Origin of the sequence: Nitrospirillum guaranorum, from assembly GCF_034653275.1 — a bacterium.
Classification (GTDB): domain Bacteria; phylum Pseudomonadota; class Alphaproteobacteria; order Azospirillales; family Azospirillaceae; genus Nitrospirillum.
Window position 1 is genome coordinate 2,277,119 of sequence record NZ_JAYEES010000003.1, and the last position, 54,420, is coordinate 2,331,538.

Genomic DNA, 54,420 nt, shown 5'->3' on the forward strand with positions numbered 1-54,420 from the left:
GACGCAGCCGGCCGTCGCCGCCATCTCGAACGGCAGCAGGTAGACCTCACGCAGGGCGCGGTCATCGACCACGGCGTTCATGCTGTCGCGATCGGTCTCGCTGTCGTTGCACACCAGGTGCTTGGCGACGGAGCCCACGCCCTGGCTCTGCAGGCCGGCGATCCAGGCGGCCCCCAGGGCGCCGGCGAGATAGGGGTCCTCGCCGAACAGCTCGAACGCGCGGCCGCAGAGGGGGCTGCGTTGCAGGTTCAGGTTCGGCGCCAGCACGGCGTCCACCCCCAGGCGCCGCGCCTCCTCGCCCACGATGGCGCCCACGCGGGCCACCAGGTCGGCGTCGAAGCTGGCCCCCAGGGCGGTGCCGCAGGGCGTGAGAACCGCGACGTCCCGCTCGTCCACCCGGCCCGAGGCGATGCCCATGGGGCCGTCCGCCATCTTGATGGAGCGGATGCCGGGCAGCTCGGCCGTCGACCACATGTCGCGGCCGCTGGTCAGCGGGGCGATGGCGGCGGGATCGTCGGGCAAATCGACAGACATTCGGAAATTCCCCTCAAGGTGCCGGCGATCAGAGGTCGGCCAGCAGCATGATTTGTTGGGCCTGGACCTGGACCTGTTCCAGGATGCCGGCATCGACCAGGTGCCCCTCGGCATCGAAGGGCTTCTGCGCCACGGTGTTCACGGCGATGCCCAGCGGGGTGGGCCACCCCCGCATCGCATGGACGATGCCGCGCAACGCCGTCAGCGTCACGCCGCCCGCCTGCCACCCTGCCGCCGTGACCGACAGCCCGACCGGCATCCCGTCAAAATAGGGGCGGTCGTCGTCGCGCAAATCCTCCAGCAGGTCGATGGCGTTCTTCACCAGGCCGGAGACGCCGCCGTGATAGCCGGGCGACCCGATGACCAGGCCGTTCGCGGCGCGCACCGCGTCCACGAAGTCGCGCTGCTCCACCGTGCGCTGGCGGTTTTCCGGCGCGAAGTGCGGAAGGGCCGCCAGGGCCGCACCGCCGAAAAGCCGGGTCTCGGCCCCAAGCGCCGCGGCGGCCGACAGCACGGCCGCCACCATGCGCTCGCCGGAAGAGCCGGGGCGGGTGGTGCCGCCGAAGCCGACGATCAGCGGCCGGCTCATCGCCCACCCTCCCTCAGCGCCGGGATGACCTTCCGGGCCATCAGATCCAGCGTCTGGTTGGCGTAGGCCATACGCCGTTCCGTCAGGGGGCCGGTCAGCATGCCGCACAGGATGTTGCCGATGCCCAGTTCCTGGTAGGGCCGCAGATGTTCGACCACCGTCTCGGGGCTGCCGTAGAGGCACCAGGTGCCGATCCAGTCTTCCGTCAGGGCGTTGGGGGTCCGGTCCGTCTTCTTGTTGGCCTCCGTCGCCTCGGCCTTGGCGTTGAAGGCCGCCTCGCGGTCGACGGCCTCCTGGTAGACGGTCAGGATGTCCTCCAGTTCCCGGCGGGCCTGGGCGTCTGTTTCCGCCACATGCACGCACTGGTAGGTGTGCGTCGACCAGGACAGGGCATGGGCCACGACCTCGGGCGCATGGCCGGCAGCCATCAGCATGTCGCGATAGGCGGTGAAATACTTGCGTACATGGACCATGGGCTCCGTCCCGCCGATCCGGGGCGGGGTGAAGGCCGGGATGAATGCGGGCCAGCCATGGTCGGCCGCGCGCCGGGCGCTGGTCTCCTTCATGGCCACCGGCATCAGCTTGGCGTGGCCCGGCGTGTAGGCCACCGGCGCGATGCGCTGCACCACCTCGCCCTTGTAATGGCCGTTGTCGAAGACGACCGGCGCGTCGTGCGCGGCCTTGGCCCACAGCCGCTCGGCGATGGCCAGGTTCTCCTCCGCCAGGCGGGAGGCTTCCTTGTAGTTCACGCCGAAGCCGATCATCTCCTCCGGCGTCGTGCCGCTGCCCACGCCGACCAGGATGCGCCCCTCGGTCAGCTGGTCCAGGATGTTGATGCGCTCCACGAACCGCACGGGGTGATGCAACGGCACCGTGGTGACGGAGAAGCCGAAATGCATCCGCTTCAGACGCGCCGCCAGGTAGGCCGCGAACAGGAAGGGATCGGACGCCATGGGCATATAGCCCGTGAAATGATGGTCCGGCAGGAAGACGGCGTCGAAACCGGACGCCTCGGCCCGTTCGGCATGGTCGATCATGCCCAGCATCACGGCGCGGTCTTGCTCCGGCCCCATGGAGCGGGCGTTCAGAAAGGTCGAGAAGCGCACTGTTTCCTCCGTTAGGTCGCCCTGTTCCGGCGCGTGCCCGCTCTGCCGCGGCCCGGCCGTTGGCCATCACGCCGGCTCCGGCATGGAAATTAGAATTGTTATTCTTAATCTGTAACTGACGAAATCGCTTGCCGTCAATCGAAACCGGCCGCATGCGCAGAAAAACGGCTCCTCGCGGGGGAAGCGGTGGTTCTTATGCCCCGCGACCGACTCCCGCGTTGACAAAACAGTTCCCTCGTCCTCATTATTTTCAAAATAATAATTCTGTTATGGCGCACCGCGCCGGAGGGAGGAGGGTCATGGTGGATCGGGCGATCGTCGCGCCGACAGAGGGCACCCAGCGCAAGGCCGGCCTGGGACAGGGCATCATCCTGGTGATCAGCGGCTTCCTGCCCATCCTGGCGATCATCTCGCTGGCCCCGGCCGTGCCGACCATCCTGGATCACTTCCATGATGTCGCGAACGCGTCGCTGCTGGTGCCGGTGCTGGTCTCGGCGCCCGGCCTGGCCATCGCCGTGCTGGCCCCCTTCGCCGGGCTGGCGGTGGACCGGCTGGGCCGGCGGCCACTGCTGGTCTGGTCGACGCTGCTGTACGGCATCGCGGGCGCCCTGCCCTATTTCCTGGAGGGCCTTAACGCGGTCATCGCGTCGCGGCTGTTGCTGGGCGTGGCGGAGGCGGCGATCCTGACCATCGTCAACACGCTGATCGCCGACTATTACGACCCGGCGGGCCGGCGCAAATGGCTGGTCATCCAGGGGGTCACCGGCTCGGCCCTGGCGCCGGCCGTGATCGCCGCGTCGGGCGTGCTGACCGAGTTGCGCTGGAACGGCGTCTTCCTCATCTACCTCATCGCCCTGCCCATCTTCCTGGGCATGTACGTCCTGATTTTCGAGCCGGAAAAGGCCGCGGCACCCCAGATCCGGTCGGCGGGGGATGCCGGGCCCGTCCCATCCTTCCCGGCGCGGGCCGTGGCGCTGTACGGCGCCGTCACCCTGCTGGCCTCCACCATCTATTACGTCTTCATCATCCAGGGCGGCCTGGTGTTCCGCGAGGTGGGGGTCGACAGCCCCAGCAGGGTGGGCACCTTGATCTCCGTGGCCAGCATCGGCGTCCCCATCGGCACGCTGCTGTTCGGCTATCTCGGCAAACGCGCCACGGCGCTGCAACTGGCGGGGGTCTTCGCCCTGCTGGGCGTGGGCCTGACCGGCGTCGGCCTGGCGGGCGACTACAAGGTCATGCTGGCCCTGTTGCTGCTGCAGCAGATGGGGGCCGGCATGACGGTGCCGTCCCTGATCGCCTGGGCGCAAAGCGTGCTGCCCTTCGCCCATCGCGGGCGCGGCATGGGCATCTGGGCCTCCTGCTTCTTCCTCGGCCAATTCACCAGCCCCTTCTTCGTCGCCGGCGCCAAGGCGCTGACGGGCGGAACGGTGCGGGCAGCCTTCATCACCATGGGCCTCGTCGCCCTCGCCGCCGCCGGTGCCGCCGTGGCGGCCCTGCTGAAAGCCAAGCCGGCCCCCCTGGACGCGGTGCCCTGACCCGCACCCGCTGGATCATTCGGCCATGAGGCCGCCCCATGCCGGGGCGCGCGATGGCCCTTTCCCAATCGAGGAGTTACCCCATGTACCTGGCAGCCTGTATCGAGTGGCTGTTCGCCGCCGAGCATCCGTCCTTCGCCGACCGCATCCACGCCGCCAAGGCCGCGGGGCTGACGGCGGTGGAGTTCCACCTCTGGCGGGACAAGCCGCTGGCGGAGGTGCGCCGCGCCCTGGAGGAAACCGGCGTGCGGCTGGCCAGCATGGTTGTCGAACCCCGGCGCAGCCTGATCGACCCCGCGCAGCATGGGGAATTCCTGGCGGCGGTGCGCGACAGCCTGCGCGCCGCCAAGGAGGCGGGCGCGCCGGCCCTGGTGGTGGCGTCCGGCTTCACCCGGCCGGACGTGTCGCGCGCGGAACAGCATGACCTCGCCGTCGGCATCCTGAAACAGGCGGCCGCCCTGGCCGAACAGGCCGGCGTCCTGCTGCTGCTGGAACCGCTCAACACCCGGGTCGAACATCCCGGCATGTTCCTCGACAGCACGGCCGAGGGGTTGGACATGGTGGAGGAGGTCGGCAGCCCCAACCTGCGCCTGCTCTACGACATGTACCACTCCACCGTCATGGGGGAAGACCCGGCCCAGGTGCTGGCGGGCCGCTTCCACCTGGTGGGGCACATCCAGGTGGCCGACGTGCCCGGGCGGCATCAGCCGGGCAGCGGCACGGTGGATTGGCAGCGCTACGTCGGCGTGCTGCGGGAGCTGGGCTATACCGGCGCCGTGGGCCTGGAATACAAGCCCGAAGGCCCAACCCTGGAGACCCTGGCGACGGCCCGCGCCGCGCTGGGCCTGTAACCTCACCTGGGGAGAGCGAAGGCGATGTCCACGCACACCGGGGGCGGCATCGCCGCCCCGATCCCAGCCCACCCAGTCCCAGCCCACCCGGTCCCTGGCCACCCGACCCCTGGCCACCCGGGTACCGGCGATGACTCCCCCCGGCCGCCACGGGCGCCGCCCTGCCCTGGTGCGCCAAGATCAGCTACGGCGCCGGCGACTTCGCCTTCGGCCTGTGCTGGAACATGGTCGGGGCCTTCCTGCTCTATTTCTACACCGACGTGGCGCTGCTGCCGGTGGGCATCGTCGGCACGCTGTTCCTGCTGTCGCGCCTGCTGGACGCCGGCATCGACCCCGTGGTCGGCCTGCTGGTGGACCGCACGCGCAGCCGCTGGGGCCGAACCCGGCCCTACTTCCTCTATGGCGCGGTGCCCTTCGGCCTGTTCTCGGTGGCGGTCTTCTACGTCCCGCCCCTGGGGGACACGGGCAAGCTGGTCTGGGCCGGCGCCACCTTCATCATCCTGGGCCTGCTGTTTTCCGTCGTGAACATCCCCTACAGCGCGCTTCTGCCCATGATGACGGCGCGCCAGCGGGAACGGGTGCAGGTCGGCAGCCTGCGTTCCGCCGGCACGGCCCTGTCGGTCATCTTCGCCACGGCCGGCACCATGCCCCTGGTGACGGCGCTGGGTGGCGGGGACAAGGCCCAGGGCTTCCTTTTGACCGCCCTGCTGGCGGCCGGCGTGTCGGTGGCGCTGATCCTGAACCTGTTCGCCAACTGCCGCGAAGTGATCCATGACAGGGGGGACGAAGCGCCCGCCACCCTGTCCGCCGTGGCGAATATGGTCCGCAACCGCGCCTGGCAGGTGGTGTTCCTGTTCACCACCCTGAACTTCATCCGTTTCGGCGCCGTGCTGGCGGTGACGGCGTATTTCGCCCTGAACGTCCTGCACCAGCCGTGGATGATCTCCATCCTGCTGCCGGCGATCTCCGGCACGCTGCTGATCGGGTCGGCCATCGCCCCGCCCTATCTGCGCCACTTCGGGATGCGCCAGGGCAACCGCCTGGTGCTGATCGCCGCCACCGGACTATACTTGGTCCTGCCCCTGGCGGAGGGCCAGCCCTGGCTGTTCCTGGCGATCTACATCCTGGCCTCGGTCCTCATCAGCGTGACCATGACGGCCATCTTCGCCATGGCGGCCGAGACCGTGGACTATCACGCGGCCCATTTCGGCGTGCGGCATGAGGGCCTGCTGTCGGCGGGCATCAGCCTGTCGACCAAGATCGGCATGGCCCTGGGCGGCGCCGTCATCGCCTATGGGCTGGCCTGGGTCGACTACACCCCCACCGCCGTCAGCGACGGCGCCGTGCACATGGTGCACGCGCTCTACTATGGTCCCGCGATCGTCGTGCTGCTGCTGCAGATCATCTGCATCAGCTTCTATCCGGCCATACCCAAGCGCGGCCAAGCCTGAAGCCGGCATAAGAAAGGGGCGCGACGGTCAAGCCGCCGCGCCCCAATACCGGCCGCAATACCGGCATGGAATGGAAGAGCTATGCCGGGATCACCAGTTCTTTCGCGTCGCGCGTGGTCGGCACGAAGGGAAGGTAGGAGACACGGATACGCTCCGACAGTTGCAGGCGGTGGCGGCCGGGGGCCAGGCCATTGGGACGCAGCACCGTCACCGCCGCCTTTTCACCGAAGTTCCAGCGTTCCGTGTATTCCGTTTCCATCTCGTCCAGCGTCCAGGTGCGGCCCCGGACGGAGAAGCGGACATCCTGGCGGGAAACCGGCTCGCCATCGATGACGACCCCGATGTCCTCGACCATGGAAAGGCCGATGCCGCGATAGTAGGGCAGCCGGGCCAGGAAGGTGAAACCCACCACCTGGCCGTCCTCGACCACGTTGCCGAAACCGTCCTCGCAGATCATGTACTTGTCGAACATGGCGGCCTCTCCCTCACGCGGCGCCGACGGCGGCCTGCGGCGCGCCGATCAGCTTCTTGAACATTTCCTGCTGGCGGCGGACCTGCTCGATGGAATCCACCGGGAAGGCGTCCTGTATCCAGCGGTTGCCTTCATATTCGGAGCAGATGTAGCCCTTGTAGCCGCCCTGCTTCAGCACGCGGATGATCTCTTCGTACGGGATGGACGGCTCCACCAAATCTTCCGTCATCTCATAGAACTTGGCGTGGATGTTCCAGATGCGGTCCATGTGGTCCAGCATGCGCTTGGGCTCGAACGCCGCGTTGTGGCGCAGGGTGGTGGCCATGCCGATGGCGGGGCCGACACCGCCCATCTTCTCCACCTCCAAGATTACGTACTCGCTCAAGACCCGGTCCTCGTAGGCCTTGCAGATGTAGTCGGCGATGTGCTGGGGCACGCCGTCGCGCATGAACTTCTCCTTCCACACGGGCGGGAAGGCGAACAGGAACATGCCCATGTCCGGCAGGAAGCCGAGATAGTCGGAGCCCGACTTCTCGAACGCCTCGGCATGGCGGATGATCCAGGGATGATCGAAGTGCAGCGGCGCGTGCACCTCGATCAGGATGCGCACGTTGCGGCTTTCCGCATAGTCAGCGCACGCCACCAGCACCTTGGGATCAATGGACACCAGGGCGCGCGTGTAGGGACAGCCGAGCCGGGCCGCATGGTCGATGTCGACCTTGCAGGAGGCCACCTGCTCCTCGAACGGCATCGGCCGGTCCTTGTACTTCTTATAGTCCAGCATGAAATCGTGGCAGACGGGCGTCGTGCCGTACTTGGCCATCAGCGCGTGCCAGTTCTCGTAGACCGACGGGTCCAGGGGGTTGGGATAGTCGGGGAACGTCTGCTCGCTGATGAGTTCGATGCCGTTGGCGCCCATCTCGGCCGAGACCTTGATCAGGTCTTCCAGCGACTTCTGCCGCAGGAAATATTCTTCCTGGTAACTGTAGAGGCTGACGCCCCGCTTGATGTCGTACGTCGACATGAAGGCTGTCCTTGTCAGATGCGGCCCCGCCGGGAGCCGGTTTGGACGGCGGTCTCAGGCTGGAGCCCGATCTCTTGGAGTCCGGATGGCGAACCCGCGCCTCCCCGCGCGGCATCGCCCGGTGATGGCGGCCACGTCCGCCGGGAAACCGGCGGGGGCCGTCACGAAACGATATCAGTATCAATATTATTATTCTTGTTCTGAAAAATCAATCGCCCCGCGAACGATGTCGCACCTGACCGCAGGCCCGATGAAGCCGCCTGGGCCGCCACTGATGAGGCCAAGGCGCAGAACGGGATTGGACATCCCTTCCTCCCTTCCAGTCATGTCTTGCTGAAAATCCGCAGGTCCTTGGGCAGGCGCGTGACCAGCCCACCCACGACCAGCAACAGCCCCGCCACCACGGGCAGGGTCGTCAGGAAACTCCGGCGCGCGTGATCGGGATCCAGATCATGGGCCAGCGCGAAGTACAGGCTGCCGATCAGGGCGGCACCCGAGGCGGCGCCCAACTGCTGGACCGCCTTCATGGTGCCGGACGCCGCGCCGGCATGGGCCACGTCCACATCCGACAGGGTAACGGGGCCCAGGGGTCCACCCGTCAGTCCCATGCCCGTCCCGGTCACCAGCAGGGCGCCGCCAATCGCGACCAGGGGCGCCTGTGCCAAAATCAGGGCGAACAGCGCCGCCAGGCCGGCGAGCATGGTCACCACGCCGATGCCGATGAGGCGCAGGCCGATGCGTGGCAGCGCCCGCCGCGCGACGACACCGATGGCCACCGAGGCGCCGACGGCGTAGGGCACATGCACCAAGGCCGTTTCCAGGGCCGAGCAGCCCAGGCCGTATTGCAGCGTCAGGGTCAGAATGAACAACAACCCCGCCGTCACCGCCTGGAAGCAGAGGGAGATGCAGACACCGACGGTGAAGCCCCGGTTGGCGAACAGGCCGGGATCCACCAGGGCGGTGCCGGTCGCCGACCGCCGCCGGATATGCCGCACGAACAGCAAGCCCAAAAGGGGCGCCAGGGCCAGCGACGACAGGCGCCACCAGGGCCAGCCGGCCTCCCGCCCCTGCATCAGCGGCAGGATGACGGCCAGCAAGGCCCCGGCGATCAGCACGGTGCCCAGCAGGTCCACGCCGCTGGCCCGTGACGACCGGCCGGACGGCAGGACCCGCCAGGCGCCGACCAGGCCGGCCACGCCCAGGGGGCCGTTGATCAGGAAGATGGGCCGCCAGCCCAATCCGAACAGGTCGGCCTCGATCAGTAGGCCGCCCAGGATGGGCCCGAGGACGGCCGCCAACCCGCCCAGCACACCGAAAACGGCCAAGGCGCCGATGCGCTCCGCCGGTGGGTACATCAGCTGGATCAGCGACATGACCTGGGGCAGCATCAAGGCCGCCGCGGCCCCCTGCGCCAGGCGCGACAGCACCAGCATGGCGGGACTGGCCGCCGCGCCGCACAGCAGCGATGTCGCGGTGAACCCGGCCACCCCCACCATGAACAGGCGGCGGTAGCCGTGGGTATCCCCCAGCCGGCCGCCCGTGATCAGCAGCACGGCGAAGGCGACGGCATAGCCGGCCACCATCCATTGCATCGCCGCCGCCCCGGCCCCCAGGTCGCGCTGGATGGAGGGCAAGGCGACGTTGACGATGGTGAGGTCGATCAGGTCCATCATGAACGCGCCGGCGACGATGACCAGGGCCGACTTCCGACGCCCCGGAGACATGGCGGCGGCCTGTTCCAGGGCGGACCCCGCCCCGGGCCGGGGTCTGGCCGAAGCCCCGCCGGTCATTTGGCCCCCGCGCTGAACTCCGCCCACTCCTCGACGATCTTGCCGCAGCGCAGGCGATCGTGCTGGGTGATGACGGCACCCGCCTCCCCGGCCTTGAGCTGGCCACGGAAGTGGATCACCCCGACGTCGCCGTCCATCACCACCGTCTCGATGACGAAGCGCGAGTCCGGCAGGCCGGTCATCTTTTCCCATTGGGCGATGGTGCTGTCGCGGGTGGCGCCGAACGGCGAGTTGCGCTGAACCATGTCGGCGGCGGCGAAGGTTTCGTAAGCGCCGCGGGCATCCTTGCGCGCCAGCAGTTGGGTCGCGAACGCCTGGAACAGGGCCGCGGGATCCCCCTGCCTCGCGGCCTGTCCCGGGGAACAGTCACCCGCCTCCGCCGCGCGCGCCGTCGCCGCGGCGCCTAAGATCCCCATCACGCAGAACACGGCGGCCCGATACCAACGCATGTCGCTCCTCCCCTTTATTGTCGCGGCGGCGTTCAGCCAGCGCTTCGCCAGCCATAACATGAATTCAGATTATAATTCTATATGGCATGCGCTATGATGGTCCGGCTGGCGATAATCACTCCCATCCCAGCGCTCCCCCGCCGCCCCCTCCCAGCACGGAGGTGGGCGGCCTTTTTTCCTCTCCGCCGCCATAGGCCCGCCAAGAGCCGGGATCACGACCTATATCATAATGAGAATTTTTATTCTTATCGATTGGCGGCACGGTCGCGTTGTTGTAAACCATCACCAATATAAAATCGGGAGGCGCACCTCATGAAGGCGTACAAGATGTTGGCGGGCGCGGCCATCGCCCTGCTGCTGTTGCCGGCCGCCGTGTCGGCGCAGCCGACCGTCCAGCTTAGCTCCGGCGAAATCCGTGGCGCGGAAAAAGGCAAGGTCGACGAATTCCTGGGTATTCCCTACGCCCAGGCCCCGGTGGGCCCCTTGCGCTGGCACGATCCCTTGCCGGTCACGGCGTGGCCGGGGGTGCGCGACGCCACCAAGGCGGCGCCCGCGTGCTACCAGGGCCCGCCAGGCAGGTTCGGCCCCTTCACGTCGGAGTTCCTGATCCAGGGCCCGGTGTCGGAGGACTGCCTTTACCTGAACGTTTGGAGGCCGCGCCAGGCCAAGGGCACGCTGCCGGTGTTGGTCTACATCCATGGCGGCGGCTTCGGCAGCGGGTCCGGCACCGTTCCGGTTTACGAAGGCGGCGGCCTGGCATCGAACGGCGCGGTCGTCGTCACCATCAACTACCGCCTCGGCGTGTTCGGCTTCCTGGCCCACCCGGACCTTACCCGGGAGTCGAACCTGCGCAGCTCAGGCAACTACAGCCTGCTCGACATGATCGCGGCGCTGAAATGGGTGCGCGCCAACATCGCCAAATTCGGCGGCGATCCCGACCGCGTGACCATCGCGGGCCAGTCCGCCGGCGCCGCCTCGGTCAATGACCTGATCATGTCACCGCTTGCCAAAGGCCTGTTCCAGCGCGCGATCGCGCAGAGCGGTTCGGCCATGGGCATCCACATGCCGTCGCTGGCCGAGGCGGAGGCGACGGGCCTCTCTTTCGCGCGGAAGGTGGGCGCCACGTCGCTGGCCGAATTGCGCGCCATGCCCGCCGACGCGTTGCAGGAAGCCGCCAACGTCCCGCCGCCCAAACCCGGCGCCAAACCATCGGTACCCGCCATCGTGTTCGCCCCGAACCTGGACGCCATCGTCGTCGCCGGGGATCCGGAGGATCCGACGGCTCCCGTGGCCAGCAATGTGCCAGTCATGACCGGCTTCAACGCCGATGAGGGCACCCTTTTCGGCAACAGCCAACTGACGGCCGCCGACTTCACCACCCTGGTTCGCCAGCGCTACGGCACATCCGCCGACCGGCTGCTGGCCCTCTACCCCCACGCCACCGATGGCGAGGCGCGCGCCTCATACCAGCTATTGGCGGAGGACCGTTACATGGCCGGAATGGTCCTGTGGGCCCAGGCGCGGGCGGCCGAGGGGCAGACGGTCTACGCCTATCTTTACGACCATCCCTATCCCGCCACCGTCGATGGCCAGGACTTCGGCGCCTTCCATACCGCCGAGGTGCCCTATGTGATGGGCGCCCTGGACAAGGGCGGCCGCACCTTCACCGACCGGGATCGAGCCGTCTCACGGGCAATCCAGGCCCTTTGGCTGGCCTTCATGAAGCAAGGCGATCCCACCGTCCCCGGTGCCGCCTGGCCCCGGGTGGCCCCCGGCGCGCCCACGGTGATGGGCCTGGGCGACACCACCGGCCCGCGCCTGGGCGTTTCCAGCGAGGAGCGCTTCGCCGCGTTCAAAGACTACGTCGCGTCCGGCGGCAGGCTTTCGCTTTTCTAACGGGCTGGTGCCACAAGATTACGAGCGGGAAACTTTAGAGCATGGGGGGTGCCGCATCCTTGCCGCGCTCCATCATCTCCGACACCTTGGCCGCGAGCACCTCCAGGGTGAAGGGCTTGGTGATCATGGTCATGTTGGTTCCCAGGAAACCCGCGCGGATCGCCGCGTTTTCGGCATAGCCGGTGACGAAGATGACGGGCAGGTTGGGGCGATGCTCGCGCGCGATCTCGGCCAGTTGCCGACCATTGATTCCGGGCAAGCCGACGTCGGAGACCATCAGGCTGATCGGCCGGTCCGACTTCAGCACGGTGATGGCGGCGTTGGCCTCGCCCGCCTCTTCCACCTCATAGGAAAGTTCCTCCAGCACGTCACGGATCAGCAGGCGGACGGACGTGTCGTCCTCGACGACCAGCACGCGCTGGCCTTTCCCCTCGGACAGGGCTGGGGCCTGGGCCGCGGCCTCCTCCTGCGGCGGCGCATCGGCCGCACGCAGGTAAATCGATACCGTCGTCCCCACACCCGGCTGGCTGTGGATGCGAACCTGGCCCCCCGACTGCCGCGCGAAGCCATAGACCATGGACAGCCCGAGACCGGTGCCCTGCCCCACCGGCTTGGTCGTGAAAAATGGCTCGAACGCCTTTTCGATCACGTCCGCCGACATGCCCACCCCCGTGTCGGAAACGGTGATCACCACGTATTTGCCAATGGTGATCTCCGGGCGTGTCGCGACATAGGCGGCGTCGAGGTCGACCACCTTGGTCTCCACCGTCAGTTGGCCGCCGTCAGGCATGGCGTCGCGCGCGTTGATCACCAGGTTGAGGATGGCGTTTTCCAACTGGTTCGCGTCGGCCACGGCGTAGGGCAGATCCATCCCGTCGATGATCCGCAACTCTATGGTCTCCAGGATCGTCCGGCGCAGAAGGTCCTCCAGCGACCGGATGAGCCGGCATATGTCGAGCGGCTTGGCATCCAACGACTGCCGGCGCGAAAACGCCAGCAACCGCGCCGTCAGCGTCGCGGCGCGCTGGGCGGAGGTGGTCGCCGCGTCCATGTAGCGATCCAGCTTGTCGACCTGGCCGGCGGCGATGCGGCGACGCATGATGTCCAGCGAGCCGATGATCCCGGTCAGCATGTTGTTGAAGTCATGCGCGATGCCGCCCGTGAGTTGGCCGACCGCTTCCATCTTCTGGCTTTGGCGGAGGGCGGCCTCCGCCCGCATGAGCCGGCCGGTACGCTCCGCCACCCGTTCTTCCAGGGTCTCATTGAGCGATTTCAACTCCAGTTCGGCGACCTTCCGGCGCGTCACGTCGATCGCGGTGCCAATTACCCGGACGCAGCGGTCGTCGTCATCGAAGATGGCCCTTCCTTTGGCGGCGACCCAGCGGACCACCCCATCCTCCTTGCCGATGGTCCGGTACTCCACGTCATACAGGGATCGCCGCCGGGGATCGCATGCCGCCGCGAACGCCTGGGACGTGGCCTGCGCGTCTTCCGGGTGGAGGCCGGCATAAAAATCCGCCATCGACACCTGGGCCTGCGGCGATATCCCGAACATGGCCTTGACCCGCGGCGGCCAGAACAGCGTGCCGTTCACGGGATCGACATCCCAGAAGCCGATCTCGGCGGCGTCGGTGGCCAAGCGGAGCTGCGCCTCGTTTTCCGCCAGCGCGCGGCGGGCCCGGTCACGCTCCTGCAGCCGGTCGCGCATTTCGAATTGCTTCTGCCGCGACCGCATGGCGGTGTCCACGGCGCTCAGCAGGGATTGCACACTCAGCGGACGCTCCAGGACCAGCGCGTTGCTGAACAAGGTCCACAGTTGGGCGCGCGCCGCCTCCAGCGCCCGCGTCTGCGCCGTGCGTTGCGCCGCCAGCAGGACGACGGGGATGTCGGACCAATCCGGCTGGACGGCGAGCGCCGCGCGCAGCGTCGCGATGCTGTGGCCCAGCGCCTCTTCCGTCAGCAGGATGACGCCGGTTTCGTCGTCGATCCCCGATGCCAAGGCGCCGATGTCCGCATGGACAACGGCATGATAGCCGGCCCCGGCCAGTAGACCCGCGACGCTTTCAGCGTCCCGCCCGTACGGCGCACAGATGAGCACGCGGTGGCCTTCGGCGGCGGTCCTATGCATTGGCGCCACGGTCTTCCATCAGCGGCCCGGGATCGCCCGTGTATTCAGGCGTACCCGTCATGACGCCACGGAAGTCCGTCAGCGACTGACCCACGCGGAGGCCGGACGCGTCGATCTTGAATTCCCGTATCGCGTCCTCGTGGCGCCCCGCCCGGTTCTTCAGTACCGAGATGGCCTTACGCATGCGGCCTTCCGCCTCGAAGAACCGGAGCAGCAGAACCACGTCGGCGATGTAGGAAACGTTCAGGTTCGTCGCCATCGTCCCCAGCAGGCCCTGCTGGGGATTGACCAGGAAGGTGACGACCCCCTTCTGGCTGAGATATGAGAGCAGCTCATGCATCTGCAGGATGAGTTGCTTCTCCTGCGGCATCGCCGCCATGTAGCCGTTCAGGCTGTCGATCACCAGCATCCTTATCCCCCGCTCCTCGACCTCATGCCGGACGCGGGCGGTGAATTCCCCGGGGGACAGCGCGGCCGGATCCACCTGTTCGATGCGCAGGCGCCCGCTTTCCACATGGCGTTGAATGTCGAGGTTGAAGGCTGCGGCCCTGGACTGCAACGTGCCGATCCGTTCGTCGAATTCGTAAAGCGTGGCGGACTCCCCGCGCTCGCAGGCCGCGTGTATGTATTGCAAGGTGATCGTCGTTTTCCCGGTGCCGGCCGGACCGGTGATAAGGGTGCTGGTCCCCCGCAAGGGTCCCCCGTTGAGGAGGGAGTCAAGCTCTGCCACACCGCTTTCCACCGGTTCGCCGTTATACGGGGCGTGGTGCTGCGCGGCGATCAGCCGGGGATAGATTTCCAGCCCACCCGCGCGGATGGTGAAGTCGTGGAAGCCGGCGACGAAATCCACGCCGCGCAGTTTTTGAACCTGCAGGCGCCGCCGGGCGGGCCCGAACTCCAGGGTCAGCCGCTCCAGCGTCACGACACCGTGGCAGATGCTGTGCAGGTGGGAATCCTGCCCATCGGCGATGCCGGTCATGTCGTCCACAAAGATGACGGTCGAATTGCGGCCGGCAAAGAACTGCTTGAGCGCCAACACCTGCCGGCGGTAGCGCAACGGGTCCTGAGCCAGCAGGCGCATCTCAGACAGGCTGTCGAACACCACGCGATGGGGTTGTATACGTTCGACCTCCTGCTGGATCAGCCGGACGGTCTCGCCCAGTTCCATCTCCCAGGGATGGAGAATGGATTGCTGGCGCCCCTCGCCCATCAACGCGTCGACGGCGCTCAGTTCAAAGACGTCGAAATCCTCGATGCTCCAGCCATGGGAGGCGGCCACCACCGCCAGCTCCTCCCGCGTTTCCGACAGGGTGATGTACAGGGCCCTCTCGCCCGCCCGCGCGCCCGCGCGAAGAAATTCCAGCGCCAACGTCGTCTTGCCCGAACCGGGCGCGCCCTCGATCAAATAAAGCCGCCGGGGCGGCAGACCGCCGCGTAAAATTTCATCCAGGCCAGTATTGCCGGTCGAGATTCTTTCCGTCACATCAGGCATGGGAAACCTCTTCAATCACCTTCTCACCGTAACATGAGGTGGTGGCTCGTTTTCTTAGGCCAAGCTTCTCAATGGGCTTGGCCGATTGGGTTAGGTCATGCGCATCCCCACCCGAGCGGTGAACTAGTCCGACCGGCCGAAGGTTCCGTGTCGCGGGCATCACGGTCATGGAAGGCGGTGCTTGCAATGTCGGTGCAAGGCGCCCACAGTCGGCACGTCGATCTTGCTTCTGGGCTATCGACCGGCATAGCCGGCCCTTTTCCCCGTCGTGATGTTTGATGCCCCACCGCGCTGGCAGGGAAATTCCGACCGCGAAAGCCCCAGGAGCCTGCCATGGCGACCGGTGTCGTTAAATGGTTCAACAGCACCAAAGGCTTCGGTTTCGAATCCTCAGCCCAGAACCTGCGCGCGACCTGACCCTTCTGGCGCCCTGATTTCGCTCCCCCGGTGGCCGCCCTGACGAAGGAAGCCGTTCGATCATCGCCCGCACTGCGGACCGGATGCGTGAGAGCCGCACCGGGTCACGGACGGCGCGCCGGAAATGGACAGAGGGAAACAAGCGCTTTGCGTCGTCACAAATTCAGGGTTGGCCAGACCCTAGACTTCATTCCTCACCGGCTGGAGGAGATGCCCGCCGACGGCCATTACGAGGTGATTTGCCTTATGCCATTGGACGGACGGGAGTTTCTGTACCGGATCCGCAGCACCAGCAGCGGACAGGAACGGATGGTGCGCGAAACCCAACTTCAAGCGCCGTGACACGGGCCTTGGCCGGAGAAGAGCGAGCGATGAGCACCGCCGTCACCCTGACGGGCAACGCCGTTCCACGCTACACCGGTTTGGAATACAAGGCGGATGCCGCCGTACATGTCGTCGGTGTCTCCGCGGCGCTGGTCGCCGGCACCTGGATTTTCGTGTCACGCGCGATTTCCGGCAGCATGTCGGAGGCTTTGGCCCTGGCCGCCTATGCCGTCGCCATGACGGGCATGCTGGCCTCCTCGGCCGCCTACAACCTGATTAGACGCCGACGCCTCAAGGAATGGCTGCGGCGACTGGACCACGCCGGCATCTTCCTCGCCATCGCGGGCACATACACGCCGCTGCTGCTGCGTCTCCCGGCGACGCAGACCGTTGCGACACCCACGGTGGCCCTGGCGACGGTCTGGGTGATAGCGGCGGCCGGTGTGGTGATGAAGATTTCAGCGCCACGCCGGTACGAGCGCCTGGGCTTGGCCCTTTATCTAGGCCTCGGCTGGATCGGCCTGCCGCTGGTCCCCGTCCTTTCAGGCCAGCTTCGGCCAGGAACAGGCATGCTCATCGGGATCGGCGCATTAATCTACACGGCCGGCGTCGGGGCCTATCTGCTGGAGCGACTGCGCTACCACAACGTGGTCTGGCACCTCATGGTCCTGGCGGCCGCAGGCTGCCATTACATGGCGATGCTGACCGAATTCCGCCTGAGCCCCCCTTAGGCGTCCCGCCCGTACGGCGGCGTCAACGGGCAAACCGCCCCCTCCTTCGGAGCCCCCTGAATGCTTACACACAAATTCAAAGTCGGTCAGAACGCGGTGATGCGGCCCGCCGTGCGTGACGATCGCCCCGGCAGTGCCGCCGTCAGCATCACACGCCTGCTGCCTGTGGAAGGGGGCGAGCCGCTGTACCACATCAAGGTCGACGTCGGTGGTCAGGAGAGGGTTGTTCGCGAAAGCCAGTTGGCCGCGTTGGGAAGCGCCGGAATATCGGCGCCATCACCCGCTTCTCTTCAGGAGGAGATGCGCTCCGGGGCTGGTCGAAAGAAACCCTGAAACGCCGCCTTGCCGTTCTTCGCCGTTGCGTTCTAACCGATTGGAAACCCACACGATGAGCAAGACAGACCCGATCAAGAGCGATAGTGAGACGGTGCCGCCCGCGTCCGAGGCGCCCACGTTCCCGCAGGTCCGGCATCTCAAGGAATCCGATTTATCCGAGGAGGCGCGCCAACGCATCTTCCGCTGCCTGGCGGCGCCGCCTTCCCCCTACCGTTCCAACGGAAGCGGGCCCAACGGAAGCGGGCGGCAAATTCCACATTGGAAAAAGGCCCCGCCAAGCGACCCAAAGCCCAAGCTGACCGTTGACGAGCCTGTCGTCACCACCGCGGCCAACCGGACCAGCGACGACACGTGACGGACGGCAAGGAAGTCCACGCCCTGGCGGGAGAGCTTTACCGAGCCGGCAACACGGTGGGCGGCCAGGCAGAATGGCCGTCCCTGTGGATCAGGTCGATCACGTGCCGGGGGAAGCCACCACCTCGTCGGCCGTCACCTGGAAGTTCGTGAGGGTGTGCTGGCCGAAAGTGAGCGACAGCGGCACATCGGCCGCGTCCCGGCCCCGGGCGACCAATATCCGTCCGATGCGGGGATCGTTGTTGCGCGGATCGAAGACATGCCAGCGCCCGCCGGATGGGCCCTCCAGGAAGACTTCAATCCAGGCCGCAAAGTCCTGGGGCGCGTGCGGTGGCGGCAAACCGATATCGCTGATGTATCCCGTGCAGTACCGGGCGGGAATGTTGAGACAGCGGCAAAAAGTCAGCGCCAGGTGCGCATAATCACGGCAGACCCCTCGCCTCTCTTTGAAGGCCTCGGCGGCTGTCCGCGTGGCGCGCGAATGCTCGTAACCGAAACCGATGTGATCATGCACATAATCGCAGATGGCCTGCACCCGTGCCCATCCAGGGGGCGACTGCCCGAATAATTTCCAGGCGATCTCCGACAGCAGGTCGGTCTCGCAATAGCGACTGCCCAGCAGGAACACCAGGGTTTCCGGCTCGAGGTCGGGGATCGCGACTTCGCGGGCGCTGGCGTCGCGGGTGTCCCATAGGCCGCTGTCGCGGATGATGCCGTCGGTCCGGATGGTGAAGCGGCCGGCCGGGGCCACCAGACGCGTGCACCAGTTGCCGAAGCCATCGTGATAGCCGGTCATCGGCACGGGAGGATCGGTCGCCACCGTGTCCGGTTGCGTCAGATCGTTCACCCGCGACGCATGGACATTCAACATCAGGATGATGGGCGTGACCTGCGCCAACTCATAGGTCATCAGGCACCCGACACGAATTTCCACAAACGCCTCCGGCCGGATTGCTGATCTTTATGGAAGAAGGCAAACCCCCGGGCGGGGGTTCCATGAGGATGGGTGTACGAGGAACCCCATGCAATCCATTATTCCGCCGCTGGGGCGACGAACGCATAAGTCACGCTCCGGACCACTGGTTACGGGCCCGGAGGGAGATCCTTGCTCGTGGGATCCCAATGCTCGTCCGCCTTCCCATCCTTGAAACGCCACATGTCGAACCAGGTGGTCGTGTAGGTCTTCGACGGGTCCTTCGGATCCTTCAGGACGCGCGGGAAGACCACCGTGACCATGTCACCTTCCGCCAGCACGGCGACCACGGGTGTCGCCATCTTCTCAGGCACCGGCTTCGGCATCCGCTTCAGCACCTTGGTGAAGAACGCCACCACAGGGTCGCGGCCCGAGGGCACCAGCGGATTGTGCTGGTGATAGTCGGCGGTCAGCCAACGATCCGCCTCGTCCCAATGGTCGGCCTCAAGCAGGTCCTTGACGATATGGTACGCGGCCTGTTTGTTGCGGTTGAGAACGGGATCCGCGCTGATGAACAGCGCGTCCGCGTCCTTGGCGCCCACCACCGCCTCTTGCGCCCCGGCAATTCCACAAGCGCCCGCGGCGGACAACACGGCACCGATGACGACCAGGCTTATTTTTCCGCGCATCGTTCCCGGGCCCCCTGCTGGGTTATTGAAGATTGACGAAGGCGCCACCGTCCACCAGCAAGGCGGCGCCGGTGACGTAACGCGCCATGTCGCTGGCCAGGAAGACGATGGGGCCGGCCAGATCCTCCGGCACGCCCAGGCGGCCCAGGGGAATGCGCGCGGCCATGCGGGCGCGCTTCTCGGGATCGGCCAGGTCGTCCTTGTTGATGGCGGTCTGGATGGTGCCCGGCAGGACGGAGTTGCAGCGGATGCCATGGCGGCCCAGGGCGATGGCGCAGGACTGCATCAGGGAATGCACGCCCGCCTTGGTGGGGGTGTAGTGGGTCTGGTACTCGCCCCCGACCAGCGCGCTGATGGAACTGACGGCGATGATGGCCCCACCCCGCCCCTGTTCCACCATGCGCCGGGCCGCGGCCTGCACCATGAAATAGGCGCCATGCAGGTTGACACGCATGGTGCGCTCCAGCACCTCGACCGGCATGTCCAGAAAGGCGTGGAAGGGACAGATGCCGGCGTTGCTGACGAAGACGTCGATGCCCCCGAACGCCGCCACCGCCGCCTGGACGAAGGCGGGCGCCGCCTCCGGATCGGCCACGTCGGAACGCACGGCGATGGCGCGGCGGCCCAGCGCGGTGACGGCGGCCACCACCTCCGCCGCCTCGCCCTCCTCCCCAAGGTAGTTGATGGCGACGTCGGCACCGGCGCGGGCGCATTCGATGGCGGCGGCCCGTCCGATCCCCTGCGACCCGCCGGTGATCAGGACCGTCTTCCCTTGCAGCAGCATGGCTTTTCCTTCTAGGCCTTGGATTTACGCGGCCGGCGCTGGCCCACCCGCTCGCTCCACCCCAATTCGCGGCTGATATCCTGGGCCACGCCCATGACCTGGGCGGTCAGCCCTTCCATGCGGGCGTCGCTCATGTATTGGGCGGCGCTGGAGACGCTGATGGCGGCCACGATCTCGCCGCCCGCACCCCGGATGGGGGCGGCGACGCAGCGGATCTGGTCTTCATTCTCCTCCAGATCGAAGGCGTAACCCTTGGCGGCGTAGGCGCGCATGCGCTCCAGCCAGATGGCCAAGCCGACGCTGGAGCCTTGCGCCTCGTAGAACTCGCGCCAGGCGGCCTCGTCATGGTCCAGGATCAAGGCCTTGCCCAAGCCGGTGGAGGCGATGGGGTGGCGTTCCCCCACGCGCGATCCGATTACGACCCGGCGCCGGCCCGGCACCTTGTCCAGGTACAAGGCCTGGAAACCATCCAGGATGCCCAGGTGGACCGTGTCCTCCGTCGCGGCCGCCAAGCTTTCCAGGTGGGGCCGCGCCAGGCTTGGCAGGTGCATCTGCTGCTGCGCCAGCCAGCCCAGTTCCAGCAGCTTGGGCCCCAGGCTGTAACCGCCCCGCGCCACGAAGGTGAGGTAGCCCCGCTCCACCAGGGCGGAGGCCAGGCGATGGGTGGTGGATTTGGTCAGCCCCAGGCGCTCCGACAACGCCGGCAGGGCGATGCTCCCCTCCGCCACCACGTCGATGACATCCAGCCCCCGGAACAGGGTTTGGCTACCGGACGGCGCTCCCTTGATCTCGTCATCGGGGTCCATGTCACTGGATTTCCTAGTCTGTACCATATTCACGGTTCCAGTATCGCATAATGGAATTTATTTCAAGACCTAGCCCGAACGATGGGCATGCCGGCCGCCAATTCCAGATTAATCCCGAAATCTGAAGCATATCGTCGCCACTCACGGTCGTATGTGCCGCTTAGCATAGGCGGTAAAGGTGCCAGCAACATCATTAAAATTGCGAACAGTCGCATCGCAACGGCGGATGATGGCCATCCGCCGTCGGGGCATGCCATTCTCCGCCCTCGGTGCATCCATCAGGTCGACGGGCAGTAATTTCATATTCTGATTGCAGTATGCACAATATGGTTTGACTCCCCTTGCCGGCGGCGATAGCATTCCCGCACATAAGAGATCAGACAGGGACAAAACGCTTAAGAGCCTCAAAGACTTGAGGCCCTCGGCGCGTGCCGGCCACGCGCACGGCATCCCCATCACCACTATCCGGGTGGCAACCCGACCGGCCTTCCCCACCGGGGTTTCCGGAGACGGGTTCGCTTGCCCAGCCTCGACGCAAACGACAACGAAAATACAAAGGGAGAAGCTCAAATGGGACATCGCTGTCACCCCCTGTGCCGATCTGGCGCCTCCATGCCCCGGGCCACGCCCCTGGCCGCGGCGCTGGCCCTGCTGCTGGGCACCGCCAGCGTCTCGGCCCTGGCCCAGGTGGCCCCCGCCGTCGCCCAGGGCGGAACCGCGGCCGACACGAACGAGCCGCTTGAGGAAATCATCGTCACCGGCACCAGCATCCGTGGCATCCAGGCCCCCTCCTCCGCCGTCAGCACGGTGACGCGCGACGACATCGTGGCCACGGGATCGACCACGGCGACGGAACTGCTGCGCTCCCTGCCCCAGGTGGGCAGTTTTAATTCCACCGGCAGCAACACCGGCTTCGGCCAAGCCAACTTCGTCGACCAGCCCGCCATCCACGGCGTGGGCGTGGGCAACGGCGGCGGCGGCCTGACCCTGGTGCTGTTCGACGGCCTGCGCCTGCCGGGCGCCGGCATCAACCAGACGGCCCCCGACCCGTCGGCCATCCCCGTTTCCGCCCTGGAACGGGTGGAGGTCATCGCCGACGGCGCCTCCTCCATCTATGGTTCCGACGCGGTCGCCGGCGTCATCAACTTCATCCCCCGCCGCAACTACGACGGTGCGGAGACCCACCTGCAGGCGGGCTTCGGCAATTCCTACGACACGCAGAACTTCAGCCAGCTGTTCGGCAAGACGTGGAGTGGCGGCTCCATCCTGCTGGACTATGAGCATTCCGGGAATTCGGAGCTGAAGCCCGGCAGCCGCTCCTACATGTCGGACAACGCCACGTCCAAGGGCTGGGGCGACAACCGGGTGCAGAACTGCCCGGTCGCCAACATCACGGCCGGCGGCGTCACCTACGGCCTGACGGCCACCGGCGCCCTGAAGGCCGGCCAGCCCAACAAGTGTGAAGGCCGGCTGGACGACGACCTCTACCCCGACCAGCACCGCGACCAGGGCCTGATCTCCATCCGCCAAGCCATCACCGACGGCATCGAGCTGTTCGCCAACGAGATCTACAGCCGGCGCGTCATGACCACGCGCATGAGCTCCACCTCCGCCCAGGCCTCGCCCAACAACAGCGGCTTCTCCGTCACCGTGCCCGGCAGCAGCCCCTATTATGTCCCCGTGCCCGGCCTGGGCGGCGGGGATGAGACGGTCACCTACTACCCCGGCGGCTCCTTCCTGAACCACACCACCACCAGCACCCAGGTGGCCAATGTCGGCGCCGACATCGACCTGACCCACGGCTGGCAGGGCAAGGTGGTGGGCAACTTCGGGTTCGAGCGCGACGACGTGCGTCAGAACGGCCTGAACCAGACCCTGGCCACGGATCTCGCCGCCGCCGGCACCCTGAACCCCACCGGCCTCGGCGCCGCCAACAGCCCCGCCGTGACCAGCGCCCTGCGCGACTACCAGACCCGCTACAGTGGCGAGCAGTTCCTGGAGGAAGGCCTGTTCAAGGCGGACGGCCCCCTGTTCGACCTGCCCGGCGGCACCATCAAGGCGGCCGTGGGCGCCGACATCCGGCATGAGCGCTTCGCCGCCAGCAACAGCGTGGGCCCGACCAATCCCGCCAGCTGGCTGACCGCCAGCGAGGCGGCCGTCTCCTCCTTCTCTTCCATCGGGGAACGGGACGTGAAGTCGGTGTTCGGCGAGCTGTCGGTGCCCATCGTGGGCGACGACAACGCCGTGCCCGGCATCCGCGCCGTCAACCTGTCGCTGGCCACCCGCTACGACAGCTACAGCGACGTGGGCGACACCACCAATCCCAAGGTCGGCCTGACCTACACCCCCTTCGACGGCCTGACCCTGCGCGGCAGCTTCGGTTCCAGCTTCCACGCGCCCAGCCTGGCGGACGCCGGCACCGCCATCGACACCCGCGCCATCCGCTTCAGCGACTTCGTCAGCTTCGCCCCCAACAAGTATTCGATCATCCTGGCGGGCGGCAACAAGCTGAAGCCGGAAACGGCGGACACCTATTCCGCCGGCTTCGACTACAAACCCAAGGAACTGCCGGGCCTGAAGGTCAGCTCCAGCTATTTCCGCATCGACTACTACAACGTCATCACCTTCCCCACCTTCAATCCCGTCACCCAGCCACAGAACCCGGTCTATGACGCCTATCGCGTCTACAATCCGACGCTGGCCCAGGCCCTGGCGCTGACCAACGGCTTCCGCCACGACGGCAACTTCGACCTGTCGGCGCAGTTGCCCACCGCCATCTACGACCTGCGGCGCCAGAACTTCGCCGACGAGTTCATCCAGGGCGTCGACTTCGACATCAGCTATGGCTGGGACGCCGGCCGGGTGGGCGCCTTCACGGCCGGGCTGGCCGGCACCTGGCTGTGGCAATTCGACCAGAAGGTGAAGGGCGCCACGTCCATCAACACCCTGCTGAACACCGATTACGCCATCGACTTCAAGGCCCGCGCCAGCCTGATGTGGACCCTGGACGCCTACACCGCCGGTGTCTTCGTGAACTACACCAACGGCTACAGCAACGCGAGCACGGGCGGCCTGGGGGTTCAGAAGGTGGACAGCTTCACCACCGCCGACCTGCACCTGGCCTGGAACGTTCCCGGCCAGGGCATGATGGGTGGCATCCAGGCGACGCTGGACGTGAACAACGTCTTCGATACCGACCCACCCTATTTCTACAACACCAACGGCATCTCCGGTGTCGACCTGACCGCCGCGTCCCCGCTGGGCCGCGTCATCTCCATCGGCTTGACCAAGAAGTGGTGAGGCCGATCGCCGGGCGCGGTTGAACCGCCGTCCCGCCCGGCACCCTAGTACCCCGTACGGTCTCATCTCCGTATTCACTTCCTCCCCTGGCGGGTGTCGCGGTCGATGGTGCGAACGATCCTCCGCGGCACCCGCACTTTTCCATTCCAGCCGGGGCCGGGTATTGCCACGCTCAGGATCCCATAGAACGACAAGCCTGACAGGGAGCGCGCGACTAACCATGAATTGCCGGGAAATGCTGTTGGTCGTGGGGGGGCCGCCGTGGCGGCCGCCGCCTCTTCCGTGGTGGCGCCCAAGGCCGCCCAGGCCCAACCCAAGGAGTTCGAGCCCGCCGTGGCCGGCGAGCCCAACGCCGCCTGGGGCGCCAAGGCCGACGCGCTGACACCGGCGCTGACCGAGACGGCGCAGCCGCCGCTGGCCCTGGTGCGCGCCGTGGCCGACCCCGGCGCGCCCTTGCGCTGGCGCATGGAGCCGGAGGGCGAGGGCCTGGCCGGGCGCACGTTCAAAAAGGGCGACAGCTTCATCCTGGATTTCGGCGGCCACCGCACCGGCCACTTGGCCTTCCGCCTGGAAACCGTGGGGCGCGAGCCCGACGCCCCCGCCCGCCTGCGCCTGACCTTCGGCGAGGTGCCCAGCGACGTGGCGGAACCGCTGTATCCCTACACCGGCATGTTGAGCGGCGCCTGGCTGCCCGATGAAATCGTCAACATCGACTATTTGCCCCAGGCCGTGCAGCTACCCCGCCGCTACGCCTTCCGCTATGTGAAGGTAGAGGTCATCGACACCTCCTCCGGCTTCAGCATCCGGTTCGAGGACGTGAAGGCCATCGGCCTGACCTCCGCCAATGCCACCCCCGCCCCGCTGCCGTCCAAATACTCCGACCTGGCGCGCCGCATCGACGCCGTGGCCCTGGCCACCCTGCGCGACTGCATGCAGACGACGTTCGAGGATGGCCCCCGCCGCGACCAGCGCCTGTGGGTGGGCGATCTGCGGCTGCAGGCCCTGGCCAACTACGCCACCTTCAAGCGGAACGACCTGGTGAAGCGCTGCCTCTACCTGTTCGCGGCCTACCGCCGGCAGGACGGGCTGGTGGCGGCCTGCGTCTATGAGAAGCCCAAGGCGCGCTACGGCGGCATCCACATCGTCGACTACGCCGCCCTGTTCAACGTGGCCCTGGCGGACTACCTGGAAGCCACGGGTGACGAGGCGACGGCGCGGGAGCTGTGGCCCGTGGCCAAGCGCCAGCTGGAGATCATCGGCCAGCGCATCAACGCCGACGGTCGCTATGTCGACCCCGGCAACGTCTGGATCTTCATCGACTGGTCCCCCGACCTGCACAAGGACGCGGCCATCCAGGGCCTGCTGGTCTTCGCCCACAAGCGCACGCTGGACCTGGCGCGCAAGCTGGGGGTGGAGCGCGACGTGGCGGACTATCCCGCGCTGATCGAGCGCATGACCACGGCCGCCCGCGGCTTCTGGGACGCCTCGGCCAAGGCCTTCGTCAGCGGGCCCACCCGCCAGGTGTCCTGGGCCTCGCAGGCCTGGATGGCCATCGGCGGTGTGATGCCGGCCAAGGACTGCGCCATCGCCCTGAAGACGGCCTTGGCCCGCCCCGACGCGGTGAGGCCGGTCACCCCCTACCTCTACCACTACATGGTGGAGGCCCTGCTGGACAGCGGGCTGGAAAAGGACGCCAAAGCCCTGGTGGAAAGCTATTGGGGCGGCATGGTCAAGGCCGGGGCCGACACCTTCTGGGAGGTCTACGACCCGGCCAAGCCGCTCAGCTCCCCCTACGGCGACATCCACATCAACAGCTACTGCCACGCCTGGAGCTGCACGCCGACCTATTTCTACCGCGCCCGCGGCATGGTGGCATAAATCCCATATTGTCTTTATTTGTCCCATATAGTATTGATTTTGGAAAATTGGGAACGAAAGGGAGTGTCGCCCCCATGGGCTTTCCGGTGATCAAACACGTCCGCGCCTACACCGTGCGCGGCGGTGGCGCGGACTATCACGACCAGGGCGCCGGCCACTGGATCGATGACCACATCGCCACGCCCATGGCCAAGTACCCGGAGTACCGGCAGAGCCGGCAGAGCTTCGGCATCAACGTGCTGGGCACCCTGGTGGTCGAGATCGAGGCGGCCGACGGTACCGTCGGCTTCGCCGTCACCACCGGTGGTGAGCCCGCCGCCTACATCGTGGAAAAGCACCTGGCCCGCTTCCTGGAGGGCCGCAGCCCGACCGATTATGAGAAGATCTGGGACCAGATGTACTTCGGCACCCAGTATTACGGCCGCAAGGGCCTGGTGGTGAACGCCATTTCCGGCGTCGACCTGGCGCTGTGGGACTTGCTGGGCAAGCTGCGGCGGGAACCGGTGTACCACCTGCTGGGCGGCGCCGTGCGCGATGAGCTGAGCTTCTACGCCACCGGGTCACGCCCCGATCTCGCCAAGGGCATGGGCTTCATCGGCGGCAAGATGCCCCTGCACCATGGCCCCGCCGAGGGCGAGGACGGCCTGGCCAAGAACATCCAGGAACTGGCCACCATGCGCGAGCGCTGTGGCGATGATTTCTGGCTGATGTTCGATTGCTGGATGGCGCTGGACCTGAACTACGCCACCCGCCTGGCCCACAAGGCCCGGGAATACGGCCTGAAGTGGATCGAGGAGGCCTTGAGCCCCGACGACTACTGGGGCTACGCCGCCCTGAAGAAGGCCGCCCCCGCCGGCATGCTGGTGACCACGGGCGAGCATGAGGCCACGCGCTGGGGCTTCCGCATGCTGATGGAGATGGACTGCTGCGACATCATCCAACCCGACGTGGGCTGGTGCGGTGGCGTCACCGAGCTGCTCAAGATTTCCGCCATAGCCGACAGCCGGGGCGTGATGGTCATCCCCCATGGCTCCAGCGTCTACAGCTACCACTTCGTCATCACCCGGCATAACAGCCCCTTCGCCGAGTTCCTGATGATGGCGCCCCAGGCCGACCAGGTCGTGCCCATGTTCCATCCCCAGTTGCTGGGCGAGCCCGTGCCGGCCGACGGCCGCCTCAAGGCCACGGCCTTGGACAAGCCGGGCTTCGGCGTGGAGCTCAACCCCGCCGTCACCCTGCACCGCCCCTATACGCACTGATACTGCAAGGTCATACCCCATGAAGCTGTTGCGCTACGGCCCCAAGGGCCAGGAGCGGCCCGGACTGCTGGACGCGGATGGCCGCATCCGCGACCTGTCCGGCCACGTCGCCGACATCACCCCGGATGTGCTGTCCCCCGCCGGGCTGGACCGGCTGCGCGCCCTAGCCCCCGCCACCCTGCCCGTGGTCGGCGGCAATCCCCGCCTGGGCGTGCCCGTGGCCCACGTGCGGAAGTTCCTGGCCATCGGCCTGAACTACGCCGACCACGCCAAGGAAGCCAACCTGCCCATTCCCAGCGAGCCCATCCTGTTCACCAAGGCCACCAGCTGCCTGAACGGGCCGGACGACGACGTCATGCTGCCCCAGGACAGCGCCAAGTCGGATTGGGAGGTGGAGCTGGGCGTGGTGTTCGGCCGCACCGCCCGCTATGTGCCGCAGGACCGGGCGCTGGACTATGTCGCCGGCTATGTCCTGGTCAACGACGTCTCGGAACGCTTCAACCAGAAGGAGCGCGGCAGCCAGTGGGACAAGGGCAAGGGTCACGACACCTTCGGCCCCGTGGGACCCTGGCTGGTGACGGCTGACGAGGTGGGCGACCCGCAGGACCTGGACATGTGGCTGGACCTGAACGGCCGGCGCATGCAGACGGGCAACACCCGCACCATGATCTTCGGCGTGGCCGAGCTGATCGCCTATGTCAGCCGCTTCATCACCCTGGAGCCGGGCGACATCCTGACCACCGGCACGCCCCCGGGCGTGGGCGAAGGCCAGAAGCCCGAGATGGTGTTCCTGAAGGCCGGCGACGTCATGACCCTGGGCATCGAGAAGCTGGGCACCCAGCGGCAGAAGGTGGTGGCGTGGTTCAACCGGGAGGAACAGGCGTGACGACAGTGTTTCAAGGCCGCTTCGACGGCCGCACGGCCATCATCACCGGCGGCGCCTCGGGCCTGGGCAAGGAAACCGCCCGCCGCCTTGTGGCGGAGGGCGCCAAAGTCGCCCTGTGGGACGTGCAGAAGGACGGTCTGGCGGCGGCCGCGGCCGAGGTGGGGGCCACCCACACCGTGGCCCTGGACGTGACCGACGCGGCGGCGGTGGAAGCGGCGGCCCAGGCCAGCCACCAGGCGCTGGGCGGGCGGGTGGACATCCTGGTGGCGTCGGCCGGCATCACCGGCGCCACCGTGCCGGTGCACGAGTTCCCGCTGGACAGCTGGCGCCGCACCATCGACATCAACCTGAACGGCCTGTTCTATTGCTGCCGCGCCATCGTGCCGCTGATGCTGGCCAACGGCTACGGCCGCATCGTCAACGTCGCCTCGGTGGCCGGCAAGGAGGGCAACCCCAACGCCTCCGCCTATTCCGCCAGCAAGGCCGGGGTCATCGGTCTCACCAAGTCGCTGGGCAAGGAGCTGGCCGGCAAGGGCGTGATGGTGAACAGCATCACGCCCGCCACCTTCGACAGCCCCATCCTGGATCAGCTGCCGCAAAGCCAGGTGGACTACATGCGCTCGAAAATCCCCATGGGCCGCCTGGGCCAGGTGGAGGAAAGCGCCGCCATGGTCTGCTTCATGGCCAGCGAGGAATGCAGCTTCACCACCGCGTCCACCTTCGACACGTCCGGCGGCCGCACGACTTATTAAGACTTCCCTCGGGCGCCGGGCGCCAGCATCCGCTGGCTTGGCTGTCCTCGCTTTCCGGTCCGCCTGCGGCTTCCCAAAAAAGCTCCGGCGGCCCCATACACGTCTGCGGGGGCGCGTCCTACAACGGCATGAGGCTTGGCCCCATGCCGTTAATGTGAATATCGAATACCGGTCGGGTTAGCGCTCGGCCGGAACAATAAAGCAAACGGGAGGGACAGGCGGGCCATGGCCGACGCGTTGATCCTGGTCGATCCCCACATGCATCTGTGGGACTTGGCCCATATCCGCTATCCCTGGCTGACGCCGCCCCTCGGCGATGGTGGGGTCAATGGCGACGTCACACCCATCGCCCGCGACCACGGTGTGGACGACTATCTGACGGCGGCGTCCGAACTGCCCAAGGGCTGGATCCTGGGGAAAAGCGTCCATGTCGACGCCGGCGCCCACCCGGACGATGCGCTGCGTGAAAGCGCCTGGCTGCAACGGCTGGCCGACAGCCGGGGCTTCCCCCACGGCATCGTCGGCTATGCCGCGCTGGAGGCGCCCGACGCGGCGCGGGTGCTGGCGGGGCATCGCGAATTTCCCAACGCGCGCGGCATCCGCCAGATCCTGAACTGGCACCCCGATCCGGCCAAGACCTACACCCCGCGCGACCTGTTGCGGGACGACGCCTGGCAGGCGGGCTTCGGCCTGCTGGCCCGGCATGGCCTGTCCTTCGACCTGCAGATCTATCCCGGCCAGATGGCGGCGGCGGCCGCTCTGGCCGCGCGGCATCCGGACATCCCGCTGATCCTGAACCACACCGGCATGCCGGTGGACAGGGACGCCGATGCCCTGGCCCTGTGGCGCGCGGGCATGGCGGCGCTGGCCCGCCAGCCCAACGTCCACGTCAAGATTTCCGGCCTGGGCATGCTGGACCGGGCCTGGACCACGGACAGCATCCGCCCCTTCGTCCTGCACACCATCGACCTGTTCGGGGTCGACCGCAGCATGGTCGCCAGCAATTTCCCCGTCGATGGTTTGGGCGGACGCTTCGGCGCCTATTTCCAGGCCTACGACGACATCACCCGCGATTTCTCGGCCCGCGACCGCGCCGCCCTGTTCGGCGGCACCGCGACGCGCGTCTATCGCCTGGACTGACACATAAGGAATTGGGAGGAGAGAGGCAGATGGGGGCCAATCCGGTATTGGGCGTGTTCTTCCACTGGCTGGGGGGCCTCGCCTCCGCCAGCTTCTACGTGCCCTATCGCGGCGTGCGCAACTGGTCCTGGCCCGTGTTCTGGCTGGTGGGCGGGGTGTTCAGCTGGATCCTGGCCCCCTGGCTGTTCGCCCTGGTCCAGACCCGGAACCTGGGCGCGGTGCTGGCGGCCGCCCCCGCCCGCACCCTGTTCCTGTGCTATCTCTTCGGCGCCCTGTGGGGCCTGGGCGGCCTGACCTTCGGCCTCACCCTGCGTTATCTCGGCATGTCCCTGGGCATGGCGGTGGCGTTGGGCCTGACCGCCGCCTTCGGCACCCTGATCCCACCGCTGGTGAGCGGGGAGCTGGCCGCCCTGGCGGGGACGGGCCATGGCCTGGTCATCCTGGGCGGCGTCGCCCTCTGCCTGGCGGGCATCGCCGTCGTCGGCTGGGCCGGCCGTCTGAAGGAAAAGGACGGTGCGCAACAGCAGGGCGTGGCCGAGTTCGACTTCCGGCGCGGCATCCTGATCGCGCTCTTCTCCGGCGTCATGAGCAGTTGCTTCGCCTACGGCCTGGCGGCGGGCGAACCCATCCGCCAACTGACCCTGGCCCAGGGTACCGACCCGCTGTCGCAAGGCCTGCCGGTGCTGGTGGTGGTGCTGTCCGGCGGCTTCACCAGCAATTTCATCTGGTGCCTGTACCTCATCCTGCGCGACGGCTGCCTGCCGGAATTCGCCGGCGGCCAAGGCCGCGCGGTGGCGGCCCCGCCCCCCCTGCTGCGCAACTACGCCCTGTGCGCGGTGGCCGGCATCGCCTGGTATCTGCAGTTCTTCTTCTACACCATGGGCGAAAGCCAAATGGGCCGCTTCGGCTTCTCCAGCTGGACCCTGCACATGGCCAGCATCATCATCTTCGCCACCCTGTGGGGCTTCATGCTGAAGGAGTGGGCCGGCTCCAGCCGCCGCACCCGCGCCGTGCTGGGCCTGGGCATCGCCGTGCTGGTGCTGTCCACCTGCGTCATCGGCCTGGGCAACTATCTGGGATCGCAATAACCGAAGCCGCGCCACAGGGCACGAATTGCGCACCGTCGGATATCGGTCGGTGTCTATCGGCAAAGCCGTACCGCCGATATCACGACGAGGGGTCTCGAACTATCTAAAACTACGACCCGTCACTCCCACTCGTTTATCAACCGGTTAGATAAGCATTTGAAATGACCGCACGAAAACCTCTCCGCCGCAAACAAGCCGTCGGACATGCCGCCAATAACGATGGCTCTTGAAATCGCTGACATCTTTACGCGGCTTCCAAAAATCTCAGTTTCGCCATCTATCGGGGAAGGACGGGGCCTCCGGCCCTCGAATCCTTCCCACTGCGGCTGACGCATCGGCTTCAAGGAAAGCGTCCACCATCCCCCTACAACAGTCCCAGTTCCAGCCGCGCGTCTTCGCTCATGCGCTCCCGGGCCCAGGGCGGATCCCAGACCATTTCCAGCAGGACGATGCTGACGCCTGGCACAAGGGAGACAAGGTGCTGGACCTGCCCTGGCAGGGCGGTCGCCACCGGGCAGACAGGGGTCGTCAGCGTCATCTCGATATAAACCAAGCCGTCCCGCCGGACCATGACGTGGTAGATCAGGCCCAGGTCCACCAAGTTCACCGGAAGTTCCGGGTCGCGAACGGTCCGGAGCGCCGCCATCACTTCCCGTTCCAGCACCGGGTCCCCCTCGTCAGGCTGGGGGCGTTGCGGAGGCCTGGATGCGGCCGCCAGTTGCGGCGACAGCGGGTCCGCCAAGTTTATCGCTTCCCCGGGCATCCTCATGACCTCATTCCGTCTTCAAGGGGCCGCTGCCGCCAGCCGCGCCCGCCATCGCCGCGTCGAAGGTGTGCCAGGCCAGCGTCGCGCACTTCACCCGCGCGGGGTAGGAACGGACGCCGGCCAGCGGTTCCAGCCGGTCGCCTTCTTCCGCCAGGCCCGGTGAAAGGTCGGTTTCGTCTCCGCCCGTGACCTGTGCATGGAAATGGGCGAACAGGGCCTGGGCCTCCGCCATCGTTTTGTCGAGCATGATCTCCGTCATGAGCGAGGCGGAGGCGATGGAGATGGCGCAGCCCTTTCCTTCGAAGCTGACGTCGGCCACGCGCCCATCCTCCAGCCGCACGAAGATGGTGACCTTGTCACCGCACAGCGGGTTGTGGCCGTGGGCGAAATGGCTCGCGCCGGGCAGCACGCGAAAGTTCCGGGGATGGCGCCCGTGGTCGAGGATGATGTCCTGGTAAAGGTCGCGCAAATCCATGGGATGGCTTCCCCCTATCGTGCCGAGACCAGGCCGAACAGGCGCTGGGCCGCGCGGACGGCGGCGACCAGCGCCGCCACGTCGTCCTCGTCGCTGTAGACCCCGAAAGAGGCGCGGGCGGTGGCGACCAGTCCCAGGCGGTCCATCAGCGGCTGGGCGCAGTGATGGCCGGCGCGGATGGCCACGTCGTGCTGATCGAAAATGGTGGCCAGGTCATGGGGATGGAGGCCATCAACCTCGAAAGAGACGACGCCCACGCTCTCCGCCCCGGCACCGACGATGGTGACACCCGGCAGGCCCGACAGCGCCGAGCGGGCATGGCGGGTCAGCGCCGCCTCATGCTCCCGGATCGCATCCATGCCCAGGCCGTCCATGAAGTCCAGCGCCAGGGCCAGGCCGACGGCGCCGGCGATATCGGGCGTCCCCGCCTCGAACCGCTGGGGGGCATCCTGATAGGTCGTCTCGGCGAAGGTGACGGTGCGGATCATGTCGCCGCCGCCCTGCCACGGCGGCATCGCGTCCAGCACCGCGCGCCGGGCGTACAGCACGCCGATGCCGGTGGGCCCATAACACTTGTGACCAGAGAAGACGTAGAAGTCGCAACCCAGGGCCTGCACATCGACCGGCAGGCGCGGCACCGCCTGGCAACCGTCCAGCAACACCTTGGCACCGGCCGCATGGGCCAACTGGACCACCCGCTCGACCGGGACAACGCCGCCGGTGACATTGGCCACATGGGTCATCGCCACCAGCCGGGTGCGGGATGTCAGCAGACCCGCGAACGCCGCCAAGTCCAGGGCGCCGCCGTCATCGATGGGGGCCACCACCAGTTCCGTCCCCAGCCGATGGCACAGCATCTGCCAGGGCACAATGTTGGAGTGATGCTCCAGCTCCGACACCACGATCTGATCGCCGGGCTTCAGGAAAGCCGGTCCCCAGGCCTGGGCCACGAGGTTGATACCTTCCGTGGCGCCCCGCACGAAGACGATTTCGCTGGCATCGGCAGCGTTCAGGAACTGGGCGACACGGTCCCGCGCCGCCTCGAACCGGGCGGTGGACCGGGCGCTGAGGCCATAGACGCCGCGGTGCACGTTGGCGTAGTCGGCGCGGTAATATTCGGCCAGACCGTCGATGACGCAGTCCGGCTTCTGCGCGCTGGCCGCCGTGTCCAGGAACACCAGGCCTGGGTTGCGGGCGAAGACGGGGAACTGCCGACGCACGGCCTTGGGATCAAAGGCGGCGCGCGTGGGCGGCGCCACGGCGGGCCGTTCCTGAAGCAGCGCGCTCATATCTCACCCCCCATGCCATCCAGCCAGGCCCGAAGGTGCCCATGCACATGGTCACGAATGGGGCCATCCAAGCCGGCGCCGTCGATCACGTCGGCGGCGAAGGCTTCCACCAGCATCAGGCGCGCCGTGGCCGGGTCGATGCCCCGGGCTTGCAGGTAGAACAGCGCCGCCTCATCCAGGCTGCCCACCGTGGCGCCGTGGCTGCACTTCACGTCGTCGGCCAGGATTTCCAGTTCGGGCTTGGTGTCCACCCAGGCCGTGGGGCTCAGCAGCAGGTTGCGGTTCAACTGCCGCGCGTCGGTGCCGTCGGCGCCGGGCCGCACCTGTATCGTGCCCAGGAAGACGCCGTGCGCCCTATCCCGCATCACGCCCTTCACCACCTCGTCCGTGCGGCAACCCGGCGCCGCGTGGACCACCACGGGGGCCAATGTGGCCTCCTGCCCATCCCGCAGCAGATAGGCGCCGTGCAGCGCGACGCCGGCCCCCGCCTCCGCCAAGGTGACGTGGATGTCCCGGCGCGACAACCGCCCGCCGGCCATCAGGCTGAAGCCGTCGTAGCGGCCGTCACGCGCCACCGTCGCCCGAATGACGGCGGTGTGAATGGCCTCATCCGCGTCGCGCTGAATCTGCACATGGCGCAAGGCGCCACCCGCTGCCACGGCGATGGCGGTGACGGTGTTCAGCCAGCTGGCGCCCACGCCCGTCGACATCTCCACCACGGTGGCACGGGCGCCCGCGCCGATAATCAGACAGTTGCGCAGGTGGGCCGCCGCCGGCACCCCCATGTCGGCATGGTGGATGACCTCCACCGGCGTTTCCAGGATCACCCCCGGTTCCAGCGCCAGCACGAAGCCATCGGCGAACAGGGCGGTGTTCAGGGACGCCAGCGCCGCCTCGTCCGCCATGAACGCCGACGCCATCATATCGGGCCGCGTGCGCAGCGCGTCGGTGGCGGCGCCCAACCAGACGCCGGATGGCAAAGCGCCGATATCGGACAGGGCCGGCGCGAAGCGGCCGTTGACGAGTACGACGCGATGGGCCGGCCCGGCCAGCCGATGGGGCGCCAGCGTTGCCGCCGTCACCGCCACCGGGTCCGCCGGCGCGGGCGGGAAGATGGACGCGGTCAGCGGGCGCAGGTCGGTGAAGCGCCAGGCTTCCATCTTACGGGTGGGATAGCCTAGGGCGGCGAAGCGGGCCATGCCCGCCGCGCGGTGGCCGGTCAGCCAGGGAGGTTGGCCAGGGGCGGGGAGATCGGCCGCGATCATCGCTTGCCCTCCCCTCAGGCGGCGGTGCCGAGGTGGGCGTAGCCGGTACGCTCCAGCTCGGTCGCGAAGGTCTTGTCGCCCGAGGCGACGATGCGCCCCTCGCTCAGCACATGCACATGGTCGGGCACGATGTAGTCCAGCAGCCGCTGGTAATGGGTGATCAGGATGATGGCGCGGTTGGCGTCGCGCAGGCGATTCACCCCGTCCGACACCACCCGCAGGGCATCGATGTCCAGGCCGCTGTCGGTTTCATCCAGGATGGCCAGCCTGGGCTCCAGCATCGCCATCTGGAAAATCTCGTTGCGCTTCTTCTCCCCACCCGAAAAGCCGACGTTCACCGCGCGGCGCAGCAGGTCGTCGCCGATGTCCAGCAGCTTGAGCTTGTCGCGTACGGCCTTCAGGAACTGCGAGGCGTCCAGCTCCGGCGCACCCCGCTGGCGCCGCCCGGCGTTCAGGGCCGCGCGCAGGAAATACATGTTGTTCACGCCGGGGATTTCCACCGGGTACTGGAAGGCCAGGAAGATGCCCTCGCGCGCCCGCTCGTCCGCCGGCAGGGCCAGCAGGTCACGGCCCTGGTACAGGACGGAACCGCCCGTGACCTCATAGCCCGGCTTGCCGGCCAACACGCTGGACAGCGTGCTCTTGCCCGCCCCGTTCGGCCCCATGATGGCGTGCACCTCCCCCGGGGCCACGTCCAAATCTATGCCCTTCAGGATGTCGCGGCCGCCGACGATGCGGGCCCGCAGGTCGCGGATTTCCAGAAGCTTGCTCATGCCCGGTCCCCTTGTTGCCATGATACGCGCGGTCGCGGTCCCCTAGCCCACGCTGCCTTCCAGGCTGACGGCCAGCAGCTTTTGCGCCTCGACCGCGAACTCCATGGGCAGTTCCTTCAGCACTTCCTTGCAGAAGCCGTTGACGATCAGCGACAGCGCGTCCTCCTGCGTCAGGCCGCGCGCCTGGCAATAGAACATCTGGTCCTCGCTGATCTTCGAGGTCGTCGCCTCATGCTCCACCATGGCGCCGGGGTGGCGGACCTCGATGTAGGGCACGGTGTGGGCGCCGCATTTCTTGCCGATCAGCAGGCTGTCGCACTGGGTGTAGTTGCGGGCGCCGTCGGCCTTGGGCATCACCTTCACCTGCCCGCGATAGGTGTTCTGCCCCCGGCCGGCGGAAATGCCCTTGGAGATGACGGTGGAACTGGTGTCGCGCCCGATGTGGATCATCTTGGTGCCGGTGTCGGCCTGCTGCAGGTTGTTAGTGATGGCGACCGAGTAGAAAGCGCCAACCGATCCGTCGCCTTCCAGCAGGCAACTGGGGTATTTCCAGGTGATGGCCGATCCCGTCTCCACCTGCGCCCAGCTGATCTTGGCCCGCGCGCCCCGGCAGGCGCCGCGCTTGGTGACGAAGTTGTAGATGCCACCCTTGCCGTTCTCATCGCCCGGGTACCAGTTCTGGACCGTGGCGTACTTGATCTCCGCATCCTCCAGCGCCACCAGTTCCACCACGGCGGCGTGCAGCTGGTTCTCATCGCGCTGGGGGGCGGTGCAGCCCTCCAGGTAGCTGACATAGGCGCCCCGGTCGGCGATCAGCAGCGTGCGCTCGAACTGGCCCGTCTTGGCGGCGTTGATGCGGAAATAGGTGGACAGCTCCATGGGGCAGCGCACGCCCGGCGGCACGTAGACGAAGGACCCGTCGCTGAACACGGCGGAATTGAGCGCCGCGAAGAAATTGTCGCCCTGGGGCACGACGGACCCCAGATAGCGGCGCACCAGATCGGGATGTTCGCGCACCGCCTCGCCGAAGGAACAGAAGATGATGCCCAGGTCGGCCAGCTTGTCCTTGTAGGTGGTGGCCACCGACACGCTGTCGAACACCGCGTCGACGGCGACACCAGCCAGGGCCGCGCGCTCCCCCAGGGGAATCCCCAGCTTCTCATAGGTCTTCAGCAGCTCCGGATCGACCTCGTCCAGGGATTTCGGACCCGTGCCGGTCTTCGGTGCCGAATAGTATGTCGACGCCTGGTAGTCGATGGGCGCGATGTTCAGCTTGGCCCAATCGGGCGGGGACATCCGCTGCCAGCGGTGGAAGGCCTTCAGCCGCCAGTCCAGCAGCCAGGCCGGCTCCCCCTTTTTGGCGGAGATGAAGCGCACAGTCCCTTCATCCAGGCCGGGCGGCGCCTCGTCGGCCTCAATGTCGGTGACGAAGCCGTATTTGTAGCCATCGCCACCCCCCTGGACCAGGGCGTCCAGGGGATCGGCGGCGGGCTGGGGCTTTTCGGTCGTCGCGAGATCGGACATGGCGGATGCGTCCTGTCTTGGCTTCTTCACGCCAGTCCCTGTCGCAACCGCCATGCCAGATGAAAAATGGCGGATTCACAATGGATTGGTGACCAGCGTCCCGTCCGGATCGCGACGATTGTCACAATCGCGACAGGGGGATTCGGCACCAAGCGGCCAGGGAGCGCCCTTTCCCAACGGCGATGGGCCGCGCCCCTGGCGGCATGTTTCGTGCAGCCCGGTAAGCAGCCACGAGCACGGGAGAGCCAGGCCATGACCACGGGAAGCACAGCGGAGCTGACGGTTTACGAGCGGATAGGCGGAGCCGGGCCCATCGACCGCCTGGTCGAGGCGTTCTACCGCTTCATGGACACCCTGCCGGAGGCGCGCGGCCTGCGCGCCATCCACGCCCCGGACCTGGGGGAAACCAAGCGGGTGCTGAAGCTGTACCTGGCGCAGTGGATGGGGGGCCCGGCGGACTATTCGGCCGAGCGGGGTCACCCGCGTCTGCGCGCGCGCCACATGGGCTTCCGCATCGGCGCGGCGGAACGCGACGCCTGGCTGGCGTGCATGACGCGGGCGCTGGAGGAGACGATAGAGTCGGCCGACGCCCGCCTGGCCATCCTGGCGTCCCTGACGCCGCTGGCCGACTGGATGCGCAACCAGCCAGAAGGCCAAAATTGAAAAGCGCCGTGGCCCCCCCCCCGAGGGAACCACGGCGGGAACCACGGCGCTCTCCTGGAAAGCGGACGCCTAGGCGGCGACGGCCGCCTTCAGGTCCTCGATCTCCGGACGTGGCAGCCGGAACAGGCCGCGCCCGCCGACGAAGGTCTGGTAATGGACGCCGGCCTTCAGGCTCAGGTGGTTGAACCAGTCCTGGGGCGACAGGGTCGCCGGCCGTTCCCCGATCTCCGTCACTGTGCCGTTGGGGGCGAAACGCACGTGGATCATGACGCTCTCGACTTCCATGACAGCCCTCCCTCAAAAGCCCGAGCCGAAGCCCAGCAGTTCGATCTTGATGTCTTCCGTACCCAGGACGATGGCCTGGCAGGCCAGCCGCGACTTGGAGCCGACGCCGACGATGGCATCCAGTTTCTCGTTCTCTTCCTTGGCGATGCGCGACAGGCCCTTGCGCCCCTCCTGGACGAAGATGTGGCAACTGCCGCAGGAGGCCTTGCCGTCGCATTTGTGGGCCAACGCCTCATCGGCGGCGAGGATGGCCGCCAGCAGCGTCATGCCTTCGCCGGCGTTGATGGTCTTGCCCGATGGCATGATGGTCAGCAGGGACATAAGCGAAGCTCCTTTATTTCAAAAAGCGGGACTGTTGTTGCGGACAGTCAGTAGATCGCCGCCCCGGCGCCCACATTGATCGAGGCGTCCTTCATGGTGGCGACGATGAAGGCGATCCGGTCCTCATCGAGATGGGCGTGGAAGGGCAGCGCCACCGCCCGGTCGGCCACCTTCTCCGCTACGAAGAAGTCGCCCCGGCGGTAGCCCAGATCGAAATAGTGGCGTTGCAGATGCAGCGGGTGGCTGTAGGCCACGGCCTCCACCTGTTCCAGCCGCAGGTCCTCGATGATGGCGTCGCGGCTGGAGCGGGAGAAGCGGGTACCCAGCTGAACCAGGTAGAACAGCCAGTTCACCTCGGTCGCGTCCGGCCCGACGTAGGGGTCCTTGATGCCCTCGAACGACCGGACGTGCTTGAAGTACAGGTGCTGGACCCGCCGCCGCCGCTCCAGAATCTCATCCAGGCGCCGCAGTTGGGCCAGGCCCAGGGCGGCGGCCAAATCGCTGGTCCCCGCCTGATAGGGCGGCGTGGCGCCGATCACCACCGAGGCGCGTTCCTGCGGCCGGTGCGACCGCCGCCGGCGCAGGGCCATGGCGATGTCGACGTCGTCGGTCACCACCATGCCCCCCTCGCCACAGGTCAACGGCGAGGGCTGGGAGAAATCGAACACGGCCGTGTCCCCGAAGGTGCCCACCAGGGCGCCGCGATGGCGTGAAGCGATGGCCTCCGTCGAATCCTCGATCAGGATCAGGCCATGCCCCGCCGCCAGGGACCGCAGGGCGGTCCAGTCGGCGGGATGGCCATTGCTGTTGCCGCCGACCAGGGCGCGCGTCCTGGGCGTGATACGGGCCGCCGCCTTTTCCGGGGACAGGGTGCCGGCCCAGTAGTCGATGTCGGCGAACACCGGGCGGGCGCCCGACAGGCTGACCGCGTGCGCCGTCTCCCGGAAGGAATGGGGCGAGACCACCACCTCGTCCCCCGCGCCGATGCCGTGGGCATCCAGCGCCATCAGCAGGCCCAGGGTGCCGCTGGGCACCGCCACCGCATAGCGGCGCCCCAAGTAACGGGCGAAAGCCGCCTCGAATTCCTCGACCACCACGCCGGCGGAAAGGCGGGGGGAGCGCATGACCGCCGCCACCGCTTCCAGTTCGGCGGCGGTGATATCGGGATCGCTGAGCGGGATGGCGTCCAGAGCGTCGCCATCATCCACCGCCTCCATCTCCGCCGCCATCACGCCCCCTTCCCGCGCCGGGCCAGCACCACGCCGGTGGCGTGCGCCGGGTCCGGGGTCAGGCGCACGCAGTGGTCGCTGGCGTCCAGCAGATGCAGGTCGAAGCGGGGGTATCTGCGGAACGGCTCCTCCGCCACGTCGGTCGCGTCGCAGCGTGTCCACGACAGGTGCGGCAGGTGCCGGCGCAGATCGGCGAACACGCCGTCCGCCGGAGCCGGCATGTCCAGCAGGCCATCGATCAGCCCCAAATCCTCCGTGCTCACCACCATGGCGCCCCCTCCCTCATTGCCAGAACAGCCGGTCGGCATCCACGGTCAGCGGGTCCAGCAGGTCGCGCAGCCGGCCGTAACTGCCGTGCAGTTCCCAGGCCCCCCGGCGATGGTCCTTGCGGTACAGGAACCAGGTGCCCTGACGGCATTCGATCAGGGCGACGTCGATGACCCCGCCGCTGGCATCGACGTTGCGGGAGCAACAGGGGCTTTCGACACGGTAGCCGTCCGCCGCCGGCAGAACGCTGGGCTGGACGTAGAGGTAGCGCTTGCGCGCCGTCAGCGCGCGTTCGATGCGCTTGCGGTCCAGGTCGTTGGGGTGGGCGCCCCATCCCAACGGCGCGATGCTTTGCCGGGGTGCTGCCATCCTGCACATCCTGCTTCGATCCAGGTGCCTCACGGCGTTTCGGTTCAAGAGCGATCCGTTCATAGCGGCTCGATCTCTTCCTCCAGGCATCCGATGACCCGGAGACCAGCGAATTCGATAAGGTAGACGGGGGTATTGGTTTCCGTGTGGGTCCCGACCTGCACGATCTCACCGGTCTCACCGGCACGGGCCAGCACCGCGTCCACCCCGGCATCGGGGTAGGAACCATCGTTGCGCAGGTCGGCCAAGACATGGACCCGCTGGCCCCATTGGTATTTGGGCAGGCGGGGTTCGATCATGATGGCCCCCCTTCCCAGACGCGCGGCCGCGCGGTGGGCAACGGCAGGTCGGCGTCATCCTCGGCGGCGGCCACCGCGTCCAGCTCCTTGCGCTTCATGCCCACGCGATAGCCGGTGTCCACGAATTCGACACCGTAGATGTAGAACTGCTGCAAGAAGGTGCCGATGCTGACGACGTAGCCCTCCTCTCCCTTGCGGGCCAGGATGTCGCCGATCTCCTTGCCGGCGTAGGTGCCGTCGTTGCGGATGGTGCGGCGGGACCGCACCTTGTCGCCATAGGTGAAGACCGGTGGATCGACGATCTCCACCACGTCACTGTCGCGAACGATGTTGCTCATGGCACCCTCTCCTTGTGCGCATCGCCCCCGGCGGCGGACAGGCGGGACAGCGCCATCTCGCGCACCAGGATGTCCTCATCTCTGTCCAGGGTGGCCACCTGGGTCAGGGGCGCCCGGCCCGCAACCTCGAACCGCACGCGCCAGTCCGGATCGCGGCCCAGGCGCGGCAGCAGGTCCGCCGGCAGGCGCCTCGCCACCTCCAGCCGAACGATGGCGTCGGCGTCGGCCACCATGGGCAGAAGCCAGTCGGCGGGGATGCGACAGGCCACCACCCGGCGCACCTCCGGCTCCTTGTCCGCCATCATCCGCACCAGTAGGGGGGCCTGTACCCGCCGCGCCACCACCAGGCGGACGTAATAGTCGGGGTCGGCCATCATGGGGATCAACTCCGCATCGGCCAGCAAGGTGGCGACGCGGATGCGCACCTCCCGATGCGGATCGTCACGCAGGCGCAGGACATAACGCTTGGGCAGACGGCGCACGGCGTTCCACCGCACCGTTTCCTCCGCGTCGTCCAGCAAAGGCGGCAGCAGGAAGACGTCGGCGTGCTTGGCCGCGATGGCCCGCACCTCGAAATGGGGATGGCGCAGATAGCCGTTGGCCTGGTCCGGGTTCCAGTTGAAAAAGCGGTCGATGCGCCGGGCATAGCGGTCGTTGACGCAGGCGTGCATCAGCCGGCAGCGGCCGGCGTCGCGCAAGGCCAGATGCCCACAGACATCGCAGGACACCGCCGCCCCCAGCCAATCCACCGCCTCGTCGATATCAATCATGATCGTCCTGCCCCATGCGCTGTATGACGTTCAGCAGGACCTCGGCGCCGACCTTGTCGGTGGGATCCAATTCCAGCAGCTTCAGCACGGCGGCCAACCCTTCATCCAGGTTGCCCAGGCGCATCTGCAGGTAGGCGTAACCCTTCAAGGTGAACAGGAAGAAGCGGGGCAACTGGGCGTCATAGCGGCCGAACGCGGCATCACTGGCGGTGACCTGGCGCCAGTCGGCGGGCAGGCTGTTGTCCCGCGCCGCCTTGGCCAGGCACAACCGCGCCACGTCCAGCGCGTCGCCTAGTCGCCCCTTGTAGAAATAGAAGCGGTAGAAGGCGATCAGGACCGCGGCATGCCCCGGGGCCGCCAGCCGGGCGTGCCGCAGGTGCCCCAGGGCGACCTCGTCCAGGTGGTAGGCCTGGCCGGCGGCGCTCAAATGGTATTCGGCCTCGGGCGGCAAGCCGCCGCCCAGCAGGGCGTCGGCCAGCATCGCGTCCTCCGCGACGGCCATCCGCCGATCACCCCATGCGCCCGAAGCCATCATGCGTCAGGTCCTCCCCGCCCGCCTTACTGGATCTGGACCGGCGCGCCGTGATGCGACCCGCACGACACGGCCTTGGGGTCGTGGAAGACCAGGCCGGTGTGCGAACCACCGTCGGCGAAATCGATGGTGACACCTTGCAGCAGCAGGCGGCTCTCCACCGGCAGGAACAGGCGCAGACCGTCGCGTTCGACGACGGCGTCGCCCGGCCGGGCCGCACTCTCCACGCTGATGTCCGCAGACAGACCGGAACAGCCGCCCGGGCTCAACACCAGGCGGAAGCCGCTGCCTGGGCCGCCGTCGGCACGCACCATGAAGCGGATGAAGCGCTCCGCGGCGGGGGTGATGGTGAAGCTCATGAGCAAAGTCTCCTTTACGCCGGCAACTGGTAGCGGGGGTACGAGGTGTCGATGACGCAGGTGTTGTCGACCGGGCAGACGGCGGCGCACTGCGGCGCGTCGAAATGGCCCAGGCACTCCGTGCACTTTTTGGGATTGATGACGAAGGTGCCGTTCTTTTCCGAAATGGCCACGTTGGGGCATTCGGCTTCGCAGGCGGAACAGCTGGTGCACTGGGATGCGATGATCTTCAAGGCCATGACAGGATGCTCCTCTTGGGGGATATCCTGGCGCGGCGGGGATGCGGGCCCCGGCCGCGCCAGGCGCCTCAGGCTGCGACGATCAGCGCGCCCTGGCGGATGGCGGCGTCGCCGCGCGGTCGGTGTTCCAGCGCACCGCTGGCCACCTTTTCCAGATAGCCCTTGAACCAGGCGATGGCCGACTTCTCGATGAATTCGTGGGCGTAGCCGTCCACGGGTTCGATGCCAGCCTTGGTCAGGTCGTCCTTGGGGCAGCCGCCGATCTTGGCGACAAAAACGGCGTGGCAGTCGTTGATGGCGCGGATGACGGTTTCCAGGCCGCCTTCGTCGCCGTAGCCGCCCTGGCAGTACAAATCCACCCGCCGATGGCCGACGAACTTGGCGCCGGCCGTGGACAGCTCATAAACCTGGAATTCCTTGGCGTGGCCGAAATGCTCGTTGATCAGGCCGGAGCCCTTGGTCGCCACCGCCACCAGCAGGGTGATGTCGCTGCTCTCCCCCGCCAGGGTGGCCAGTTCCTCATGCTTGGCCGCCACCTTGGCCACGCGCTCCGCCTCAACCTTGGCCTGGTAGGCCCTGCGACCATCCAGGTCATAGGCGACCTCCATCTCCATGATCTTTTCGGTGGTGAATTCGGCGCTGCGGTCCTCGCCCAGCAGGCCGACAGCATCGGCCCGGCACTGGCGGCAGTGCCGCATCATGTTCATCTCGCCCTCGCAGCTGTCCTGCAGGGCCTTCAGCTCCTGCGCAGTGGGGCCGCGCTGGCCGGTCAGGCCGAAGACGGTGCCATGCTCGGGCGCTGAGATCAGGGGCATGATGTTGTGCAGGAAGGCGCCGCGCGACTTCACGGCCCGGTTCACCTCCACCAGGTGCCGGTCGTTGACCCCGGGGATCATGACGGAGTTGACCTTGCACAGGATGCCGCGCGCCGTCAGCATCTCCAGGCCCTGCAACTGCCGGTCCGTCAGGATCTTGGCCGCCTCCACGCCGGTGTAGCGCTTGTGGTTCCAGAAGATCCACGGGTAGATCTTCGCGCCGATTTCCGGATCCACCATGTTGATGGTGATGGTCACGTGATCGACGTTGTAGCGGGCGATGGTGTCGACATGGTCGGGCAGCGCCAGGCCGTTGGTGGACAGGCACAGCTTGATGTCCGGCGCTGTCTGGGAAATCAGCTCGAACGTCTTGAAGGTCTTGGCCGGGTTTGCCAGCGGGTCGCCCGGGCCGGCGATGCCCAGCACGGTCATCTGTGGAATGGTGGAGGCGACGGCCACCACCTTCCTGGCCGCCTGCTCCGGCGTCAGCCGCTCGCTGACCACGCCGGGGCGGGATTCGTTGGCGCAGTCATACTTGCGGTTGCAGTAATTGCATTGGATGTTGCAGGCGGGCGCCACCGCCACATGCATGCGGGCGTAATGGTGGTGTGCCTCCTCGCTGTAGCAGGGGTGGTTCTTCACCTTCTCCCAAATCTCGGTGGGCAGGTCGCCCTGGCCCGCGGCGGACCCGCAGCTGGCCTTGCCGCTGCCGCCCTGGGTGCCGCAGCCCTTATGCTCCGCCACCTGCTGCATCACGGCGTCAATGGTGACGAGGGGCGTGGTAAGGGGGCTGGCGGCGGGCCCATCCTGCTGCGTCGATGCATGCATGGTCATTCCTCGCTTATGGGCGGCCCCCGCTTGCGGAGCGGAAGGCCGGCGGTCGTATGTCAGGGCCGTGTCATCGCACGGCGGTTTCGCGACAGGCGTATGCGACAGGCGGGTCAGGCCGCCCCAGCCAGGATGGCGGCGGCGCGCTTCAACGGCAGGGCGATGGGGGTGACGCCCTGCGACACCAGGAATTTCACCTCGTTACGGGTCAGCACGTCCGGATCGACAACGGCATGGTGCGTCGGACCCGACCGCTTGGTGACTTGGCGGGCGTAGGTGCGCAGCAGCTGGTCGTGGAACCGGCAGCCCAGGAACAGGAAGCCGCGGTCCCGGCGCCGCTCCTTCACCACATCGGGAATGGGCGTCTGGATGTCGATCTCCGTCAGCACCTCGACATAGTCTGCGTCGGAGATCAGGAAGTTCCGCGCCGGCAGGGCGCCGCCATGGGGCTTGTACAGCAGGGTGGTCCACCCGGCCGCCGCGTCGCGGCCCACCTCCGCTCCACCCGCGTCGTAGAAGCGGTACCAACGATCCTCGCCGATGCCGGCGCGGCTGATGCCCTGCACCTCCCCCCAGTCGGCCCCCTGGGCCGCCAGGGCGGAGCGCATGGCGCCGTCGTACCAGGTGTCGACGATCAGGGGCAGGCCCAGGCCGGCCAGGTGGAGATGCAGGGCCGTGGGCGCCACGGGCGCCTGGAACGCCTCCGCCATCCAAGCGGACAGGGTGGAGCGGTGCTTGTAGCTTTCGATATGCTGGGCGGATGCCCAGGCGTTGCCCTTGGCGCGGCGCGGCAGGGCCGCCTTGCCGGCGAAGAAATCCGCCAGCGCCTCGGGCGTAGCCGGCGCCGGTGACGCCGCACCGGGCGTCAGCAGCTGGGCCAGGCCCGCCCCCAGGTAGGGCACTACCCGGCCTTGCCGCAAATCGGCGGCCAGGTCGGCCAGCAGGTCTTCCGCCGCGGCCGTCGTGTCGGGCAACGCCAGCGCCATGGTCATTGCCCGTCCTCCTCATCACCGCGCTTACGCGCGTTGACCGTGATGGGCAGGCGCGTGTCCGCCGCCATGGGCGGCAGATCCAGCACCCAGCCGTTGGCGATGCGCACCCAGCCGCCCCACAGCGTCTCGTGCTCCGCCGCCACCACGGGTTCCTCAAGGTCCTTCTTGGGCACATAAATCGACAGGCCGCTCTCGGGCGAGCGGCGGATCATCACCTTCATCGACCGGTTCCTTGATCCTGGTCTCGGGGGGAGTGACTTGAATTCAGCAAGGGCCGTGCCAGGCGCCACCCGCGCGGAGAGACGGCGGAATAGCTGGGGTTTCACGGTTTTGGCCCGCCTTCCGCCAACGTCGGGAACCCGACAGCCCCTGTCGCATCCGCGACCGGATTGGCCCTCGTCGGTGGCTGCGGGTGCGGGATCGGTGGGGCTGGGGATTGGCATGACGCCTGCATCCAGCGGATAATTCCCGCACGTCGTCGGGACCGTTCCAGCCGACAGGAGGCCCCATGCCTGACAGCCTCGCCTACACCCGGAATCTTTTGAACTTGGCCGCCGTGATCTATCAGCCGGCGGATGATGTCGACCGCCTGCTGGCCACCTTCGCCGAAGGCCTGCGCGCCGCCGGCCATGCCATCGGCGGCATCGTCCAGCGCAACATGCGCAACGAGTGCGGCCCGGTGAAGCTGATGGAAGTGGTGGACTTACGGACGGATCGGGTCATCCCGATCTGCCAGAACCTGGGGCCGGGCTCGACCTCATGCCGGCTGAACCAGGCGGGCCTGGCCGATGCCGCCCAGGCCGTCAGCCAGGCCATCGGCGAGGGCGTGGACCTGGTCATCATCAACAAATTCGGCAAGACCGAGGCTGAGGGCGGGGGCCTGCGCACTGAACTGGCGGCGGCGATCGGCGTCGGCCTGCCCGTGCTGACCGCCGTGCCGGAACGCTTCTATGGCGCCTGGCTGGCCTTTACCGGCGGTTACGGCACGACGCTGCTGTGCGATGGCGCCATCATCGCCGACTGGTGGAATGAGACCTCACGCTGGGCGGCCGCCCGGCGACGGGACAGCGTCGGCGAGGCCGCCGCCTGACACGAAAAAGGGGGCAGGCCATCAGCCGCCCCCTTCCCCTGGCCTGGTCGCCCTTCGCGCCTTACTTGCCGATGATCACATCCGACGACTTGATGATGGCGGACACGGTGTCGCCCACCTTGATCTCCAGGTCGTCCACCGACTCATTGGTGATGGATGAGGTGATGAGGCAACCGTTGGCGATCTCGATCTTCACATGGGCGGTGGTGACGCCCTTGGTGACGGAAACGACCTTGCCTTCGATAACGTTGCGCGCGCTGAGCTTCATTGTGGAGACCTGCCTTCTGGAGATGCGACGGAGGGATCAGAACTTCTTGACCGGGATGTTGTGCTTGGTCAGCGCGTAGCCGACCTGCCGGGGTGTGAGGTTCAGCAGCCGGGCGGCCTTGGCCTGGACCCACCCGGCCGTTTCCATGGCCTGCAGCAAGCGCTCACGCTCCGACAGGCCATCGCCCTGCGCCACGCTGCAGCTTCCCGATTGCGGGCAAGCGCCGGGCCGCGCCGCGGCGGCGTCCACCGGGCCATCCGTCGGAGACGGCGGAGGGGGCACGCGGGGAATGATTTTGAACGAGGCACCCGTGCCGATGGCACCCTTCCACAGGGTGGACGACAGGCATTCGTCATGGTGGCAGGCGAAGTCGTCCGCCACGATCCTGGGCTCTTTCGCCAGGGTCGCCGTCCGCCGCACGCAGTTCTCCAACTCGCGGACGTTGCCGGGGAAATAACAGGCTTCCAACACGTTCTTGGCCGAGGTGGTCAAGGCCATGTGCGTGCCGTGTTCCTGGTTGAAGCGCCGCAGGAATTCGCTGGCCAGCAGGTCCACATCCTCCCGCCGGTCGCGCAGGGCTGGCAGCGCGATGGAGACGACGTTGATGCGATAGTAGAGGTCGGCGCGGAACTCCCCCTTGGCCACCGCGTCCTCCAGGTTCCGGTTGGTCGCCGTGACCAGCCGGACATCGACCTGCAAGGTGCGCGAGCCGCCCACCCGCTCGAACTCGCCCTCCTGAAGGACGCGCAGCAGCTTGGCCTGGAAGGATGGGGAGATCTCCCCGATCTCATCCAGGAACAGGGTGCCGCCGTGCGCCAGCTCGAACCGGCCCTTGCGTTGGGCGAGCGCGCCGGTGAAAGCACCCTTCTCATGCCCGAACAACTCGGACTCCAGCATGGATTCCGGCAGGGCGGCGCAGTTCAACTTGACGAACGGTCCCTTGCGGCGGGGCGACAGGTCATGGGTGGCGCGGGCGAACAGCTCCTTGCCGGTGCCGGACTCCCCGCGCAGCAGGACCGTGGAATTGCTGCGGGCCACGATCTTGATCTTGTCGACCACCGCGCGTATGGCCGGGCTGGCCCCCACGATGCCTTGGACGCCCGTCCCCTGGCCGCCACTCGCCTGAATCCCGGCCTCACGGTCCGGCCGCACGGTTTCCGACAGCTCCTTCTCCAGCCGGCGCTGCGCGCTCATCAGTCGTTCGCGGTCCCGGCCGATGACGTCGTGCAGGCGGACCGTCTGGCCGACCAGGTTGGCGATCATCACCAGGAAGCGGACATCCTCATCCAGGCGGACCATGGTCCGCCCGTCCCAGGTCCGGTCCAGGGTCAACGTGCCGATGACCCGGTCCCGTTCCTTGATGGGCACGCCGATGAACGAGACGCGGGCGTCGGTGTCCCATTCCACCGGCGACCAATCGGCGAACAACGGGCTGTCCGCCACACTTTCCACCACCACCGGCATCTGCGTGGTGACAACCTGGCCGATGGCCCGTTCCGGCAACCGGTCAAAATAGCTCTTGGCGTTCTTTTCCGTCCATCCCAGGCCCACCACCACCTCGGGAGAGCCGTCGTCACCCAGCAAGGCGATGATGCCGTGGTGCATTTCCAGGAAGCTGGACAGCAGCGCAAGGACGTTGGACAGCGTGGTTTCCAACCGAGCCGGGACGGCCAGAATCTTGGAAATCTCATAGACGCCGTGCAGCGCGATTTCCGCACGGGTGGAGAATTCGCTGCTCCGTGACGCCCCACCCGCTTGCGGTGCGGAAAGGGTCAGCGGGGAGGCAGACAGCGATGAGGCGGCACCAGTCATAGGCATCGGACGTCTCCTCTTGTCTGAGGCCTAACCATCCGACATCCGGTATCGGTCGTCGTGAACCGAATAACCAACTGTCTATAGTTAGTTTCGCAGGTGCGAAACGCAGGCGCAAGAGAATTTATTTTCAAAACCCGAACGATCATTAGTTCAGCCGGCAAATTAAAAAGACTAAGGAAGTATTCATGCCGGGGAGATACTGACCTGGATGTCCGTCGGCGGGGCATGGAATGGGGCGGAGGTGACCAGCGTATCCGCGCCGGCGGCGGCATAAGCCGCGGCGTTGCCGGCGTTGATGCCACCAGCCGCGGCAATGATGGGGCGGCCGTCGCCGTGCTTGGCGATGCGGCGCACCAGAGCCGCCACCGCATCGGGGGGAACTTCTCCAGCTGGATGACGTCGGCGCGAGCGGCGGCGGCGGCCATGGCTTCGGCCTCCGACGTCACCTCGACCATCACCGCCCGCTCCGGCACCCGCCGTTTCAGGATGGCGATCGCCATCGCCAGATCGTCACCCAGGAAGGCCCGGTGTTCCGGGAAGACCAGCAGGGTATCGGATAGGCCCAGGCGATGAACCTCGCCTCCGCCGGCGATGACCGCCTTCAGGGACAGATGGCGGGTGTAGGGGACCGACTTGCGCGTGCACAGCACCGGGATGCCGGGCTTCACCGCCTGGGCCGCCGCGACGATGTCATGCGTCAGCGTGGCAATGCCCGAGGCCCATTCCATCACCGTCTGCGCCACCTTCCATCCCGCGTGCAGGGCCGTCGCCGGCCCTTCGGCCGTCAGCAAAGGGGCGCCCGGCGCGTAAGTTCCGCCGGCCTCGGCCGCGAACGGCACCGTGGCCCCCAGGCGCATGAGCAGCCGCGCCGCCTCGTCCACCCCGGACAGCACCAGCGCCGGCCGGGCGGCGAAGGTCATGCGGCCGGGACGGGCGCCGATGCCCAGCGCGCGGGTGGTGAGGTCGCCGAAGCGCAAGTCCTCCTCCACCAGGCGCTCGATCTCCGCATCCGAAAGGCGCCAGGCCTGGGTGTCGCCGTCCGCATCCATGGGCTCAGCCGAACTTGAACAGGACGCCGAAACCGCCGCGCGGGTAGTTCCATTCCACCTCGCCCGTCTTGGCGGTGACGACACGGCAGGTGCCGCATTCCACGCAACCGTCCACCACCGCCTCCACCTGCCCCTTGTCATTCCGGCTGTAGCAGCCAGCGGGACAGAGGTGGGTCAGGGCCAGAAGCGCCTTGGATGGCGCCTCGTGCGGCTTGATCCTGATGTGCGGCCGCCCCGCATCCACCAGATAGCGGTTCTGGAACAGGCGCTCCTCGACCTTCACGACCGGCCCGGCCGGTCCGACATCCACCATGCTCATCGCCATGACCTCGCCAGTTTGACGGCGTCGCCTATCAGGCCGGGCAGCGTCCGGCCCTGGCGCAGCGCCTTGAAGATCTGCTTTTCCTTGGTGCGCTTGTCGACGCCGTCCACCCGGAACCAGGTCTGGGCCGCGGCGCTGATCAGCTTGGGATAGAGGCCGAACACCTGCTTGTTCCGGTGCAGGAAATCCGGAATGCGCCGGTATTTCTTCAGATCCTTCATGACGAAGGTCTCATTCAGACGGCGTTCGTATTCCGCCAGGTTCTGTTTGGTCGTGGCCTCGCGCCGCCGCTTCAGCCACACCACCGTCTCACCCGCGATGCGGCCGGTGGTCATGGCCAGGTTGGAACCCTCGCGGTGCACGGCGTTGACGAATTGCCCGGCGTCACCCACCACGATCCAGCCATCGCCATAGAGTTCCGGCATGGCGTTGAAGCCGCCCTCCGGGATCAAATGGGCCGCGTATTCCTTGCATTCTGAGTTTTCCAGCAGCGGCCGCACGCTGGGGTGGCGCTTGAACGCCTCCAGCAGGCCATAGGGGGATCGGCCGCCTTCCACCATGTCGGACACGATGCAGCCGATGCCGACACTGATGGATTCCTGGTTGGTGTACAGGAAGGCCGTACCCGTCATGCCGTCGGTGATGGTTCCCATGGCCTCGATCACCACGCCCTCGTTGCCCTTGAGGTTGAAGCGGCTCTCGATGACCTCGCGGGGCAGGAAATGCATCTCCTTCACCGCCAGCGCCACGGTGTCGGGCTTCAGCTCAGGACGAAGGCCGGAGCGCTGGCCCACCAGGCCGTTCACCCCTTCGCCCAGGATGACCACGTCGGCGAAGGCGGTGCCGCCGTCGCGGTCGGTGCGCACGCCGATGACCCGGCCCTGCGGGTCGCGCAACAGCTCCGTCACCGTGGTCTCGCACAGCAGGACGGCCCCGGCCTCGCGCACCTTGCCGCTGAACCACTTGTCGAACTGGGCGCGGATGATGGTGTAGCGGTTGGGCTTCTCCTCGTTGAAGTCCTCCGACCGGTAGTGCATGCCGACGTAGGACGTGTCGTCCATGGTCCACAAGCGCTGTTCGATCACATGACGCTCCAGGGGCGCGTCCTCGCGGAAATCCGGGATGATCTGTTCCAGGGCGTCGGCATAAAGGATGGCGCCCTGCACGTTCTTCGATCCGGGATATTCGCCCCGCTCCAGCTGCAGGACCTTCAGCCCCTCCTTCGCCATGGTGTAGGCAGCGGCGTTACCGGAGGGGCCCGCGCCGACGACGATGGCGTCAAACCGTTCTTCAATCATGCCTTCCTCCCTCACCCAGCGAGACGATTGACCGACAGGTGCGCGCGGAAGGCCTCGGTCAGGGCCGGCAGCAACTCGATGGCGTCGGCCACCACGCCCAGATGGGCGAATTCGAAGATGGGGGCGTTGGGGTCGGTGTTGATGGCGACGATGGTGTCCGCCCCCTCCACCCCCACCCGGTGCTGGATGGCGCCGGAAATGCCGGCGGCGATGTACAGCTTGGGCCGGATGGTCTTGCCGGTCTGGCCGATCTGCCGGTCGGCGCTGATCCAGCCCTTCTGCACCAGGGGGCGGGAGCCGCCATAATCGCCGCCCAGCACCTCCGCCAACGCCCGGACCAGCTGGAAATTCTCCGCCGAGCGCAGGCCCAGGCCGCCGGCGACGACGATATCGGCGTAGGCCAGTTGAGCCTTGTCGGATTCCCGGTCGGCCACGAAGCGCAGCACCTTGGTGACCACGTCGTCCTCCGCCAGATTCAGCGGGTGGACCAGGATGCGCCCCCAGCGGCCGGGCTGGCGGGCGGGCATGGCCATGACCCGGGGCCGCACGGTTGCCATCTGCGGGCGGTAGTTCAGGGTCATGATGGTGCACAGCAGGGACCCGCCGAAGGTCGGCCGCGTTGCCGCCAGCGATCCTTCGTCATCGATGGCCAGTTCCGTGCAATCCGCCGTCAGGCCAGTCTGCAGGGTGGTCGCGACCGATCCCGCCAGGTCGCGACCCAGGTTGGTGGCGCCCAGCAGCAGGATCTCCGGCTTGTGGGTGTTGACCAGCTCGGTCATGGCCCGGGTGTAGGCCTCGTTGCGGTAATGGGCCAGGACGGGATCGGTGACGGTGTAGACCAGATCGGCACCGTGTTCGAAGCAGGCGGCGGCCACCTGGGCGGCGGTCAGGTCATCGCCGCAGAGGATGACGCCCGCCAGTTCCACCCCCCGCTTGTCGGCCAGCTTGCGCCCTTCGCCCAGCAGTTCCAGGGAGACGGGATGGACCACGCCGTGCTCGCACTCCACGGCCACCCAGACATGCTTGTAGGCCTTGAAATGCTCCGGCAATTCGCGCTTCGTGCCGGCCCGGCCGGCTGGCGTCGGCTTGGGTGCGTCGGTCATGATGTGCCCCCTGTCCCTTGCAATGCCCCGGCTCACTGGCCGGCGGAAAACGCAACAACTCGCCCTCAAGCCCCGGCTGGTATTTGAAAAGCTCGGCCATCACCGATGCCGCCAGGGCCTCGGTCGTCAGATCGGTGGTCGGCACCTGGCGCACCTTTTCCGCCCGCGCCTGCGGGGCGAAGACCTTCTTGACGATGGTGGGCGATCCACGCAGGCCGCACTTGGCCAGGTCGGTGATGCCGGCGTCGGCCGCGTTCCACTTGATGACGGTGGCGCGGGCGGCGCGGTAGGCGTCGTCCAGGCTGCCGCGCCGGATCTCGTTCACGCCTTCCAGCATGGTGATCAGCACCGGCATGCGGGTGGACAGCACCTGCACCCCGCCCTCCGCCCGCCGTTCCACGGTGATGGTGCCGGCGGCGGCATCCAGGTCGGCGATCCGCGATACGTAGGTCAGCTGGTTCAGGCCCAGGCGCTTGGCGATGCCGGGGCCGACCTGGGCCGTGTCGCCATCGATGGTCTGCTTGCCGGTGAAGACGATGGGTGGCACGCCGAATTCCTCGCCGATCTTGGCCAGCGCCGCCGCCAGCGCGAAGCTGGTGGCCAGCGTGTCGGACCCGGCGAAGGACCGGTCGGTCAGCAGCACCGCCCGGTCGGCGCCGTAGGTCATCGCCTTACGCAAGGAATCCTCGGCCATGGGTGGCCCCATCGTCAGGACCGTCACCTCGCCCCCCAACCGGTCCCGCAGGCGCAAAGCCTCCTCCAGCGCGAACAGGTCATAGGGGTTGATGATGGTGGGCACACCCTGGCGCATGATGGTGTTGGTCACCGGATGCACCCGGATCTGCGCGCTGTCGGGCACCTGCTTCATGCAGACGACGATATGCATCGGTCCTCTCCTAAACGGGTGTTCCCTCGATGAAACGCAAGGGCCGTGCCATCGGCCAAGCCATTGGAAACACTTAATACCTCTGCCACCTTCACCCGCCGCCTTGTCGGATAGGCGACATCGATGTCGCCTCTATTCCACCACCGGCCCCAAGGCGGCCAGCGGCACGAAGGGCTTGGCCGGCGCCGCCTTGGGCGCAACGGCGTCCCGGTGCACCTTGAACAGCCGCTCGGCGATGGGGGAGGAGGCCACGAAATCCTGGTAGGCCTGTTCCAGGTGGGCGCGGCACAGGGCGCGGATCGCCCCTTCGTCCAACCCGTCGAAGGCGGCCTCCTCCTCGCTGCCCCGCAGGTACTGGCCCATGCGGCGCAGGATATGCAGCCGGGCCACGCGCACGACGGCGACGTCGTAGGGTACCTCCAGGAAGACGAAGAATTCCTCGGCCGCCGACAGCCGTCCCAATTCCGCCAACACGCCCATTGCATCACCCTTCATTTGAGGTTCGATCACGCGCAGGCGGCCGGCGTCTCCCGGCCGCCAAGCTGCGCCTGTAGTTCGGCCACGCGGCCTTGCAGGTGACCCATCCGCGCCTCCAGGAAGGCGACGCGGTCGATCAGCAGCGACAGCGCCTCCCCCACCGGATCGGGGATCAGGTGGTGTTCCAGGTCGATACGCCCATAGGGCTGGTCGGCGGCGGCCCGGCGGTCGCGCGGATCGCGGACGATGCGGCCGGGTATGCCCACCACCGTCATGGCCGGCGGCACATCCGACACGACGACGGAGTTGGCGCCGACGCGGGCACCGGCGGCGACGGTGATGGGGCCCAGCACCTTGGCCCCGGCACCGATCAGGACGCCGTCGCCGATGGTTGGATGGCGCTTACCCGGGGACCAGCTGGTCCCGCCCAAGGTGACGCCATGGTACAGCGTCACGTCGTCGCCGATCTCCGCCGTCTCGCCGATCACCACACCGGCGCCATGGTCGATGAAGAAGCGCCGGCCGATGCGGGCGCCGGGATGGATGTCAACGTTGGTCACCAGCCGGGCGAACCAGGCCAGCAGACGTGCCGGGAACCGCCATCCGCGCCGCCACAGCCGGTGGGCCGCGCGGTGATGCAGGACGGCGTGCACGCCGGGATAGGTCAGCGCGATTTCCAGGGCGTGCCGCGCCGCCGGATCACGCCCCTTCACGCAGGCGATGTCCTCGGCCACCTGGGC

General features: G+C 67.2%; 58 protein-coding genes (2 of these 58 only partly in view). 16 read left to right on the forward strand and 42 right to left on the reverse strand.

The genetic code is table 11. The features are described 5' to 3' along the window. The 3 genes in view from UAJ10_RS19325 to UAJ10_RS19335 are tightly spaced (at most 28 nt apart) and all read right to left on the reverse strand, a layout consistent with a single transcriptional unit that may run on beyond the window. A protein-coding gene (locus UAJ10_RS19325) for a beta-glucosidase (protein WP_322916825.1) crosses the window boundary here: on the reverse strand, nucleotides 1-534 show its 5' portion. Its footprint begins 1,881 nt before the window's first position; 534 of the gene's 2,415 nt are visible here — the first part of the coding sequence; its start codon is at nucleotides 532-534; its stop codon lies off the left edge, out of view. Between the two features lie 28 nt (nucleotides 535-562). After that, nucleotides 563-1,123, reverse strand: coding sequence for an NADPH-dependent FMN reductase (locus UAJ10_RS19330; protein WP_322916826.1), 561 nt, complete (start codon nucleotides 1,121-1,123; stop codon nucleotides 563-565). Next, nucleotides 1,120-2,229: an LLM class flavin-dependent oxidoreductase gene (locus tag UAJ10_RS19335; RefSeq protein WP_322916827.1), complete on the reverse strand. Its 1,110-nt coding sequence runs from the start codon at nucleotides 2,227-2,229 to the stop codon at nucleotides 1,120-1,122. The genes UAJ10_RS19330 and UAJ10_RS19335 overlap by 4 nt, the downstream gene beginning before the upstream one ends. Before the next feature lie 299 nt (nucleotides 2,230-2,528). Here UAJ10_RS19335 and UAJ10_RS19340 point away from each other — a divergent pair, with 299 nt between their 5' ends. The 3 genes from UAJ10_RS19340 (at nucleotide 2,529) to UAJ10_RS19350 (ending at nucleotide 6,066) form a co-directional block, all read left to right on the forward strand. Next, complete coding sequence (locus tag UAJ10_RS19340; RefSeq protein ID WP_322916828.1) at nucleotides 2,529-3,764, forward strand: MFS transporter; 1,236 nt, start codon at nucleotides 2,529-2,531, stop codon at nucleotides 3,762-3,764. 83 nt (nucleotides 3,765-3,847) lie between these two features. Then, nucleotides 3,848-4,615 carry a hydroxypyruvate isomerase family protein gene (locus UAJ10_RS19345; RefSeq protein WP_322916829.1) on the forward strand — a complete coding sequence of 256 codons (768 nt, stop codon included), beginning with the start codon at nucleotides 3,848-3,850 and terminating at the stop codon, nucleotides 4,613-4,615. A 224-nt stretch (nucleotides 4,616-4,839) separates the two neighbouring features. Next, nucleotides 4,840-6,066 carry an MFS transporter gene (locus UAJ10_RS19350; protein WP_322916830.1) on the forward strand — a complete coding sequence of 409 codons (1,227 nt, stop codon included), beginning with the start codon at nucleotides 4,840-4,842 and terminating at the stop codon, nucleotides 6,064-6,066. 79 nt (nucleotides 6,067-6,145) lie between these two features. Here UAJ10_RS19350 and UAJ10_RS19355 read toward each other — a convergent pair whose 3' ends face one another. The 4 genes from UAJ10_RS19355 to UAJ10_RS19370 form a co-directional block, all read right to left on the reverse strand. Then, nucleotides 6,146-6,538: a C-glycoside deglycosidase beta subunit domain-containing protein gene (locus UAJ10_RS19355; RefSeq protein WP_322916831.1), complete on the reverse strand. Its 393-nt coding sequence runs from the start codon at nucleotides 6,536-6,538 to the stop codon at nucleotides 6,146-6,148. Between the two features lie 13 nt (nucleotides 6,539-6,551). Further along, nucleotides 6,552-7,562 carry a sugar phosphate isomerase/epimerase family protein gene (locus tag UAJ10_RS19360; protein ID WP_322916832.1) on the reverse strand — a complete coding sequence of 337 codons (1,011 nt, stop codon included), beginning with the start codon at nucleotides 7,560-7,562 and terminating at the stop codon, nucleotides 6,552-6,554. A gap of 323 nt (nucleotides 7,563-7,885) precedes the next feature. After that, nucleotides 7,886-9,286: an MFS transporter gene (locus UAJ10_RS19365; protein WP_322916833.1), complete on the reverse strand. Its 1,401-nt coding sequence runs from the start codon at nucleotides 9,284-9,286 to the stop codon at nucleotides 7,886-7,888. A gap of 62 nt (nucleotides 9,287-9,348) precedes the next feature. Beyond that, on the reverse strand, nucleotides 9,349-9,801 hold the full coding sequence (locus UAJ10_RS19370; protein ID WP_322916834.1) for a nuclear transport factor 2 family protein: 453 nt from the start codon (nucleotides 9,799-9,801) through the stop codon (nucleotides 9,349-9,351). Between the two features lie 312 nt (nucleotides 9,802-10,113). On the opposite strand from UAJ10_RS19370, the gene UAJ10_RS19375 reads away from it, so the two are divergent. Next, complete coding sequence (locus UAJ10_RS19375; RefSeq protein WP_322916835.1) at nucleotides 10,114-11,697, forward strand: carboxylesterase/lipase family protein; 1,584 nt, start codon at nucleotides 10,114-10,116, stop codon at nucleotides 11,695-11,697. Nucleotides 11,698-11,731: 34 nt separating this feature from the next. Here the strand turns inward: UAJ10_RS19375 and UAJ10_RS19380 are convergent, their stop codons facing one another. Together UAJ10_RS19380 and UAJ10_RS19385 are read right to left on the reverse strand one after the other, a co-directional pair. Further along, the gene (locus tag UAJ10_RS19380; RefSeq protein ID WP_322916836.1) at nucleotides 11,732-13,825 is read right to left on the reverse strand and encodes an ATP-binding protein; all 2,094 of its coding nucleotides are present in this window, start codon (nucleotides 13,823-13,825) and stop codon (nucleotides 11,732-11,734) included. Continuing rightward, nucleotides 13,818-15,317, reverse strand: a complete 1,500-nt coding sequence (locus tag UAJ10_RS19385) for an ATPase domain-containing protein (protein ID WP_322916837.1) — start codon at nucleotides 15,315-15,317, stop codon at nucleotides 13,818-13,820. Before UAJ10_RS19385 ends, UAJ10_RS19380 begins: the two co-directional genes overlap by 8 nt. A gap of 788 nt (nucleotides 15,318-16,105) precedes the next feature. On the opposite strand from UAJ10_RS19385, the gene trhA reads away from it, so the two are divergent. Genes trhA through UAJ10_RS19400 form a run of 3 tightly spaced genes read left to right on the forward strand, consistent with a single transcriptional unit; the run spans nucleotide 16,106 to nucleotide 17,480 of the window. Then, nucleotides 16,106-16,789 carry a PAQR family membrane homeostasis protein TrhA gene (trhA, locus tag UAJ10_RS19390; protein WP_322916838.1) on the forward strand — a complete coding sequence of 228 codons (684 nt, stop codon included), beginning with the start codon at nucleotides 16,106-16,108 and terminating at the stop codon, nucleotides 16,787-16,789. A gap of 60 nt (nucleotides 16,790-16,849) precedes the next feature. Then, a complete protein-coding gene (locus UAJ10_RS19395; protein ID WP_322916839.1) occupies nucleotides 16,850-17,122 on the forward strand; it encodes a hypothetical protein in 273 nt (90 codons plus the stop codon). Between the two features lie 55 nt (nucleotides 17,123-17,177). Next, complete coding sequence (locus UAJ10_RS19400; protein ID WP_322916840.1) at nucleotides 17,178-17,480, forward strand: hypothetical protein; 303 nt, start codon at nucleotides 17,178-17,180, stop codon at nucleotides 17,478-17,480. Between the two features lie 99 nt (nucleotides 17,481-17,579). Here the strand turns inward: UAJ10_RS19400 and UAJ10_RS19405 are convergent, their stop codons facing one another. The 4 genes from UAJ10_RS19405 to UAJ10_RS19420 form a co-directional block, all read right to left on the reverse strand. Beyond that, a complete protein-coding gene (locus UAJ10_RS19405; RefSeq protein WP_322916841.1) occupies nucleotides 17,580-18,389 on the reverse strand; it encodes a transglutaminase-like domain-containing protein in 810 nt (269 codons plus the stop codon). A gap of 173 nt (nucleotides 18,390-18,562) precedes the next feature. Beyond that, on the reverse strand, nucleotides 18,563-19,081 hold the full coding sequence (locus UAJ10_RS19410) for a nuclear transport factor 2 family protein (protein WP_322916842.1): 519 nt from the start codon (nucleotides 19,079-19,081) through the stop codon (nucleotides 18,563-18,565). A gap of 22 nt (nucleotides 19,082-19,103) precedes the next feature. Further along, the gene (locus UAJ10_RS19415; RefSeq protein ID WP_322916843.1) at nucleotides 19,104-19,865 is read right to left on the reverse strand and encodes an SDR family NAD(P)-dependent oxidoreductase; all 762 of its coding nucleotides are present in this window, start codon (nucleotides 19,863-19,865) and stop codon (nucleotides 19,104-19,106) included. Between the two features lie 11 nt (nucleotides 19,866-19,876). Beyond that, nucleotides 19,877-20,671: an IclR family transcriptional regulator gene (locus tag UAJ10_RS19420; RefSeq protein WP_322916844.1), complete on the reverse strand. Its 795-nt coding sequence runs from the start codon at nucleotides 20,669-20,671 to the stop codon at nucleotides 19,877-19,879. A 612-nt stretch (nucleotides 20,672-21,283) separates the two neighbouring features. Between UAJ10_RS19420 and UAJ10_RS19425 the strand changes: the two genes are divergently transcribed. The 7 genes from UAJ10_RS19425 (at nucleotide 21,284) to rhaT (ending at nucleotide 30,974) form a co-directional block, all read left to right on the forward strand. Then, nucleotides 21,284-23,971, forward strand: a complete 2,688-nt coding sequence (locus tag UAJ10_RS19425) for a TonB-dependent receptor plug domain-containing protein (protein ID WP_322916845.1) — start codon at nucleotides 21,284-21,286, stop codon at nucleotides 23,969-23,971. Between the two features lie 261 nt (nucleotides 23,972-24,232). Further along, nucleotides 24,233-25,849 (forward strand): alpha-L-rhamnosidase-related protein, encoded by a 1,617-nt coding sequence (locus UAJ10_RS19430; RefSeq protein WP_322916846.1) that lies wholly within the window; start codon nucleotides 24,233-24,235, stop codon nucleotides 25,847-25,849. 74 nt (nucleotides 25,850-25,923) lie between these two features. Then, a complete protein-coding gene (gene rhmD, locus UAJ10_RS19435; RefSeq protein WP_322916847.1) occupies nucleotides 25,924-27,108 on the forward strand; it encodes an L-rhamnonate dehydratase in 1,185 nt (394 codons plus the stop codon). A gap of 19 nt (nucleotides 27,109-27,127) precedes the next feature. Next, the gene (locus tag UAJ10_RS19440) at nucleotides 27,128-27,994 is read left to right on the forward strand and encodes a 2,4-didehydro-3-deoxy-L-rhamnonate hydrolase (RefSeq protein WP_322916848.1); all 867 of its coding nucleotides are present in this window, start codon (nucleotides 27,128-27,130) and stop codon (nucleotides 27,992-27,994) included. Then, entirely contained in the window at nucleotides 27,991-28,746 is a 756-nt protein-coding gene (locus tag UAJ10_RS19445) for an SDR family NAD(P)-dependent oxidoreductase (RefSeq protein WP_322916849.1), read from the forward strand. The genes UAJ10_RS19440 and UAJ10_RS19445 overlap by 4 nt, the downstream gene beginning before the upstream one ends. Nucleotides 28,747-28,971: 225 nt before the next feature. Then, nucleotides 28,972-29,886, forward strand: coding sequence for an amidohydrolase family protein (locus UAJ10_RS19450; protein WP_322916850.1), 915 nt, complete (start codon nucleotides 28,972-28,974; stop codon nucleotides 29,884-29,886). Between the two features lie 29 nt (nucleotides 29,887-29,915). After that, nucleotides 29,916-30,974, forward strand: a complete 1,059-nt coding sequence (gene rhaT, locus UAJ10_RS19455) for an L-rhamnose/proton symporter RhaT (RefSeq protein WP_322916851.1) — start codon at nucleotides 29,916-29,918, stop codon at nucleotides 30,972-30,974. Nucleotides 30,975-31,338: 364 nt separating this feature from the next. On the opposite strand, the gene UAJ10_RS19460 is transcribed toward rhaT, so the two are convergent. From UAJ10_RS19460 to sufB, 6 genes are all read right to left on the reverse strand, one after another. Next, nucleotides 31,339-31,620, reverse strand: a complete 282-nt coding sequence (locus tag UAJ10_RS19460; RefSeq protein WP_322916852.1) for an iron-sulfur cluster assembly protein — start codon at nucleotides 31,618-31,620, stop codon at nucleotides 31,339-31,341. A 127-nt stretch (nucleotides 31,621-31,747) separates the two neighbouring features. Beyond that, on the reverse strand, nucleotides 31,748-32,215 hold the full coding sequence (gene sufU / locus UAJ10_RS19465) for a Fe-S cluster assembly sulfur transfer protein SufU (protein ID WP_322916853.1): 468 nt from the start codon (nucleotides 32,213-32,215) through the stop codon (nucleotides 31,748-31,750). Between the two features lie 14 nt (nucleotides 32,216-32,229). Beyond that, nucleotides 32,230-33,504, reverse strand: coding sequence for an aminotransferase class V-fold PLP-dependent enzyme (locus UAJ10_RS19470; RefSeq protein WP_322916854.1), 1,275 nt, complete (start codon nucleotides 33,502-33,504; stop codon nucleotides 32,230-32,232). Then, a complete protein-coding gene (gene sufD, locus UAJ10_RS19475) occupies nucleotides 33,501-34,769 on the reverse strand; it encodes a Fe-S cluster assembly protein SufD (protein WP_322916855.1) in 1,269 nt (422 codons plus the stop codon). The genes UAJ10_RS19470 and sufD overlap by 4 nt, the downstream gene beginning before the upstream one ends. Nucleotides 34,770-34,783: 14 nt before the next feature. Then, the gene (sufC, locus tag UAJ10_RS19480) at nucleotides 34,784-35,542 is read right to left on the reverse strand and encodes a Fe-S cluster assembly ATPase SufC (protein ID WP_322916856.1); all 759 of its coding nucleotides are present in this window, start codon (nucleotides 35,540-35,542) and stop codon (nucleotides 34,784-34,786) included. A 42-nt stretch (nucleotides 35,543-35,584) separates the two neighbouring features. Next, nucleotides 35,585-37,066 carry a Fe-S cluster assembly protein SufB gene (gene sufB, locus UAJ10_RS19485; RefSeq protein ID WP_322916857.1) on the reverse strand — a complete coding sequence of 494 codons (1,482 nt, stop codon included), beginning with the start codon at nucleotides 37,064-37,066 and terminating at the stop codon, nucleotides 35,585-35,587. Between the two features lie 252 nt (nucleotides 37,067-37,318). Here sufB and UAJ10_RS19490 point away from each other — a divergent pair, with 252 nt between their 5' ends. Then, nucleotides 37,319-37,729, forward strand: coding sequence for a group II truncated hemoglobin (locus UAJ10_RS19490; RefSeq protein ID WP_322916858.1), 411 nt, complete (start codon nucleotides 37,319-37,321; stop codon nucleotides 37,727-37,729). A gap of 69 nt (nucleotides 37,730-37,798) precedes the next feature. Here UAJ10_RS19490 and UAJ10_RS19495 read toward each other — a convergent pair whose 3' ends face one another. The 14 genes from UAJ10_RS19495 to nifT form a co-directional block, all read right to left on the reverse strand. Next, the gene (locus UAJ10_RS19495) at nucleotides 37,799-38,014 is read right to left on the reverse strand and encodes a hypothetical protein (protein WP_322916859.1); all 216 of its coding nucleotides are present in this window, start codon (nucleotides 38,012-38,014) and stop codon (nucleotides 37,799-37,801) included. 12 nt (nucleotides 38,015-38,026) lie between these two features. After that, the gene (locus tag UAJ10_RS19500) at nucleotides 38,027-38,335 is read right to left on the reverse strand and encodes a 2Fe-2S iron-sulfur cluster-binding protein (protein WP_044559120.1); all 309 of its coding nucleotides are present in this window, start codon (nucleotides 38,333-38,335) and stop codon (nucleotides 38,027-38,029) included. Nucleotides 38,336-38,382: 47 nt separating this feature from the next. Continuing rightward, entirely contained in the window at nucleotides 38,383-39,564 is a 1,182-nt protein-coding gene (locus UAJ10_RS19505) for a DegT/DnrJ/EryC1/StrS family aminotransferase (RefSeq protein ID WP_322916860.1), read from the reverse strand. Then, nucleotides 39,564-39,833, reverse strand: a complete 270-nt coding sequence (locus UAJ10_RS19510; protein WP_322916861.1) for a hypothetical protein — start codon at nucleotides 39,831-39,833, stop codon at nucleotides 39,564-39,566. The genes UAJ10_RS19505 and UAJ10_RS19510 overlap by 1 nt, the downstream gene beginning before the upstream one ends. Before the next feature lie 13 nt (nucleotides 39,834-39,846). Next, a complete protein-coding gene (locus UAJ10_RS19515; protein WP_322916862.1) occupies nucleotides 39,847-40,200 on the reverse strand; it encodes a DUF3024 domain-containing protein in 354 nt (117 codons plus the stop codon). Between the two features lie 59 nt (nucleotides 40,201-40,259). Continuing rightward, nucleotides 40,260-40,499, reverse strand: coding sequence for a nitrogen fixation protein NifZ (locus UAJ10_RS19520; RefSeq protein WP_322916863.1), 240 nt, complete (start codon nucleotides 40,497-40,499; stop codon nucleotides 40,260-40,262). Then, nucleotides 40,496-40,837 (reverse strand): nitrogen fixation protein NifZ, encoded by a 342-nt coding sequence (locus UAJ10_RS19525; RefSeq protein ID WP_322916864.1) that lies wholly within the window; start codon nucleotides 40,835-40,837, stop codon nucleotides 40,496-40,498. Before UAJ10_RS19525 ends, UAJ10_RS19520 begins: the two co-directional genes overlap by 4 nt. Then, complete coding sequence (locus UAJ10_RS19530; RefSeq protein ID WP_322916866.1) at nucleotides 40,834-41,607, reverse strand: 4Fe4S-binding leucine-rich repeat protein; 774 nt, start codon at nucleotides 41,605-41,607, stop codon at nucleotides 40,834-40,836. The genes UAJ10_RS19525 and UAJ10_RS19530 overlap by 4 nt, the downstream gene beginning before the upstream one ends. Beyond that, on the reverse strand, nucleotides 41,600-42,109 hold the full coding sequence (locus UAJ10_RS19535) for a tetratricopeptide repeat protein (protein ID WP_322916867.1): 510 nt from the start codon (nucleotides 42,107-42,109) through the stop codon (nucleotides 41,600-41,602). Before UAJ10_RS19535 ends, UAJ10_RS19530 begins: the two co-directional genes overlap by 8 nt. 56 nt (nucleotides 42,110-42,165) lie before the next feature. Continuing rightward, complete coding sequence (locus UAJ10_RS19540; protein ID WP_322916869.1) at nucleotides 42,166-42,498, reverse strand: HesB/IscA family protein; 333 nt, start codon at nucleotides 42,496-42,498, stop codon at nucleotides 42,166-42,168. Nucleotides 42,499-42,512: 14 nt separating this feature from the next. Further along, entirely contained in the window at nucleotides 42,513-42,737 is a 225-nt protein-coding gene (locus UAJ10_RS19545) for a 4Fe-4S binding protein (protein WP_044559131.1), read from the reverse strand. Between the two features lie 68 nt (nucleotides 42,738-42,805). Further along, nucleotides 42,806-44,380, reverse strand: a complete 1,575-nt coding sequence (nifB, locus tag UAJ10_RS19550; protein WP_322916871.1) for a nitrogenase cofactor biosynthesis protein NifB — start codon at nucleotides 44,378-44,380, stop codon at nucleotides 42,806-42,808. Nucleotides 44,381-44,493: 113 nt separating this feature from the next. Next, nucleotides 44,494-45,372 carry an SIR2 family NAD-dependent protein deacylase gene (locus tag UAJ10_RS19555; protein ID WP_322916873.1) on the reverse strand — a complete coding sequence of 293 codons (879 nt, stop codon included), beginning with the start codon at nucleotides 45,370-45,372 and terminating at the stop codon, nucleotides 44,494-44,496. Further along, nucleotides 45,369-45,593 carry a putative nitrogen fixation protein NifT gene (gene nifT, locus UAJ10_RS19560; RefSeq protein ID WP_322916875.1) on the reverse strand — a complete coding sequence of 75 codons (225 nt, stop codon included), beginning with the start codon at nucleotides 45,591-45,593 and terminating at the stop codon, nucleotides 45,369-45,371. The genes UAJ10_RS19555 and nifT overlap by 4 nt, the downstream gene beginning before the upstream one ends. A 287-nt stretch (nucleotides 45,594-45,880) precedes the next feature. On the opposite strand from nifT, the gene UAJ10_RS19565 reads away from it, so the two are divergent. Then, on the forward strand, nucleotides 45,881-46,462 hold the full coding sequence (locus tag UAJ10_RS19565; RefSeq protein WP_322916877.1) for a DUF2478 domain-containing protein: 582 nt from the start codon (nucleotides 45,881-45,883) through the stop codon (nucleotides 46,460-46,462). 61 nt (nucleotides 46,463-46,523) lie between these two features. Here the strand turns inward: UAJ10_RS19565 and UAJ10_RS19570 are convergent, their stop codons facing one another. The 9 genes from UAJ10_RS19570 to cysE form a co-directional block, all read right to left on the reverse strand. Further along, a complete protein-coding gene (locus UAJ10_RS19570; RefSeq protein ID WP_322916879.1) occupies nucleotides 46,524-46,730 on the reverse strand; it encodes a TOBE domain-containing protein in 207 nt (68 codons plus the stop codon). Between the two features lie 36 nt (nucleotides 46,731-46,766). Then, nucleotides 46,767-48,548 (reverse strand): nif-specific transcriptional activator NifA, encoded by a 1,782-nt coding sequence (nifA, locus tag UAJ10_RS19575; protein WP_322916881.1) that lies wholly within the window; start codon nucleotides 48,546-48,548, stop codon nucleotides 46,767-46,769. After that, entirely contained in the window at nucleotides 48,539-49,594 is a 1,056-nt protein-coding gene (gene modD, locus UAJ10_RS19580; protein ID WP_322916883.1) for a ModD protein, read from the reverse strand. The genes nifA and modD overlap by 10 nt, the downstream gene beginning before the upstream one ends. 4 nt (nucleotides 49,595-49,598) lie before the next feature. Beyond that, nucleotides 49,599-49,913: a ferredoxin family protein gene (locus tag UAJ10_RS19585; RefSeq protein WP_322916885.1), complete on the reverse strand. Its 315-nt coding sequence runs from the start codon at nucleotides 49,911-49,913 to the stop codon at nucleotides 49,599-49,601. Further along, complete coding sequence (locus tag UAJ10_RS19590) at nucleotides 49,910-51,214, reverse strand: FAD-dependent oxidoreductase (protein WP_322916886.1); 1,305 nt, start codon at nucleotides 51,212-51,214, stop codon at nucleotides 49,910-49,912. The genes UAJ10_RS19585 and UAJ10_RS19590 overlap by 4 nt, the downstream gene beginning before the upstream one ends. Nucleotides 51,215-51,225: 11 nt before the next feature. After that, a complete protein-coding gene (locus tag UAJ10_RS19595; protein WP_322916887.1) occupies nucleotides 51,226-52,203 on the reverse strand; it encodes an electron transfer flavoprotein subunit alpha/FixB family protein in 978 nt (325 codons plus the stop codon). Beyond that, on the reverse strand, nucleotides 52,106-53,185 hold the full coding sequence (locus tag UAJ10_RS19600) for an electron transfer flavoprotein subunit beta/FixA family protein (protein WP_322916888.1): 1,080 nt from the start codon (nucleotides 53,183-53,185) through the stop codon (nucleotides 52,106-52,108). The genes UAJ10_RS19595 and UAJ10_RS19600 overlap by 98 nt, the downstream gene beginning before the upstream one ends. Nucleotides 53,186-53,335: 150 nt before the next feature. Next, complete coding sequence (gene nifW, locus UAJ10_RS19605; RefSeq protein WP_416235384.1) at nucleotides 53,336-53,698, reverse strand: nitrogenase stabilizing/protective protein NifW; 363 nt, start codon at nucleotides 53,696-53,698, stop codon at nucleotides 53,336-53,338. An 11-nt stretch (nucleotides 53,699-53,709) separates the two neighbouring features. Further along, nucleotides 53,710-54,420, reverse strand: partial view of a serine O-acetyltransferase gene (cysE, locus tag UAJ10_RS19610; protein ID WP_322916890.1) — the 3' portion only. Its footprint extends 27 nt past the window's final position; 711 of the gene's 738 nt are visible here — the last part of the coding sequence; its start codon lies off the right edge, out of view — the gene reads right to left on this strand; the stop codon is at nucleotides 53,710-53,712.

Bases quoted from the DNA above. Each gene is read 5' to 3' on its own strand.
- sufU (WP_322916853.1), bottom strand. From the start codon at position 32,215: ATGGATTTGCGCGACCTTTACCAGGACATCATCCTCGACCACGGGCGC.
- UAJ10_RS19350 (WP_322916830.1), top strand. From the start codon at position 4,840: ATGGTCGGGGCCTTCCTGCTCTATTTCTACACCGACGTGGCGCTGCTG.
- nifT (WP_322916875.1), bottom strand. From the start codon at position 45,593: ATGAAGGTGATGATCCGCCGCTCGCCCGAGAGCGGCCTGTCGATTTAT.
- UAJ10_RS19470 (WP_322916854.1), bottom strand. From the start codon at position 33,504: ATGAGCGCGCTGCTTCAGGAACGGCCCGCCGTGGCGCCGCCCACGCGC.
- UAJ10_RS19410 (WP_322916842.1), bottom strand. From the start codon at position 19,081: ATGCGCGGAAAAATAAGCCTGGTCGTCATCGGTGCCGTGTTGTCCGCC.
- UAJ10_RS19395 (WP_322916839.1), top strand. From the start codon at position 16,850: ATGCTTACACACAAATTCAAAGTCGGTCAGAACGCGGTGATGCGGCCC.
- UAJ10_RS19345 (WP_322916829.1), top strand. From the start codon at position 3,848: ATGTACCTGGCAGCCTGTATCGAGTGGCTGTTCGCCGCCGAGCATCCG.
- modD (WP_322916883.1), bottom strand. From the start codon at position 49,594: ATGGATGCGGACGGCGACACCCAGGCCTGGCGCCTTTCGGATGCGGAG.
- UAJ10_RS19340 (WP_322916828.1), top strand. From the start codon at position 2,529: ATGGTGGATCGGGCGATCGTCGCGCCGACAGAGGGCACCCAGCGCAAG.
- rhmD (WP_322916847.1), top strand. From the start codon at position 25,924: ATGGGCTTTCCGGTGATCAAACACGTCCGCGCCTACACCGTGCGCGGC.
- UAJ10_RS19570 (WP_322916879.1), bottom strand. From the start codon at position 46,730: ATGAAGCTCAGCGCGCGCAACGTTATCGAAGGCAAGGTCGTTTCCGTC.
- UAJ10_RS19515 (WP_322916862.1), bottom strand. From the start codon at position 40,200: ATGGCAGCACCCCGGCAAAGCATCGCGCCGTTGGGATGGGGCGCCCAC.
- UAJ10_RS19530 (WP_322916866.1), bottom strand. From the start codon at position 41,607: ATGATTGATATCGACGAGGCGGTGGATTGGCTGGGGGCGGCGGTGTCC.
- sufD (WP_322916855.1), bottom strand. From the start codon at position 34,769: ATGATCGCGGCCGATCTCCCCGCCCCTGGCCAACCTCCCTGGCTGACC.
- UAJ10_RS19500 (WP_044559120.1), bottom strand. From the start codon at position 38,335: ATGTCCCTGCTGACCATCATGCCATCGGGCAAGACCATCAACGCCGGC.
- UAJ10_RS19380 (WP_322916836.1), bottom strand. From the start codon at position 13,825: ATGCATAGGACCGCCGCCGAAGGCCACCGCGTGCTCATCTGTGCGCCG.
- UAJ10_RS19495 (WP_322916859.1), bottom strand. From the start codon at position 38,014: ATGGAAGTCGAGAGCGTCATGATCCACGTGCGTTTCGCCCCCAACGGC.
- UAJ10_RS19585 (WP_322916885.1), bottom strand. From the start codon at position 49,913: ATGAGCATGGTGGATGTCGGACCGGCCGGGCCGGTCGTGAAGGTCGAG.
- UAJ10_RS19360 (WP_322916832.1), bottom strand. From the start codon at position 7,562: ATGTCGACGTACGACATCAAGCGGGGCGTCAGCCTCTACAGTTACCAG.
- UAJ10_RS19540 (WP_322916869.1), bottom strand. From the start codon at position 42,498: ATGAGCTTCACCATCACCCCCGCCGCGGAGCGCTTCATCCGCTTCATG.
- UAJ10_RS19510 (WP_322916861.1), bottom strand. From the start codon at position 39,833: ATGGTGGTGAGCACGGAGGATTTGGGGCTGATCGATGGCCTGCTGGAC.
- UAJ10_RS19375 (WP_322916835.1), top strand. From the start codon at position 10,114: ATGAAGGCGTACAAGATGTTGGCGGGCGCGGCCATCGCCCTGCTGCTG.
- sufB (WP_322916857.1), bottom strand. From the start codon at position 37,066: ATGTCCGATCTCGCGACGACCGAAAAGCCCCAGCCCGCCGCCGATCCC.
- UAJ10_RS19565 (WP_322916877.1), top strand. From the start codon at position 45,881: ATGCCTGACAGCCTCGCCTACACCCGGAATCTTTTGAACTTGGCCGCC.
- UAJ10_RS19355 (WP_322916831.1), bottom strand. From the start codon at position 6,538: ATGTTCGACAAGTACATGATCTGCGAGGACGGTTTCGGCAACGTGGTC.
- nifA (WP_322916881.1), bottom strand. From the start codon at position 48,548: ATGCCTATGACTGGTGCCGCCTCATCGCTGTCTGCCTCCCCGCTGACC.
- UAJ10_RS19460 (WP_322916852.1), bottom strand. From the start codon at position 31,620: ATGGCGGCGCTCCGGACCGTTCGCGACCCGGAACTTCCGGTGAACTTG.
- UAJ10_RS19400 (WP_322916840.1), top strand. From the start codon at position 17,178: ATGAGCAAGACAGACCCGATCAAGAGCGATAGTGAGACGGTGCCGCCC.
- nifW (WP_416235384.1), bottom strand. From the start codon at position 53,698: ATGAAGGGTGATGCAATGGGCGTGTTGGCGGAATTGGGACGGCTGTCG.
- UAJ10_RS19600 (WP_322916888.1), bottom strand. From the start codon at position 53,185: ATGAAGCAGGTGCCCGACAGCGCGCAGATCCGGGTGCATCCGGTGACC.
- UAJ10_RS19525 (WP_322916864.1), bottom strand. From the start codon at position 40,837: ATGAGCAACATCGTTCGCGACAGTGACGTGGTGGAGATCGTCGATCCA.
- UAJ10_RS19555 (WP_322916873.1), bottom strand. From the start codon at position 45,372: ATGACCATGGCGCTGGCGTTGCCCGACACGACGGCCGCGGCGGAAGAC.
- UAJ10_RS19385 (WP_322916837.1), bottom strand. From the start codon at position 15,317: ATGCCTGATGTGACGGAAAGAATCTCGACCGGCAATACTGGCCTGGAT.
- sufC (WP_322916856.1), bottom strand. From the start codon at position 35,542: ATGAGCAAGCTTCTGGAAATCCGCGACCTGCGGGCCCGCATCGTCGGC.
- UAJ10_RS19520 (WP_322916863.1), bottom strand. From the start codon at position 40,499: ATGATCGAACCCCGCCTGCCCAAATACCAATGGGGCCAGCGGGTCCAT.
- UAJ10_RS19545 (WP_044559131.1), bottom strand. From the start codon at position 42,737: ATGGCCTTGAAGATCATCGCATCCCAGTGCACCAGCTGTTCCGCCTGC.
- UAJ10_RS19425 (WP_322916845.1), top strand. From the start codon at position 21,284: ATGCCCCGGGCCACGCCCCTGGCCGCGGCGCTGGCCCTGCTGCTGGGC.
- trhA (WP_322916838.1), top strand. From the start codon at position 16,106: ATGAGCACCGCCGTCACCCTGACGGGCAACGCCGTTCCACGCTACACC.
- UAJ10_RS19505 (WP_322916860.1), bottom strand. From the start codon at position 39,564: ATGGCGGCGGAGATGGAGGCGGTGGATGATGGCGACGCTCTGGACGCC.
- UAJ10_RS19405 (WP_322916841.1), bottom strand. From the start codon at position 18,389: ATGACCTATGAGTTGGCGCAGGTCACGCCCATCATCCTGATGTTGAAT.
- rhaT (WP_322916851.1), top strand. From the start codon at position 29,916: ATGGGGGCCAATCCGGTATTGGGCGTGTTCTTCCACTGGCTGGGGGGC.
- UAJ10_RS19450 (WP_322916850.1), top strand. From the start codon at position 28,972: ATGGCCGACGCGTTGATCCTGGTCGATCCCCACATGCATCTGTGGGAC.
- UAJ10_RS19490 (WP_322916858.1), top strand. From the start codon at position 37,319: ATGACCACGGGAAGCACAGCGGAGCTGACGGTTTACGAGCGGATAGGC.
- UAJ10_RS19440 (WP_322916848.1), top strand. From the start codon at position 27,128: ATGAAGCTGTTGCGCTACGGCCCCAAGGGCCAGGAGCGGCCCGGACTG.
- UAJ10_RS19370 (WP_322916834.1), bottom strand. From the start codon at position 9,801: ATGCGTTGGTATCGGGCCGCCGTGTTCTGCGTGATGGGGATCTTAGGC.
- UAJ10_RS19420 (WP_322916844.1), bottom strand. From the start codon at position 20,671: ATGGACCCCGATGACGAGATCAAGGGAGCGCCGTCCGGTAGCCAAACC.
- UAJ10_RS19535 (WP_322916867.1), bottom strand. From the start codon at position 42,109: ATGGCCGTCGCGGAGGACGCGATGCTGGCCGACGCCCTGCTGGGCGGC.
- UAJ10_RS19415 (WP_322916843.1), bottom strand. From the start codon at position 19,865: ATGCTGCTGCAAGGGAAGACGGTCCTGATCACCGGCGGGTCGCAGGGG.
- UAJ10_RS19365 (WP_322916833.1), bottom strand. From the start codon at position 9,286: ATGTCTCCGGGGCGTCGGAAGTCGGCCCTGGTCATCGTCGCCGGCGCG.
- UAJ10_RS19330 (WP_322916826.1), bottom strand. From the start codon at position 1,123: ATGAGCCGGCCGCTGATCGTCGGCTTCGGCGGCACCACCCGCCCCGGC.
- UAJ10_RS19590 (WP_322916886.1), bottom strand. From the start codon at position 51,214: ATGATTGAAGAACGGTTTGACGCCATCGTCGTCGGCGCGGGCCCCTCC.
- nifB (WP_322916871.1), bottom strand. From the start codon at position 44,380: ATGCATGCATCGACGCAGCAGGATGGGCCCGCCGCCAGCCCCCTTACC.